The sequence below is a fragment of the Rhizobium sp. 22-785-1 genome (genome assembly GCF_053521965.1).
The window spans coordinates 201,159-253,744 of sequence record NZ_JBNWDI010000007.1; the positions used below are offsets into that span (position 1 = coordinate 201,159).

Below are 52,586 nucleotides of genomic sequence, written 5' to 3' on the forward strand. Positions count from 1 at the left end.
GCTATCGAGCGCGTCTGCGATGCGCTCTTCCACACCGGCGACAACATTGCCGAGCGCTGACGTACGGCTGTCCAGTGTCTCGGCCAGACGGCCTTCGACACCACTGACGATATTGGTGAGATTGGAGGTTCTAGTATCGAGCGTTTCTGCGATGCGTTCTTCGGCGCTGGAGAATGCCATGTCGATGGCCATTGTGCGGCTATCGAGCGCGTCTGCGATGCGCTCTTCGACACCCGCGACAACATTGCCGAGCGCCGATGTACGGCTATCGAGCGTGTCCACCAGACGCGTTTCTACGCCGCTTACGATGTCGCCAAGCGCCGAGGTCCGGTGATCGAGCGTTTCCGCGATGCGTTCTTCCGCGGTGGAGAACGCCATATCGATCGCCATGGTGCGGCTATCGAGAGCATCGGTGATCCGCTCTTCCGCACCGGAGACCACGTTTTTGAGCGCGGCGGTGCGGCTGTCCAGCGTGTCTGCGATGCGGTCTTCTACGCCTGAGACTGCGCCTGTGATGGCGGCAGCACGGGTTTCTAGGGTTTCAGCCAGGCGGCGCTCGACATCCGCGACCACGCTGTTGATAGCGGCAGCGCGCTCATCCAAGAGTGCGGCGAGTTGCTCGGCGGATCCAGCGACAGAGCTCGTGATCGCCTCTGAGCGGCTTGCGAGCGCGCTGTCGAAGCGGTTCTGGGTTTCGGTTAGCGCACCGAAAAGCTGTGCGCTGCGCTCGGCAAGAACCGTATCGATCTTTTCATGCGTGTTGACGATGGCGCTTGAGATTTCGTTTGTGCGGGCACTCAGTGCGTCAGTCAGTTCCCGGGTACGCGTCTCGAGCGAGCTTTCCAGCATTTCCTGGCCCGTGCCCAGAGATGTTGCCAGGGCGAGCGACTGGTCGGTGAGGGCGCTATTCAGCCGATCGATATTGGATGTGAGAATGCCGTTGAGCGAATCCGTACCGCCCGCGACCGTCTCGTTGATGCGAGCCAGGCTTTCCATGAGCTTGCTGTCAAGAGTGCCAGCACGCTGATCGAAGGCGCTAGCGAACTCCGCGACATGCTGATCGAAGGCAGTGTTGACGAGACCGACCGTGGTCTGGAGCTTCTCCTCAAACAGGCCCGAACGCAGGTCGAGATCCATGATTGCGTCGTCGGCCGTGCTCTGAAGGCTCTGACGGAAGGACATGCCTTTTTCTTCCAGCGTCGCTGAAAGCTTGTCCAGCACCTTATCCAGTGACCCGTCGATGACCTGCTGGCCGCGGCTTATGTTCTGCGACAGCTCCTGCGACCGTTTGGTGAGCGTCTCGTTCAAGAGCCGCGTCTGCTCGTCCATGGACTTGTTGAGCGTTTCCGTGCCGCTCGATAGCGCTGAGGCGTGCGTCGCAAATTTCTCGATCAGCGCGCGGCCACGTTCATCGAACGTGTTGCTGAGATCGTGCAGGCGATGGTCGAATTCATTGTTGAGCGCAGCGCCTGAGGTGTTCAGCGCGTTCAGAAGATTTTCGGTCTTCGCCGCAATCAGCGTTCCCATGGCTTCGGTAGAAACGCGTGATTTTTCCAGCAGAGCTGCCGAACGTGTGTCGATCATAGAGGCGAAAGCTTCGCCGCTTGTCGCCAGGCGCATCGAAAGCTCTTCTCCGACCAGTGACAACTCTTCCTTGAGCTGTTCCTGCGCTCCGAAAATCGAAGACCGGATGCGCTCTGCATGGCTGATGATCGCGTCGCGTTCGGCCGTCAGTTCGTGAACGAGGCCGCGCACGCGAAGCTCGTTGTCGGCATAGCTGCGTTCCAGCGCGTTCACTTCCGAATGAACGAGGGTTTCCAGCTCCGTTGCGCGCGCAATCGTGCGCTCGATGCCGTCATTCATGGCAGACACTTCACGGCGAACCGCCTGGCCGACTGACATGATGCGCTCGGATGCGATGGTTTCCGGCTCCGCAAGACGAAGTGCCACTTCGGCCATAGAGCGCGCCGCGTTTCGTAGATCCTTGGCGCGCGCCATCATAATGGCGAAAGCGAAGAACAGCATGATCGGAACGACGATGCCGACCATGATCGCCATCAGGCCGGGAATGGCGAAAAGCTGCGCGAGCGAGCCCACGCCCCAGATTTGTCCGCCATAAATGGCATGTGCCAGGCCGATACCGGCAATGGCCCAAAAGATCGAAACGATAGATGCATTGCGCACGGCGCCGGTCATCGAGCCTGCTTCCAGCGACCGCAGTATCATGGCCGGGCTACGCTTGGTGCCGTCATTGGCAGCTTCCAATCCACCAGCGCGGGACTGCTGCTCGCTTGCTGCGCGTGCCGCCGCCTGAGCGGAAGACTGTGCCTGCTGTTCGTTCTTACGCGGTCTGTTATTTTCTGGCACTCTTGCCTCCGCGGGCTTTGGAGTGGACCTTCTACGAGGCTCCGGCTGGTTTTCGTATGCGCCGAGCTGCAAGGCATCTTCAAGTGCCTGATATGCAGTCTCGTCGATCGAATCGCTAAACTTGTTGTTCGCCATGCGGTTACGCCTCGTTACATATACGCCCGGCTCATGTCGTTCATCCGCCCGCCGCCTGCAAACGAATATCCGCCACCATGCCTGCAAGACACCATACCCGAAGATATGCAGTGGCCCGCTCATACTAACCCTGAAAATTGGTCGCCCACTTCTCAGGACAAAAAATACATCAGCTCGCCGAATTCGCCAAACCTAGGACGAGCAAGCGATGTGGAATAACGGTAGTGGCACATTTGCGGCTTTTAAACAATTAACACGGCCAGCACCGCTGGTCCAAGTGCCTGCTTGTTAACAGTTTTTAAACCGGGAAAAGACGCGGAAACGCTGAATAATGAGAAGTTTAACATAAATTAACCATAGCTAAAGATTTTCCCGCTAATGGCGCCCCATTTTCAGCGGAAAGCGACAATAGCCTGCTTTTATGTGAGCCACATCGGAACACTCTCTAACACCACAATCGAAGGAAAACTGGAATGGCTGCGCTCAGCATCGCATTTGAAGCGCCGGACAATCACGGCGGTAACGCGGTCACGGCAAGAAAACCCATCGACTTTGCCCACCTCGCTGGCCAGACAAAGGGGGACAAGGATATCGAGATCGCTGTTCTCCAACTGTTTTCGCGTCAAGCGCGCTCCGTACTGCAGGAACTTGCTGTTGCCGATCAGGCATCGATGCGTGTCATTTCGGGGCGGCTCAAAGGTTCGGCAGATGCCGTAGGGGCCTATAATGTTTCTGCGGCAGCCGAAGCGCTTGAAAACGGGCAATGCGACAGCGCCGTTCTAGCAAGACTTTCGGCTGCGGTCGTAGAAGCCGAAAACTTCATCCTGAAGCTCTGCCGATAACGTCCCCTTTTAGGGGTGAGCGGCGAAGGTTACGCCAATTCGACGGCCGGTTCGGTTTGCAGCCACATTGACGGGTTGCCAATCGTAGCCGGCCTTTCTATGTGTTTAGAAGAATTCTCAAACACCTTCCTGGATCTTTTGAAATGACCAAACTGACAATCGTTGCTTTCGACGGCACGTCCCATGATCTCGACGTCAGCAACGGCTCCACCGTGATGGAGAACGCCGTGCGCAATTCCATTCCCGGCATCGATGCCGAATGCGGCGGTGCCTGTGCCTGCGCTACTTGTCACGTCTATGTAGACGACCAGTGGACGGAACGGGTAGGGCCGCCGGAGCCGATGGAAGAGGATATGCTCGATTTCGCTTTCGACGTCCGTCCCACCTCGCGTCTGTCCTGTCAGATCAAGATGACGGACCAGCTCGATGGTCTGGTTGTCCACGTTCCTGAACGCCAGGGCTAAACGACAGGCAATGAGCGGAAAAGATTGAGCGGCAGTGGGTTTCATCCTCCGCCTGCCGCTCAAGTTGGGCACGTCTTAAGCAGGCGGAGAAAGACACCTGCGGCCTCATACGCACCGGGAGAGCCCATGTGATAGTGATGTCGCGCAATGTATTCTGTGTTTCGTGCGACATCGGCATTTCAAACTGCAAGAGCTGAAGCGCGCGACGAAAGTAATGCAGATCGCTATACGCCCCAACGATTTCCAAGTCGTCGAATGAAAATGTTTGTCAGATGAGATGATCATAGAGTGAGTCTGCCTGGCGCGACCACGACAAAAAATCAACGGTCATTATCCGGCAAAATTTCCCTCGTTATCGAAGGGTCGGAGCAAGTTTGCTGTTCTATGTGGGCCACCCAGAAGTCGCTCGGTCTTGTTAAAAGCACGAGATGCAAGTCTCAAGGTCGAAAGGGCCGCGAGCGGGGCGAACCCCTCTGGCAAGCGGATACTCAGCGATTGGCGGGGCGCTGTTGGATACGGTGTTTGAGCAACCGCGTCATTCTTGCGTCGAAATTCTTTGATTCCACCATGTCGAAACGCAACTGATCCTTGTCGTGCGCGTCCATGACTTTTTGGCTCACCTCCGCGACCATCGCCTGTATTTTCTCGCAATCGGATTGAGGGCGCAGTTCACCTAGCTGTCGGTCAAGATCCCGGGCATAGCCGCGAGCGATTTCCGCGTGCCGTTCCTCATGCCGCTTGATATCGGCTGAGAGTGTATCCCAGATCAGGGCGAGATCGGCATTTGTGCGCCGGCGGTTGGACCAGCGGGGCAGCAGAATTTTCGTGTGCAGCGTGACCTTGACAGTGCCAACGCCGCATTTTCCGTCTTTCTCGACATAGGTCAGTTCGCCACCGAATTTGATTTCGGTTGCGCCGGGATGACGAAAGCCCGTCGATCTGGTGATCGGACCCCGTTGCGACAATTCACGGTCCAGATCTTCCGCAGTCTTTCCACCAATGGTGAAATAGGAATAGGTTTTGGTGCTGACGGCTTCTGCAAGGGCTTGGCCATGCAGAGAGGGCAGCAAAAGAACGCCTGCGAGAAGGGCGCGCCAGGCAGCCGAAAGCTGTTTCATTTTCCTGCCTTCATGTTGAACTTGCGGGAGGATTGCGGCATAGAGCGCAAGGTGGCCGAGGAAGCGCGTAAGTCACGCTTCAATCCCTCATGGACCGTTCCGCGCCCGGACAAAATCGAAACCGGCTCAACGGCCGGTGCGGAGAACGGAGCGGGATCGGTAGTAATGGCAAGGCACTCCATGAGTTCGGAAAGGCGTACGTTACTTGATAACAGCCAGCGGTAATCTATGGCAAGCGGCGCATGGTCGCTCTGTGAAACTTGATGGGCGTGGCCTTATCATGGCAATCGTCAATGCCACTCCGGATTCGTTCTCCGACGGCGGGCGTTTCGTAACGGTAGAGCAGGCGGTTCGTTACGCGCTGAACTGTGTCGAGGACGGCGCTCATATCGTCGATATCGGCGGTGAATCGACCCGACCGGGCGCAGCGAGCGTAAGCGATACCGAGGAGCAGGACCGCGTGCTTCCGGTAATCGAAAGACTCAGTCGGGAGACCGATGCGCTGATCTCAGTCGATACCTACCGCTCGTCCACAGCGCGCCTGGCGGTCGAGGCGGGGGCGCATATCGTGAACGACGTGTTCGGCCTTCAGAAGGACGCTGCGATGGCGGATGTCGTCGCGACCAGCGGCGCAGGTCTCTGTATCATGCATACGGGCAGGGAGCGCGAAAAACTGGAGGATGTGATTGCCGATCAGTTTGCGTTTCTAAACCACTCGCTGGTCATTGCGGATGCCGCAGGAATTATGCGCGATCATATTGTTCTGGATCCCGGCTTTGGATTTGCCAAGGATGTGGGCGAAAACGTCGCTCTCATGTCGCGTTTCGATGAGCTTTTAGCCTTCGGTCTGCCTATTCTGGCCGGAACGTCACGCAAGCGGTTTATCGGGGCGCTGACGGGCCGGGAGGCGGCGGCTGACCGCGATGTGGGAACAGCAGCGACAACCACGCTTCTGCGTCTTGCGGGGGCCGTGATTTTCCGCGTTCATAACGTGTCCATGACGAAGGATGCCTTGGCGGTCGCTGATGCTGTCCTGGAAGATAAAAAACGACAGGAGGCACGCGCTTGAGCCGATACACCATTCTTTTGAAAAACTGTTCGTTCTTCGCCCGCCATGGCCTGCTGGTGCAGGAAGAGGTTTTAGGGCAGCGCTTCTTTGTTGACGCTGAAATGGAAGTGGAAGCCGGAAACGCCCTCGAAACCGACGAGATTGGTAATACCGTCGATTATGGCGTGGCTTTCGCCGTCATCGAGAGCATCGTCGTTGGCCAGCGGCGCTACCTTATCGAAGCCCTGGCAAATGATATTGCGACCGCCCTTCGCCAGCGCTACCCTCAAATTGTTCGCGTCAAGATCACGGTCCGCAAACCGTCTGCACCTGTTCCTGGCATTCTCGATTATGCGCAAGTCTGTGTCGAGCAGCATGCCTGACAGATGGATCTCTGCGGCTCTCGGCCTTGGCGGTAACGTAGGTGATCCGAAAGCGGCGATGGCCACAGCATTAGCTGCGCTGAACGCTCACCACGACTGCCGCTTGGTTTCTGTATCCGAACTCTATCGTACGCCGCCTTGGGGAAAGACCGATCAGGCCGATTTCTTCAATTGCTGCGCTTTGATCGAAACGAGGCTGGCCGCAGAGACTTTGCTCGACCTCTGTCTCGATATCGAGCGGGGAATGAAGCGGGTGCGAGTTGAGCGTTGGGGACCTCGCACGATCGATATCGATGTACTGACCTACGGAGCCGCTCACATCGTAACAGAGCGTGTCGAAATTCCTCATCCCAGAATGATGGAGCGTGCTTTCGTCCTGATGCCGCTTGCCGATATTGCACCGGATATGGAGGTGAACGGCAGGCGAGTCAGCGAGTGGCTGTCGGACGCAGACAAATCCGGCATTGTTCGCGCAAACGAAAAGCGGGAATGGTGGACCATTTCCGCTTGCTAGAGCGCCGTGCGTCTCGCAAGATGCAGATGGACGCTCTTTCTTCTTTAAACTTACGCACCGTGCCTTTCCGAAGATCGATCCCGATTTTGGGGGGGGGCTGATGCTGTAGTAGAAATTTCCGAAGTCCCTTACGGTCTGATAGAACCCACAGCCATTGCGTCAACATTACGAGCCAGTGTCAGGCCGATGACTGGAATCATCTGATCCGCGACCTTGACGGAGATCGTGACATTCATAGACTTGTTGTCATCCATGACGCGCGCGACCATTGCTCCATTGAGCTTTGCGCGATTGATGCCCAGCACGACCTTGTCGCCGCTGACCTGGCCTGACGTTACGTCCAGCCCCTTGCCCTCGGAGCCATCCAGAAACTTGCCTTCGTATGTCGCGCCCTTCTTGGTAATCACGGCGGACATGGGCTGCTTGAAGACGCCGACGCGGCAGGTGCCGCCAAGCTTGATCCCGGTTTCCTTCTCGCCGAGCGGTTCGCCGGTCAAGTCGCAGTTGAACTTGGTGCCCTTATATTTGCCCGCGACGATTTCGCCAGGGCCGGACCATGTGCCAGCGACCGAGCCGAAGAAAACATCTTCACGGGAGGCAGCCTGAACCTCGGATACAGCAAATCCGCCGCTCACGGATATAACGGCGGCAAGCCCGCCCAGAAGCGAAAAGAAGCGCGAAAACATGATACTTTCCCTGGCGAGTAAGCCGCTTTGTGTGGGAGCAATCTATGTCGCGAATGGTTAATGCTTGGTATATTTCGGGCAAATAAGGATAACGAATTGTAACCTTTGGCCCCCGAACCGCCCCGAAATCAGGACTTTTCAGTTCTGTTTGCGCCTGTGAGATCGGGTGTCAGGTCGGACATGAAATCGCTCACGCCTGGTCGCTTAAGCGCCCGGAACGGCAGCGGGCGGCAGAGATCCATCGCGGCAATTCCGATCCGCGCCGTCATCAGGCCGTTGATGACGCCTTCACCGAGGCGCGCCGAGAGACGTGAAGCCAGGCCGTGACCGAGGATCTGCTGGGCAAGGCCATCACCGACAGCAATCGAACCGGTAACCGCCAGGTGAGCCACGACATCGCGCAGCAGCCGGATCATGCCGAGCGTACCGGGCCTTCCACCGTAAAGCTCCGCCATGGAGCGGACGAGCCTGGCTACTTCAAACAGGACATAAGCCAGATCGACGACGGCTCGCGGACTGACCGCAGTCACGACCGAAACACGCTTGGATGAGTTAAGGATCAAGGCTCGGGCCTGTCGGTCAAGCGGCGTGAGAAGCTCGCGTTCGGCAAGTTCGATCAGATGCGGCCCGTCAATCACATCGTTATCGGTCTCCTTCAGCGCGGCTCGGCCCTTCGCGGTTTCCGCCCGGTGCGAAAGAACCGCCGTCAGACGCGATATCACAGACCGCGCGGCAGATGCCTTCTTCTGCAAAGCGGCCTCCTGCGCATCTGCCTTCAGCGACTGTACCGCATTCAAACGCATGATCCCGAAGACCTCGCGTGCCACAAGAACCAGAACCGCGACGACCGCAACGCCAAGCGCAACACTTGCCGTATAACCGAGCCAATCCGAACGCGAAAACAGATCATGGATCAGTTGATCGGCCCATAGGCCGAAGGCAAGCGAAACCAGAACGCCGATGGCACCCAGCGCAAGCTTTCCAAAGGAGATACGGTGACGGCGCGGTTGTGCGACAGGCAGCGCGGCCTGGTCGATATCGTGTGGCGCGAGAAACACGTCGTCTTCGTCCGGCACGATGGAGACGCCTGCATCGAAACTTCGCGGTTGACGCCTGATAGAGGATGCAGAGCTTTCCGGTCGGGTCTCCCCTTCCAGGGTGAAGGCCGAGGGTCTGCGGGACGAGCCGTGATTGTTGTCTGTCATGCGAGTTTATCTCCAAACAGGAACTGCATGGCGCGGTCGAGCCGGATGTGCGGAACTGAAAGCTTGATACCGCCCGATGTCTCTTCCAGTTTCGGCGGGCGAAAGCGAATGACGTTGACGTCAGGCAAGTGCGCAGACGCGCCTTCAGCATCGATGCGACGAAACAGCGGCTCGGGATTTTCCGGCAAATCGCCTGGAAAGATCGCCGTACTGCGATTGCCATCGAAGACCTCGCCATTGATCGTCTCGCCAGCAATGGGTGTGCCGACGATGACCGGTAGCGCCGCGCCGTCCTGACGCACGCTCGCTTCCTTCGTGGCGCGCACCGAAGCAAGCGCCATCACCTCAATACCCGCGCCGCTCATGCCGATGGTCGTCACGGCCCGGTCGACCAGCCGCGCGGTTAAGCTTTCCAGCCGGTCATGGCTTTCGTGATGCAGATGATCCGCCTTGGTTGCGGCAACCAGCACCTTGTCGATCCGCCGACCGACGAGTGACGACAGCAGGCTATTCTTGCCGGGGCGGAAACAGGCAAGGACATCGCCCAACGCCCGTTCCAGATCCTGAACGGCCTCCGGCCCGCGATTGACGGCCTGAAGCGCATCAATGAGCACGATCTGGCGGTCGAGGCGGGCGAAATGCTCCCGAAAGAACGGCTTTACCACAATCGACTTATAGGCTTCGTAGCGGCGTTCCATCATTGCGCGCAACGATCCCTTGGGCGCTTTCTCTTCACCGATACTAGGGAGCGGCGAAAAGGTGAGAGCAGGGGAGCCTTCCAGATCGCCCGGCATAAGGAAACGCCCAGGCGGTAGTGTCGAAAGCGAGCGCTCATCGGATTTGCAGGCCTTGAGATACGCCGCAAAACTTTCCGCCAGGCGCCTTGCAGTCATCTCATCGGCGGGCGCATCGATATCAGTGGAGGAAGCGATCTCCATCCACTCATGCGCAAGTTCGGATCGCACACCAGTTTGCGCCAGCGACACGGTGTTATCGCTGAATGTCTTATAGTCCTGTGACAGGAGCGGCAAATCCAGCAGCCACTCTCCAGGGTAATCGACAATATCGATTGACAGTCGACCGGGGGAGAACCAGCGGCCCCAACCGCTTGCGCTTTGGTAGTCGAGCGTAATCCGCAACTCTGAAATGGCGCGCGTGGAATCTGGCCAGATACGATCGCGCACCAGCGCCTGGATATGATCTTCATATTGGAAGCGAGGAATGGCATCGTCCGGTTGCGGCTCGAGACGCACGTTCGACACCCGGCCAGAGCGAATAGCCTCGAAGAGCGGCAGACGTCCACCATTCAGGAGATTATGAACGAGCGACGAGATGAACACCGTCTTGCCGGCACGCGACAGGCCTGTGACGCCAAGACGCAATGTCGGATTGGTCAACGCGCTTGCCCGGTCAGCGAGATTGTCGAGAGCAATCAAAGCGCTGTCGGTGATGGATGTCAGGGATGGCGGCAATGACTTTTCCTAGAAGCTACGAGTTCTTCAAAAATATATAGGATAGCCCGATGCTCAAAAAAGAAGCGGCTCGGTAAAGTTTTTTCCGCAAGGCCCGGAAGGTTTTCACCTTACGGCATCAGAAAATCGATGAGCCGCCAGGCTTGAACTTCGCTCTTGGTGGGGAGACTGCATTGCAGTACGGCGAGCCCGGCCGTCGGGAATCCATGGGGAATAGACGCCTCCATCACATCCCGACCGAGCAAAGCCTCCGCGACAGCCTCGATCGTCGGATTGTGGCCCACGAGCATGACGGAAGAAGTGCCCTGCTGTTCGAAGGCGTGCCGGAGATATGTACCAGGCTGAGCATTGTACATGTCGTCCAAATAGAAAGCGGCAGGAGCGCCCTCAAATGCCTGCAGCAGAATTTTCGTCGTTTCGCGGCATCTTATCGCGGCGGAGCTGAAAACGACATCCGGCCTATAGCCATTATTCATGGCAGCACTGGCCACGAAAGCGGCCTCGGACTGCCCGGCTTCTGTCAGTCTTCTGTCGAAATCCCGACCGCCTGGATCGGCCCATCCAGCCTGAGCGTGGCGCAGGAGATAAAGCCGAAAAGTTTGCTGTTGCGATGCCGACATGCCGGATCATTCCCTGCAATCAAAAAGAGAGAACCAAACTTTACAGGAGCGGCATGAGAACCCGCAAGATCGGAAAAGTCGGGGCAAGTTTAGATAAAGTGATTGAAGACACAATTTGTGTTTTTACAATAATGTATAAAAAATAATCGTTTAGATCATTTTTGTGACAGATTTAAAAATGCCTAAAAACGATTCTCCAGACTTGAACGGCTACACGGCATTGGAGTATACCCCCGCCATATGAGATGTTCTTCGAGGAGAATCGCGTTGAGTGAGAAGATCGATCTTAGTAACTATGTGCTGTCGGAAAACGACGAGTTCATGAATGCCAATCAGCGGGCCTATTTCAGGGCGAAGCTCATCGGCTGGAAGAATGACATATTGAGAGAAGCGCGCGAGACACTCGGTCATCTCGCAGAGGAAAGCGCCAATCATCCCGATCTGGCAGACCGTGCTTCTTCCGAAACAGACAGAGCCATCGAACTTAGAGCGCGTGACCGACAGCGCAAGTTGATTTCGAAAATCGACGCAGCACTTCAGCGCATCGAAGACGGTACTTACGGTTATTGCGAGGAGACCGGCGAACCGATTGGTATCAAGCGGCTCGACGCCCGCCCTATCGCTACCTTGTCCATCGAAGCACAGGAGCGGCACGAACGCCGTGAAAAGGTCTATCGCGACGAGTAGAAACATCGTCAGACAGCAGTTAGGTAGAAGGCCGGATTGGAAACGATGCGGCCTTTTTTGTTGCGACGGCAATCGGTATCGGAAATGGAAATGCCCGCGGCTGGCGCGGGCACTAAGTGACAGAATTTATCGATCGTTACTCGACGATGACTTCACCGTCGCGGTAAGCGCGACGTGCGCCGGCGCTGCCGCCGAAGATGGCAGCAACTGCGCCGACCAAAAGTGCGCCGAAGGCCACATAAGAGGCCGTTGAAACGGCGGTCGCGGTGGCCTTAGCGGCTTCAGTCGCACGAGCCTTGGCCTGTTCTAATGCCTGACGATACTGGTTCTCATACTCAGTCACCTGCTGGCGAGCCTGGTCCACAGGTATGTTCTGCGCACGGGCAAGCGCCTCGGCCGCGCGATTGCGGGCATCTTCTGCCTGTGCCTGATCGCCGGTGAGAACGGCGCGAATGGCACTGACGGCAGCGTCGCGCAGTGCTTGCGGATCGTTCCCACCGCTCGCCTCGCGGATGCGTTGCTCGATACCAGAAAGCGGGTCAGTGGAGTTTGCGAGCGAAGGTGCGGCGGTCGTCGCGGCTGTTGCAATCGTCGAGCCTGCACCGGAGAAGACGCTCGTGACGCCAGTGAACGCGCCGCCGATCAGTGCGCCGATGGAGGTTGTGAGCAGGTAGAAGACGATCAGTGTCGTGACAGCCCATGTCGTCAGCCCGTGGAGTGCACCAGTGGAGCGTGCTGCGCGACCAGACAGGCGGCTTGCGACGTAAGCGCCGACGAATGAGGAGATGATACCGCTGGCGATAATCCAGATAACGGAGCCGGTGGAGAGCGATGCCGCAGTCGGGGTATCGTTCTGCGCCGGGTCGATGACGCCAGCGCCAATAGCGACACCCAGCAGGTTTAGAAGCAAATGCAATGTCAGTGCAACTGCAACGCCGGCAAAAATGCCACCCCAGGAAATTCGTGTTATGGCGTCTGGCCACACCGCGCCCCGTGCGGTGACTGCGGACGTTGCATAGCTTACCTGATCACTCATTAGTCTCTCCTAATTAATCACGCAAAGGTTGCGCATGCGGAGCAACGGGGACTTAACGGGTTTGTTCCCTGCGCAGGCCCAACCTTTTGCGGATCAGAGGAAGAGGTCTGAAGTTATGGAAATGCATCAGCGTCTTGCAGTTGTGTTCGGCAGTCTTTCCTATCGGTCCAGTGGTTTGCGGAGACGACCGGCCGCATCCTGGATATATTGCCATGCTACGCGTCCCGATCTGCCTCCCCGGGTTGTTGCCCACTCCAGCGCTTCATGATGCAGGACATCACGCGCCAGACCGAGATCGAAATGGTCCGCATATCCGTCGATCATCATGAGATAATCGTCCTGACTGCACTTGTGGAAGCCGAGCCAAAGTCCGAAGCGATCCGACAGCGACACCTTTTCTTCGACCGCCTCCGACGGGTTGATTGCCGTGGACCGCTCGTTCTCCATCATATGGCGTGGAAGAAGGTGGCGACGGTTCGAGGTCGCGTAGAAAAGCACGTTGTCCGGACGGCCTTCAATACCGCCGTCGAGTGCAGCCTTGAGGGACTTATACGCCGTATCGTCGTGATCGAAGGATAGATCGTCGCAAAACACGATGATCCTATGCCGTGCCACTTTCAGAATGTCGAGGAGGGCAGGCAACGTATGAATATCCTCGCGATGCACTTCGACAAGCTTGATCGATACGCCGCTTGCCGCGCGCACGTCTTCGTGAACCGCTTTGACCAGCGATGATTTGCCCATGCCGCGGGCGCCCCAGAGCAGCACGTTGTTTGCGGCAAAACCTTCTGCGAAACGCAATGTGTTTTCATGCAGAATATCGCGTACATGGTCTACGCCGCGGATCAATGTCAGCGCAACTCTATTGGGACGCTTGACAGGCTGAAGCCACGCATTGGCGGGCGCCCAGACGAAGCAATCGGCGCTGTTCCAGTCATTGATCGCCGGGGCAGGGCCTGCAAGCCTCTCTACCGCATCGGCAAGACGGCGAATTTCCAGAAGCAGAAGTGTGCTGCGTTCCTCTGATGTCATAATCGATGCTCCTTGATCGGCTCTCATGGCCATTCCGGGCCTGTCCAATACTCCGAAACCCACTGATTTTGCCCGCCCTAGCATGGCGTTTGGCGGCCCGAAAGCGTATGAGGCGTGGAAACGGTACTTGGGCTCAAGTCTTTCTGTTGCATTCTAGGGGATCGCAACTATATTCCGGCGGCTTGAAAGCTGGCCAGTGGCTTAAGACTGCGCCCGAAATCTGAGGAGTTTTTTATGTTCATTAGCCAAGCCTTTGCTCAGGATGCAGCGGGCGCACCGTCGGCGTTCGGGTCCGGCCTCGAAATGCTTTTCCTTTTCGCCCCCCTGATGGTGGTTTGGTACTTTTTCCTTATCCGTCCCCAGCGCGCACAGATGAAGAAGCGCCAGGAGACACTGACCAACATCCGCCGTGGCGATCAGGTCGTTCTCGGGGGCGGCATTGTCGGCAAGGTTACCAAGGTAATCGACGATAACGAACTCGAAGTCGAAATCGCAGATGGCGTCAAGGTTCGCGCGTCGCGCTCCTACATCGCAGAGGTTCGTGTCAAGGGTGAGCCGGTCAAGACCGAAGCTCCCGCAAACGCGAAGTAACATAAGCAGGCTGCGCATCGTCGCAGCCTGGGTTTTTTAACCCAACCCTGACCGAGACCGAAATGCTTCATTTTTCCCGCTGGAAAACAGTCTTCATCTGGCTGATCGTGCTGATAAGTGCCGTCATCGCTTCCCCCAACCTGTTCACGGACAAGCAGCTGGAGGGTATGCCGAATTGGTATAAGCACAACAAGGTGACGCTTGGTCTCGACCTTCAGGGCGGCTCCTACATCATGCTCAAGGTAGAGCGTTCCGACATCGTCAAGGAACGTCTCGAAACCATTGTCGGCGATGTTCGTGCTCAGTTGCGCGATGCCAATATCCGCTACTCCGGTCTCACCGGCAACGGTCAGCTCGTTCAGGTGCGCATCACCGATCCGGCGCAGTACGAAGCAGCAAAGAATGCGCTGAATGACCTGACACAGCCGGTTTCATCCGGCACACTTGTCGGCAGTTCTGTGCATGAAGTGACGATGAGCGACGGCGGGGACAATGTGCTTCGCCTCAACCTCACCGATGACGGCATCAATTACCGCCTGTCATCGGCTGTTTCACAATCGATCGAAGTCGTCCGTCGCCGTGTCGATGAACTTGGCACCACCGAACCTCTCATCGTACGGCAGGGCACCGACCGCATCATCGTTCAGGTTCCCGGTCTGCAAGACCCTCAGCGCCTGAAGTCTCTATTGAACCAGACTGCCAAACTGTCCTTCCGCATGGTGGACACGTCCATGCCGGTTCAGGAAGCACTGAACGGACGCCCGCCCGCGACCGATGAGATTCTCTATTCGCAGGACGACCCGCCGGTTCCTTACCTCGTCGAGCGCCGCGCGCTGGTGTCTGGTGACAATCTGGTCGACGCGCAGGCTAGCTTCAATCAGCAGACTAACGAACCTGTGGTCACATTCCGCTTCGACAGCCGCGGCGCCCAGCGTTTCGCCCAGGCTACTCAACAGAATGTCGGCAAGCCTTTCGCCATCGTTCTCGATAACAACGTTATCTCGGCACCTGTGATCCGTGAGCCGATCAACGGTGGTCAGGGCCAGATTTCCGGCAACTTCACGGTTCAGGGCGCAAACGACCTTGCCGTGCTGCTGCGTGCCGGCGCTCTGCCCGCAACGTTGACGGTGGTGGAAGAGCGCACCGTCGGACCGAGCCTTGGCAGCGACTCCATCAATGCCGGTCTGACTGCCAGCGCCATAGGTGCAGCGGGCGTTGTGATCTTCATGCTCGTCTTCTACGGCTTCTTCGGCCTGCTGGCGAACATCGCTCTGATCATCAATATCGTTATGCTGCTCGCACTTCTCAGCATCATCGGTTCGACACTGACCTTGCCGGGTATTGCCGGTATCGTCCTGACGATCGGTATGGCGGTCGATTCAAACGTTCTGATCTACGAGCGCATCCGAGAGGAAGTCAAAAGCGGCAAACCGCTGATATCATCGCTTGAGAATGGATTCACCCGCGCTTTCGCGACCATCATCGACGCCAACCTGACCACATTCATCGTTGCCTGCGTTCTGTTCTACATGGGCACAGGTCCTGTCAAAGGCTTCGCCGTGACGCTTGCCGTCGGTATCGTCACGACCGTGTTCACTGCCTACACTCTGACGGCCTGGCTCTTCGGCGCCTGGGTTCGCCGCAGTCGTCCGAAGCATCTACCGAAGGGCGTGCGTACGGGTATGTTCGACGGTAAGGACATCCCGTTCATGAAGTACCGTCGCATCGTTTTCGGTATTACCGGCGTGATCATGCTCGCATGCCTCGGCGGCTTCATGACTAAGGGTCTCAACCTCGGTATCGACTTCCAGGGCGGATCGATCATCGAAGTTCGTTCGAAAAGTGGTGAAGCCGATCTCGCAGACATTCGCGACCGCCTCAGCCAATTGAATCTTGGTGAAGTGCAGGCGCAGAGCTTTGGTTCTCCGCAAGACGTGCTGATCCGCATTCAGGCGCAGGAAGGCGGAGAGAATGCCGAGCAGTCTGCGATTACGCTGATCCGCGGTGAGTTGCAGGACAAATACGATTTCCGCCGAGTGGAAGTTGTAGGACCGGCCGTTTCGGGCGATCTGACTTTGACTTCGACCGTCGGTATCGCGCTCGCCATGATCGCGATCATGATCTACATCTGGTTCCGCTTCGAGTGGCAGTTCGCGCTCGGCGCGATCATCTCCATGGTCCACGACGTGGTCTTCACAATTGGCCTCTTCGTTTTTCTGGGCATCGAATTCAACCTCACAAGTATCGCGGCAATATTGACCATTATCGGTTACTCGCTGAATGATACGGTTGTCATCTATGACCGAATTCGAGAGAACCTGCGGCGATACAAGAAGATGCCGCTGTCTATGATCATCGATGCGTCCCTGAACCAGACGCTGTCGCGCACGATCCTCACGGGTCTGACCGTGATGCTCGCGCTGCTTTCGCTCTACCTTTTCGGTGGTGAGGTCATTCGCTCCTTCACATTCGCGATGCTCTTCGGTGTCGGTATCGGCGTATTTTCGTCGATCTACATCGCGGCCCCGGTTCTGATCGCCTTCAATTTGCGCCCGTCCAGCACGGACGCCGACGATAAGGACGACCAGAAGGCGAAAGCGATCAACGGCAAACCGGCAGTCTGATGGCTGGTGGAATCGAAATACGCCCGGCCCACTTTCCAGGCCGGGCACCCATCGATGCCTATGGAAACGGTGGATTTCGGTTTGCCGAGATGTCGCATCGCGGTTCGCTTCTATGCCTTCCATCTGGGATTCACGGATGGGAGGTCACAGATCACTCGCAGTTGTCTGTCGATAATTTCGCAAAGGTTCTGGAACAGTCGACCGAGATCGAGTTTCTGTTGATCGGCATGGGCGACTCCATGCGGGTCGTGCCGAGGGAGTTGAAGGCAGCGCTGAGGGAGGCCGGAATCTCGGTCGATCCGATGAGCACCGGCGCTGCGGTCAGAACATACAACATCATGCTTTCCGAATCGCGGGCAGTCGCTGCCGCCCTGATTGCGGTCGAAGGCTAAGAACGGTTATCGATGGCGGATCTTTCGGCGGATAAGAACGTATGTCTGACGATGCTGCGCGATATGGATCGCGACAGATATCTCGCATGCCTTCTCGCGCCGGAAAGTAAGCGCGGCGACCTTGCTGCACTTTACGCATTCAATGCCGAGATTGCCCGCATCCGCGATGCGGTTCGTGAGCCACTTCCCGGTGAAGTCCGCATGCAGTGGTGGCGCGATTTGCTGGAGGGTAATCCGCATGGCGACAGCGTGGGGCATCCTGTTGCCGCAGCTTTGCTGAACGCGCTCGCCACGCATAATCTGCCACGCCAGACATTGCTCAATATGATCGAGGCACGCATCTTCGATCTCTATGATGACGTTTTCGAAAACCGCAACGCACTGGAAGGCTATGCAGGGGAGACGGCATCCGCGCTGATCCAACTCTCCAGCATCGTCCTTTCACCGGAAGATGCCGCAAGAAGCGCCGAAGCTGCCGGTCACGCAGGCGTCGCTCAGGCAATGGCGGGCATGCTGCTATTGATGCCGCTGCACCGTCGTCGCGGGCAGGTCTATGTTCCGCAAGACATTCTATCTGCGGCAGGGCTGGACCGAGAGGCTTTTCTGGAGGGGGCGGATAAAGACAGGATAGGCGCGGCTATCGACATTTTCTGCGCTCATGCGCTTGATCATCTCGAAAAAGCGCGTCGCTCGGTGCTTCCTTCGGCCGTCGCTCCCGCGTTTCTTCCCGTGGCGCAGGTTGAGCCTGTCTTGAAAGCCGCCAAGCGCCTTGGCGCCGGCAATCTTCACCACGGCATTCAGCTGTCGCTCCTGCGTCGTCACTGGCTGCTGGCAAAAGCGGCTTATCTCAAGCGTTTCTGACAGGGCTCCACGCCCACGCAAGCCTGGTGCGGTATCAAGCCCGTCTAGTTTCGGCGCATCGAGTGCGCCCGACACATCTTCGACGCCTACGGAGTGCCATGGATGTCTCTGACCATCTGGACAATCGTTCTCGTGTTGCTATGCGCTTTTGCCATTTACGTGTGGCGCTTGAAGCGTTTTTCTGAAGATGACGGCAATCGAGATACTGGGCAGGCGATTCTCGATTTCGCCCGCGCCTTTCCCAATGAAGCGATCCGCAGCCTGCATATGACGGCAGATGGCAACGCCGTCTTCGTTCGCCTGCATGACAACAAGGCGGGCTTTATGCGTAATATGGGAAAGCACAATGTCTGCATGATGCTCAATCCGGAGCGTATCACGGTCGAGCATCTGGAAAGCGGTGATGGTTTCGTCGTGACATTCCTCGACGCCCCTAAATATAGCGGCGCCTATCGCTTCAAGTCAGCAGGGGAGGCTGCCGAAGTGTCTCTCTGGTTACTCGGCAGCTATCTTGAAGCAGCAGAATCAGAGTCTCATCAGGCGACTGAGGCCGCTTCCAACTCTTCGCCGTCTCCCGCGACCTGACCGAAAACCGGTGCTTCAACGCCAAGCCATGCGGCGCAATCCTTCAGCGCTCGGGCACTCATTAATTGCCGCTTCATGATCGTCTTGTCCTTGCCGCGAAAGCGTTTGACGCCTTCCGGCTTGACGATCGATCCTGGCTCGAGGTCTGGGAACAGCCCGAAATTGACGTTCATTGGCTGAAAAGAGCGCTTGCCTGGCTCTTCGTCGGTGGAAAGATGCCCGCCAGTAATATGGTTCAGCAGTGCCCCAAGCGCTGTTGTGGAAGGTGGCAGGCGGATCGGCTCGCCCTTGTGTTCGGCACTTGCAAATCGGCCGGTCAGGAGGCCGATGGATGCGCTCTCAACATAGCCTTCGCAGCCGGTGATCTGGCCTGCAAAGCGGATATCCGGTCGGGACTTCAGCTTCAGTGAGGGGTCGAGCAGTCTCGGCGAATCGATATAGGTGTTGCGGTGCAGGCCGCCAAGGCGCGCAAATTCTGCGTTCTCGAGGCCGGGTATCATCCGGAAAACTTCCGCCTGCGCGCCGTATTTCAGCTTCGTCTGAAAGCCGACCATATTATAAAGCGTACCAAGAGCGTTGTCTTGACGCAGCTGCACCACCGCATAGGGCTTGACGGTCGGATTATGGGCATTGGTCAGCCCCATCGGCTTCATCGGGCCGTGGCGAAGCGTCTCACGACCGCGCTCGGCCATGATTTCGATCGGTAGACAGCCATCGAAATAGGGCGTGCCCTCCCACTCCTTGAAGCCAACCGTATCGCCCGTAATCAGCGCATCGATAAAGGCGTGATACTGCGCCTCGTCCATCGGGCAGTTGATGTAGTCCTTGCCGTTACCGCCAGGTCCGACCTTGTCGTAACGTGACTGGTACCAGCAGATGTCCATGTTAATGCTGTCGCGATGAACGATCGGCGCTATCGCATCAAAGAAGGCGAGCGCGTCTTCGCCGGTTTCCGTCTGGATAGCGGCGGCGAGCTCGGGTGCGGTGAGGGGGCCGGTCGCAATGATCGTATTGCCCCATTCTTTCGGTGGAAGGCCAACAATCACTTCACGAACAATGGTCACCAGCGGATGCGCCTCAAGTTCAGCCGTCACCGCCTCGGAGAACCCATCACGATCAACAGCGAGAGCACCACCGGCTGGGACCTGATGTTTGTCGGCGCAGGCCATGATTAGCGAACCGGCGAGACGCATTTCCGCATGAATAACGCCAACTGCGTTGGCCGTTGCGTCGTCGGAGCGAAACGAGTTGGAACAAACGAGTTCGGCAAGACTGTCACCCTTATGCGCGTCCGTGCCGCGAACACCGCGCATCTCGTGCAGGATAACCGGGACGCCCGCCTGAGCGATCTGCCAGGCAGCTTCAGAGCCGGCAAGCCCGCCGCCAATGACGTGGATGGGAGAATTTGTGTTGTCTTGCATCGCGCACTCACATCGTCAACCAGGCACCCGAAGGTGTCAGAGGTCGAGCATCTTGTTGATTGGCTGTGCCTCGCATAAGGGAGGCAATCTGCGAATGCAGTACCACGAGCGATAAAGAGCGCCAAATGTTTTCGCCCTTGCCTGACGTTGAGTTAAGTGGCGCGCCGTGGGCTCTGTTGTGACGGTTGTCGTCATCCACGAATCAAAAACGGCGCTCGTGGCGCCGTTTTTTCTCCTGTCGCTCAGTCGCCCGATGTCCCTGGGAGGTCGGCTCTTTCGGGCGACCCTGTACGCTGATTAGCGGAACGAACGGGATGCAACGTTACGGATATCGTAACGGGTCAGGCCGATGTCGCTGAGAGCCTGGTTGGAAAGGCTGCCCAGTTCGTTGAGCGTGCGACGGTAGCTGATCCAGTTCTTTGCAATGCGAAGCGGGTTCATGGGTATTTCCTCAATCTTTTATGTTCGTTTGATCTTTGATGTCTGTCCGCCGGGCCGCTGGTTATCTGCGCTCTCGGCTGTTGATGTCGTATATACATATTCAAAGCCATGAATTGGAGTGCAGATTTTGAGCGACTGCCATGCATTTGTGCAATGTGTCGTCTATTTTTGCATCTTCGCGCGGAATGTGCGCATATTTTGAGCGCAGAGAAGGCCCATCTTTTCGATTGCTGGGGGGGGGGGTAATTTCGGGGGGGGCAGGAGAGAAGTAATCGCGAAAAAGAAAAGGCCCGGAGCAGGGTGCTCAGGGCCTTTTGAGGGTAACACGTCGGACAGGTCAAAGATGACCAGTCGGTGTTATCGTTCTATTACATGCCGACGGCGGTGCGAGCAACGCGACGGATGTCGGTGCGGCCGATGCCGAGATCGCTCAGTTCGCGGTCGCTCATGCGGTCGAGTTCAGTTACGGTCTGACGATACTTGCGCCAGTTGTTCAGCGAGCGTGCAATGTTCATGATCTTATCCTCTTTTCGGTTCGCCGGTTGCTTGGGATCAACTCGGCTTCGTTTTCTGAACTGGAATATATGCCGCTCGGCGCACTTCAAAAATAGACAAAGAAGGATGACACCTATGCACTAAACGCAGGGCGAAGGCAGAATCGGCATCCACTTCCTTAACAAATGCATAATTTGACGGCACTCAGGTTGTTTTCTGGGGTGCAACGGTCAAGAGCAGGGCGGGGGTTTGTTTTTTCCGGTCGTCTATTTTTTTGTCAGGCTCGACACGCAGTCATCGGTGTGCTCATCGGGTCATCAAGGCTTCGGTGGCCATCGCTCAAGGTCGAAGTCACGTCAGCACATCGATAGAGGAGAATCGAGCAGACGCGGTACACCTCGTGAATCTCGGCGATGCTCTGTTCGACATTGTCATATAAGCCTCGAAACCCATGGAAATAGGCCTTGTACAGCGTCATTTTTCCTTTGCGCTCCTGAAAACGGATGATATAGAGACGCCGCGCTCCGGAAGGCCTCATGTGCCAGATGTTGTTTATGCAGGATTTAAAGAGCGCGGGTATGGCGGAATTGGTAGACGCACCAGATTTAGGTTCTGGCGACGAGAGTTGTGGGGGTTCGAGTCCCTCTACCCGCACCACAAATCGCCGGGAAAACAAGGTGAAGCGTTTCGTTTTGCCCTTTCCCAGGCTCAGGCATAATTGCTCCGCAACGCGCCTGTGCATGCAAGTTTTATAGTCACGGCCGGTGAATTCAGGTTCCGGCGCTGTGCTCGAAATTAACCGACGGCTGTCTCTGAGCACTGCCGCCATGATGTGAAGGTATGAAAATGCAGGTTATCGAAACGCTCGCTGAAGGGCTGAAGCGCGAAATCAAGGTCGTTATCCCGGCCGCTGACATGAAGGCTCGCCTCGACGAGCGCCTCGCTGACGCCAAGGATAAGGTTCGGATCAACGGCTTCCGTCCTGGCAAGGTGCCGGTTGCTCATCTGAAGAAGATGTATGGCAAGTCCATCATGGCAGACCTCGTCAACGAGCTGGTTCGCGAAAAGCCTTCTGAAATCATTTCCAGCCGCGGCGAGAAGTCGGCGACGCAGCCTTCCGTATCTATGACGGAAGACCAGGATGAAGCTGAAAAGATCCTGTCCGCTGAAGCAGATTTCGAATTCAACGTTGCTTACGAAGTCATTCCGGCTATCGAACTGAAGTCGAATGACGGCATCAATGTTACTCGCGAAGTCGTCGAAGTAACCGAAGACGAAGTCACCGAGCAGATCCTTAAGATTGCCGAAAGCGCTCGCAGCTACGAGACCAAGAAGGGCAAGGCCGCTGAAGGCGACCGCGTCACCATGAACTACCTCGGCAAGGTAGATGGTGTAGCCTTTGATGGCGGCGCTGCTGAAGATGCCGAACTGGTTATCGGCTCCGGCCGCTTTATCCCAGGCTTCGAAGATCAGCTCGTTGGCGTAAAGGCTGGCGACGAAAAGACCATCACGGTTACGTTCCCGACCGAATACCCTGCCGCTGAGCTGGCTGGCAAGGAAGCCACCTTCGACATCACCGTCAAGGAAGTTGCTGCTGCTGCCGACGTTGAAATCAACGACGAACTGGCAACCAAGCTTGGTCTCGAATCGGCTGAAAAGCTGAAGGAAATCGTTCGCGGCCAGATTGAAAGCCAGTATGGCAACGTGACACGCCAGAAGGTCAAGCGTCAGATCCTCGATCAGTTGGACGAGCTCTACAAGTTCGATACGCCTGCTGGCCTCGTCGACGCCGAGTTCGACAACATCTGGCGCCAGATCAACACCGATCTTGCACAGTCCGGCAAGACCTTTGCCGACGAAGACACCACCGAAGAAGAAGCCCGCGAAGAATATCGCAAGCTGGCTGAACGTCGCGTTCGCCTCGGCCTCGTTCTCTCCGAAATCGGTGAGAAGGCTGGCGTTGAAGTCACCGAAGAAGAAATGCAGCGCGCTCTCTTCCAGCAGCTGCAGCAGTTCCCGGGCCAGCAGAAGGAAATCCTTGATTACTTCCGCAATACGCCTGGTGCATCCGCATCGCTGCGCGCTCCGATCTTCGAAGAAAAGGTCATCGACAAGCTGCTGACCGAAGTTTCCGTCACCGATAAGACGGTTTCCAAGGAAGAGCTTCTTGCTGACGACGCTGAAGAAGGCGCAGAAACCAAGAAGAAGGCTCCAGCTAAGAAGAAGGCTGCTGCCAAGGCTGACGCTGCTGAAGGCGAAGAAGCCGCTCCGAAGAAGAAGGCTCCTGCCAAGAAGAAGGCAGCTGAAGGCGACGCAGAGTAATCTACTGTTGTCATCATTCTATAGGAAAGGGCCGCGGCGAAAGCTGCGGCCTTTTCATTTACGGTGACGGCAAAGTCTGAGCGGTTGGGTATGACAGAGAACAGTCTTTAACCTACCGCAGCCTCGCGCATGAGCCAGTGCAGCCTTTACAACAGCTGAGTCGAGGCTGGTTCTGTGTTCTGACGATCACATTGCGATGCACAATAAATTTTTACTGCACCTGCTCTTGTTCATCTCCTGTTCATCTGGCACCCTTTGGGGGTGATTTGCTAAACGCCTGGTGGCGTTAAAGGCAATCCAGTCGCGATACGCGGCTCGGCTTTAAGCCTTAAGTTCCATCTCTCTTTCGGGCGCGGCTAAAATGCCGGGCCTGTCGATCCATGTTTGTCGAAGTCAAACGCGGATCAGGCTGGCGATTAGCGCCGCAAAATTCAGTCCGGGTGATCTCGTTCTCTGGGTCGCCCAAGCCGAAACGAGAACTGCTGTTGCCCTCCCAAGAGCAGCAGGTCTTTTTAAAGCTTGAGGAAATGACATGTTTGTCAAAATATTAGGCACGCTCGCTGCGGCCTCGCTTGTTCTTTTGTCGCCAGTACAGGTAAAGGCGCAGGAACGCGGATTGATCTGGGCGCCTGCCAAGAATTCCGACCGCTCCTACTCAGCGAGGTTAGGCGCGAGACTGCCCACCGAGACTCCGCTGCGCGCGGGGCTTGAGATGGGTATGAGTGCGTCGGAAGGCGGTGCAGTGGTGGATACGCCCGTGAAGTTCTGGGGCGATGTCACTCTTATGTCCACCAATCTGCCGGGTGTTAAGATCGCTAGAGACATCGGCGTTCTGATGAACGCCTTGACCGGATCCAGCGCCTTGACCATGACGATGACACAAAAGCGCGTGGCGACGGCCGATTTTGATGTGGAGTCGAACCGCAACGTGACGCTGCGCTATGACGGTCCCAGCCAGCAGTGGAACGGGCTTGACGTGTCGCAGTCCCTGCGACTGACGCGATCCGCCACCGGCACCGCTTTTATTTTGACCGGTGCGAGTCGTGAAAGCTTTCAGGAATTCAGTTCCAGTGTTTCGCTCGAACAGAGGCTCAGCGATCACTTCACCGTCACCGGCAGCTTTGATCGTCAATATGAAGATCGCTTTCGGCCAGCGGTTCGTGCGAACTACAAGGTCAGATGGTGAGGCGATACAGCATCAGCCCGAAAGTGGCACTCGATTTTCGGAAAAGCACGATGCGTAGATTTAAAAAGTAAAGCGCCGTGCGTTCAATAGGACGCACGGCGCTTTAGATATCACTGTGCATGCGTACAGCAGGCGACCAAGAAACCGATGCGGCAGAAGCGTTAGCTTGCCGTCTCGGTCAAGTTTTTGATGTCGCCCATGCGGTTCCATGCATCGAGTCCGGCGATTTTGTAAGCCTCTGCAAGCGTCGGGTAGTTGAAGGTGTTTTCCACGAAATATTCAACCGTGCCCTTGAGGTTGAGCACCGCCTGGCCGATGTGAACAAGCTCCGTTGCGCCTTCGCCAACGATATGCACGCCGAGAAGCCGACGGGTCTTCAAGGAGAAGATCAATTTCAAAAGGCCGGTGTCCAGGCCCATGATGTGACCGCGGGAGGTTTCCCGGAAGCGTGCAATTCCGCATTCGTAAGGAATGCCGCGCTCTTTCATCTCTTCTTCGGTCAGGCCGCAGGTGGAAATTTCCGGTACAGCGTAAATTCCATAGGGGAAGTATTTCTGCGGTTCCATTGCAATGGCGCCGACCGCGACGCGCGCAGCGATTCGTCCCTGTTCCATCGAGGTGGAAGCAAGACTTGGAAAGCCGACCACATCGCCTGCGGCAAAGATGCCTTTCACGGATGTTTCGAATGTTTCCGGATTGACGGCAAGCCGACCGCGGCTATCCGCCTCAAGTCCCGCTGCGGCAAGATTCAGCGTATCGGTGGCGCCCATTCTGCCAGCGGCGAAAAGCACCATTTCCGTTACGATCGTGCGCCCATTGTCGAGCGTGATCGAAACCTTGCCTTCGGGTGTATGCTTGACCTTTTCTGCCTTCTGGCCGAGGAGAAGCTTCATATTTCGGTCGCGGAGCTGGTAAGTGAAGTCTTCGACGATTTCCTTGTCGATGAAATCGAGCATCGTCGACTTAGGATCGATCAGTGTCACAGCCGTATCCAGCGCGCTGAAAATCGTTGCATACTCGATGCCGATGACGCCGGCCCCGATCACGACCATGGAGCGGGGTAGCTTCTCGATCTGTAGCAGTTCATCACTGTCGATCACGCTCTTTCCATCGAAGGGCATGTAGTCTGGTCGGAAAGGCCTTGTGCCGACAGCAAGCAGAATGCTCTTGCCCAACACATGCTGCACTTCCCCATCGTCCTTGACGATCTGAAGCGTATCGGGCGTGATGAAACTGGCCTTGCCGCGAATGTGTTGTACGCGGTTGCGAGCGAATTGGTGCTCCAGCACTTCCACCTCGTGATTAAGTGTAATCAACAAGCGCTGACGCAGATCCTCCGCGCTGATCTCCTGTTTGACGCGGTAGGACTGACCGTAAAAGCCGCGCTCGCGCCATCCGGACAGATTGAGCGCCGTTTCACGCATCGTTTTGGACGGAATGGTGCCGGTATGAACCGATACACCGCCGACACGGCTACCCTTTTCGATGACCAGAACCTTCTTGTCTAGCTTTGCTGCCTGGATGGCAGCGCGTCTTCCCGCAGGGCCGCTACCGACAACAATGAGATCGTACTGGTTCATGAAAAAGCCTCTGGACGTGAACCGGGTTCAATGCCCGAATGTGAATCTGACAGATGATATTTACGATCGAAAGCCTGATGCTCCCGACGTGCGGACATTGTTCCCGCGCTTGCACATCCGAATGGCGAAGAATGACGGAGTGCAATGCAACAAATGCCTGCGTCAATCTGTAGCGTAGAAATCTGACGGATTCGTAACCGGCGCCGCAAAAGCGGTAAACCCGAATGTCGGTCGATCAGGATGGGGTGCTGTCTTCAGCCGGTCCCAGCCGTTGATGCAGTTTTGCGATGTCTTCCCGCAAGGCCGCGAGTTCGGCCAAAACCTTGAGATCGATCTTTTCATGGAGGGAGAGAACCTCGAGTTCGGCCTTCAGGTTGACCTCGTAATCTTTGGCGGCTTCGAAACGATCACGCTCGGCTTGTCTGTTCTGCGACATCATGATGATCGGCGCCTGAATAGCCGCCAGCATGGAAAGAATAAGATTGAGGAAGACAAAGGGGTATGGGTCAAAAGCCTTTGTCGTTAAAACGACCGTGTTGACGACCGCCCAAAGAAAAAGGAACACCAGGAAGCTGATGATGAAGGCCCATGAGCCACCGATGCGCGCGATGCTGTCTGCCAACCGCGCTCCAAAACTGGACTCCTTGGAGAACTCCGCATTCGTGTCCGTGGAGATAAGTTGTTTCTGATGCGCCACCTCCAGAATCCGCTTTTCGACGTCGCCAATATGGCGAGACGATCGTTTGAAGTGGGACAGCACGTAATCTGGAATGGCAGACATGATCGTTCTCCAGCAGGGCGTTGTCCGGAAGTAAACGCAAGGAACCCACAAGTTCAAATTAAATCGCGAGTCGGACGGCATCAACTCGATGGCGCTGTCTCGTGAAGCCAGCTGAAGCCTGGGAAAAACCTGTCTTTGCCAAATTGTTCGCCGAACATCATATCGAACTGCAACTGACGATACGCGTTCAGAGCTGGCGGTATAATCGCAGGCGCAATCGACCAGTCAGGTACCGCTGAACCATTGCGCTCCATCAGCATGTGCCGGTCAATCACCGAGTGGGACGCATGCACCTTGCCGAGTACGCCGGTATAGAACGGATCGTCAAAGCCGGCAGTTTTCAGAACGTGATAAGGCAACAGCGCCGGGCTGACCGTACCGATGCGGTTCTGTAGACCCGTTCTGGATGACCAGACCACGAGAGGCGTTTCGTGCTCGGTCTTCATGGTGGCAAGCGGCGCGCGGCGTGTCGCGACCATGTCCGGCATATAGCCGCTTTCCACAAATGTCTGCCCGAGCGGCGGCAGATGATCGCCAAACAGGACAATCACCGTTTCGCGTTCCCGGCCTTTTGCCCAGGCAACCAGCTTTGCGAAACTCTCGTCGGCTTCCGAAACACCTTGGACATAAGTTGACAGTGCCGTGCCTGCGCTCTCGGACAGGTCGCTGCTGACCGAAATGGTGTTCTTAGCATATCTGTTTGGCTCATAGGGGCCATGACCCTGTAGCGTGACGGCGAAGAGGAACTGTGGCTTCTCGGCCGCATCGACTGTCTGGATAATCTCGTTTGTCAAAGCGTCGTCAGAGGCAAAAGCTCCACGCTTTTCCATGGGCGGCAGGGTTTCTTCCGAGCGGAATTCTTCGAAGCCGAAGTGATTGTAGACCTCACGCCGGTTCCAGAACCACTCCTGGAAGGGATGGACAGCAATGGCGGAGTAGCCCTCCGAGCGGAAGAAAGTGGCGAGCGATGGCATCGGACGTCGCACATATTGCTGATAGGGGATGCTGCCATAAGGCAGAAACGCATTGCTGAATCCTGTCAGCGCTTCGAACTCGACATTGGCCGTCATGCCGCCAAACTCCGGGGAAAAGACATGGCCGGATTGCATGGCGCGGATTTGCGGCATCGGATCTTGCGAAAAACGGACATTTTCCAGCCGCGTCGGATCCCATAGCGATTCGCTCATGATCATGATCACGTCTGGCCGCTTGCTGTGGTTGACGGCGAAGGCCGAGTTATCGGAGGCGATGTCTGCGATGGTCTCCGCGCCGTAGCCATAGGGCGCTGTCACTTTCGCCATGGGAATATTGAAGGCAAACGCCATGATGAAGCCGTTGTGCCGGTAATTTTCCTTCTGATCCCACATCATCGGAATGATGTTCAGTCTGTCCCTGATCCAGGAATAGCTTGAATATTCCATCATTGATCCGAAGCTGACAAACACCGGAACGGCAATTGCCAGCCTATACATCCTGGCTTTGAGCGGAATGACGGGCGCATGTGTGGAAGAAAGGCGCCACAGAAGGACAGCCGCGAATACGGCAGCGGCAACTCCAACCGCAAGAAACAAGGCTGTCAGAGGCTGCGCCTTCAGCATGGCTGGCAATAGCTGGATAATCTGACGTCCGAAAAGCAGGTCCGACGGGTAAAGCGGATCGGAGAGATAGAGCTGTTTCTGACTGGAGAAAAAAGCGGGCAAGACGAGCAGCGGAACTGCAACGATCAGCGATCGGTAGTGACGCCCGAAGACAGCGTCCAGCGCCATGAGACCGATGACCACTGCGCAGACCGTTGTCAGTCCGGGTCGCGAAGACGAAAGCAGAAAGGTAGCGACGTCGTGCAATGTGCCTCGCGCAATCCACTCCATGCATACCACAAGGAGAACGGCGGCAAGAACGAGATTGACCACGGACTGGATGTTACCGGCTTCACGGGCAGGGAACCGTGTCCATGGGTTTGAAAGGACGTGTTTCATCCTTTCGGCAACCGTTGTTTTGGGCACCGATTTCGTCACGATTATACTCCGGCAGTCGTGGGGACAGGCATGAATCACCCGTCATATAAGTGTCATCTAACTGTCACATACAGGCAATGAACGCGACATGAACTATGCGCAATTCACAGGTCTGGCGCGTAACCATTGCGTGAGCCGTGGATGTCCGGCATTCCCATGCCGAAACCTTCTTGGAGGGCCGTTGTTTTATAACAGTTTTATCCTGCGCGTTGCACAGTGAGAGCCGGCGCGATAATGAGGAAGGCATGAGCACAGAACAGACCATTCCCCACACGTTCCGGATCGCGATCGGACAGTTCAATCCGACCGTCGGCGATGTCGCTGGCAACCTAGCAAAAGCGCGAGAGGCGAGAGCGGATGCCGCAGCCCAGGGCGCCGATCTACTTCTGCTGACGGAGCTTTTCATCTCCGGCTATCCCCCGGAAGATCTGGTCCTGAAGCCGGCATTCTTGAAAGCCTGCCTCAAGGCGGTAGAGGATCTGGCCGCAGAAACGGCGGATGGCGGCCCGGGCGTTATCATCGGCTTCCCCCGTCAGGGCGAGAAGGGCAGGCATAACTCGGTCGCCTTGCTGGATGGTGGCGAGATTGTCGCTCTGCGTGACAAGGTTGACCTGCCAAACTACGGCGAGTTTGACGAGAAGCGTGTCTTCAGCGAAGGCTCCATCTCCGGCCCTTACAATTTCCGGGGCGTCCGCATTGGCATTCCGATTTGCGAGGAGATCTGGAACGATCTCGGTATCTGCGAGACCTTGGCCGAGGCTGGCGCTGAAATATTGTTGGTTCCGAATGGCTCGCCCTATTATCGCGGCAAGGTCGATGTGCGTCATCAGGTGGCGCTGCGTCAGGTTATCGAAAGCGGGCTGCCTCTCGTGTTCGCCAATCAGCTTGGCGGTCAGGATGAACTGGTTTTTGACGGGGCAAGCTTCGGCTTCAACGCTGATAAGACGCTGGCATTTCAGATGAGCCAGTTCGAAGCAACGCTTGCCGTTACCGACTGGAAGCGTACCGAGAATGGCTGGCATTGCAGCCAAGGACCGATGTCGCATATTCCCGAAGGCGAGGAGGCCGATTATCGCGCCTGCATGCTTGGCTTCCGCGACTACGTCAACAAGAACGGCTTCAAGAGCGTCGTACTCGGTCTCTCTGGCGGTATCGATTCTGCCATCTGTGCGGCAATTGCAGTCGATGCGTTGGGTGAGGAGAGGGTGCGCTGCATCATGCTGCCTTACCGCTATACCTCGGAAGAATCGCTGAAAGACGCTGCCGATTGCGCCAGGGCGCTTGGTTGTCGCTATGATATCGTGCCGATCGCCGAGCCCGTAGACGGCTTTATGTCAGCCCTTTCGGAACTGTTCGAAGGCACGGAAGAAGGCATAACAGAGGAAAACCTGCAAAGCCGAACACGTGGGACGATCCTCATGGGCGTGTCCAACAAATTCGGCTCGATGGTGGTCACGACGGGCAACAAGTCGGAAATGTCGGTCGGCTATGCCACGCTCTACGGTGATATGAATGGCGGGTTCAATCCTATCAAGGACCTCTATAAGATGCAGGTCTACGCCATCTCCAGTTGGCGCAATGCCCATGTCCCGCCGGGTGCCCTCGGGCCTTCCGGTGAAGTGATACCGGCCAACATCATCTCAAAGGCTCCGTCGGCTGAGTTGCGGCCCAACCAGACAGACCAGGACTCGCTGCCGCCATATCCGGTTCTTGACGATATTCTTGAGTGCCTGGTTGAACAGGAAATGTCCGTCGACGAGATCGTCGCACGCGGTCACGATGTGACAACTGTCCACCGGATCGAGCATCTGCTCTATCTTGCCGAGTACAAGCGTCGCCAGTCCGCACCGGGTGTGAAAATCACCAAGAAGAATTTCGGACGTGACCGGCGCTATCCTATCACCAATCGCTTCCGCGACCGGTAGGCTAGCCTGCCAGTCTGGACGTGGTGAGGGGAGTAACGATGCGCAGTTCAGTCGAGATATTCAATATTCGTACTCGGGCAAATCGGGTGGTCTGGCAGACGGACAAACTGTTCGAAGCACCCAACTGGTCCCCAGACGGTCGCTATCTCCTGTTGAACAGTGAGGGCCTGCTTTATCGCTTGTCTCTGGGTGGAGATGTCGCGGTAGAGAAGGTCGACACCGGCTTTGCCGTACAGTGCAACAACGATCATGGCATTTCGCCGGATGGGTCGCTTTACGCGATTTCGGACAAGGTCGAGTTCGGGAAGAGCGCGATCTATCTTCTTCCGTCATCAGGTGGCGCGCCGACATTGATGACGCCGAACCTGCCCTCCTACTGGCATGGCTGGGCGCCGGATGGCAAAAGCTTCGCTTACTGCGGGATCAGAGATCAGATTTTCGATATTTATTCCATGGACATAGAAACCCGCAACGAGACGCGCCTGACCCATGGAGAGGGGCGAAACGACGGGCCGGATTATTCGCCGGACGGTCATTGGATATACTTCAACTCCAGCCGCACGGGACAAATGCAGATCTGGCGCGTAAGAGCAGATGGATCAGCCGTCGAGCGGATCACGAACAGCCCATATGGCGACTGGTTCCCCCATCCGTCTCCAAAGGGAGACAAGGTCGTCTTCATTTCCTATGACGGCGACGTCTTCGACCATCCGCGTGATCTCGATGTTCGCGTGCGACTGATGGATCCCGATGGTGGCAATGTCGAAACGCTCTTTGATCTTTTTGGCGGGCAGGGGACGATGAACTCTCCCAACTGGTCACCAGCTGGTGATGAGTTTGCCTATGTGCGATATTTCCCAGCCGAATAAATCTGCGGCGCTTGCCTTGGCGCCAACAATTGGACATACGGTTTTCGTCAGGTGCCTGCTTGAGCGGGAGAATCGGGAATGCGGTGCAAGACCGCAACGTGCCCAACGCTGTGAGGCGGATGACCGTCGCCATATGCCACTGAGCAATCTCGGGAAGGCGGCAACGGTCAGAAGAAGCCAAGTCAGAAGACCGGCCTGACACGATGGACCAGTCCGCGCGGACGGCGGCAGGTTGTGAGGAAGGAGGTGTGTGACGCGGCGCAATCTGCGTCCTCACGCGGTACTTCCTGCATTGTTGGGGATTGACGATGCGACCTGATGACACCCGGCGCGGCCTGAGGCCAGCTTTTGAATTTGCCGAAGACGACAAGGCTGCGGTCTACCGCGCTATCGAGACTCGCCGCGATGTCCGCAATGAGTTTTTATCCGATCCGCTACCGTATGAACTGATCGGAAAGCTGCTTGCTGCAGCCCACGCCGCGCCTTCGGTCGGCTTTATGCAGCCGTGGAATTTTACCCTCGTCACGAATGGTGAGATCAAACAGGCCGTGTGGCAGGCCTTCAGCCGTGCCAATGAGGAAGCGGCACAGATGTTTGCAGATGAAAAACAGTCGCTTTATCGCAGTCTGAAGCTGGAAGGAATCAGGAAGGCGCCGCTCTCCATCTGCGTCACCTGCGATCCGACAAGAGGTGGCGATGTGGTGCTGGGGCGCACCCACAATCCTCATATGGATGTTTATTCCACGGTCTGCGCAGTCCAGAACCTCTGGCTGGCAGCACGTGCCGAGGGCGTCGGCGTTGGCTGGGTCAGCATCTTTCATGACGATGATATCCGAGAGATACTGGATATCCCGCATCACATTCAAATCGTGGCGTGGCTTTGCCTGGGATATGTTTCTGAACTCTACGCGGAGCCAGAGCTTGCAGTGAAGGGATGGCGCCAACGCCTGCCGTTAGACCAATTGGTATTCAAGAACCGGTGGGGCGAAAAATAGGTAGCAACTTTGCCGCGTGAGCTGCTTCTCAATAGTTGAAAAAAGGTACTTGCCTGTCCTGCTGGCCGATGGCTTACTTTCTCTTTGTTTCGAGAGGGGATTTACCGATGCCGATTGAAAACTGGCTGGCCTTCGTGGCCGCATCCGCCGTCATGCTCGCCATTCCAGGGCCCACGATCCTCCTAGTCATTTCCTATGCGCTCGGACACGGCCGAAAGGCAAGCAGCGCCACGGTTGCTGGCGTAGCCCTTGGCGACTTCACCGCCATGACGGCCTCAATGCTGGGCCTCGGTGCGCTGCTGGCAACGTCTGCCGCGCTCTTCACGATCTTGAAGTGGGTGGGTGCTGCCTATCTGATCTATCTCGGTATCAAACTCTGGCGAGCGCCCGTTGGAGCTTCGTCTGACGGGGAGGGAAATGTGACAGGGCGTGAGCGTCCGATAAAAATATTTCTCCATACCTATATCGTGACGGCGCTGAACCCGAAGAGCATCATCTTTTTCGTCGCCTTCCTGCCGCAGTTCCTCGTGCCGAACCTTCCGTTCTGGCCGCAGGTGCTTATTTTCGAAGTTACTTTTCTTGTGCTTGCGACTTGCAACGCGGCTCTTTATGGGTTGCTGGCGAGTGCAGCGCGCAACACCATTCGCAAGCCCTCCGTCCAGCGTGTCGTCAATCGCACCGGCGGCGGACTTTTGATCGGTGCCGGACTGCTCGCGGCAGGCTGGAAGAAAGCTGCTGCATAAAAGCGTCGCCAGTCTGCGCGGCGCGAGTTTGGATTGAACAATGTCAGCGCCGCACATCCTTCTTGCTCTCGTCACGGTCTTCCTCTGGGGTTTCAACTTCGTGGTCATCAAAATCGGCGTCATGGATATGCCGCCGCTTTTCCTGACAGCTCTGCGTTACCTTTTCGCAGCCGTCCCGTTGATGTTCTTCCTGCCGCGCCCGAAAGTGCCGTGGAAGCACATGGTCGTTTACGGCATGGTCATGGGTTGCGCGCAGTTCGGACTGCTTTATACGGCCATCAAGTGGGGGCTGCCTGCCGGGCTTGCTTCACTCGTTATGCAGTCGCAGGCGTTCTTCACCATGGCGCTCGCCGTCACGTTGCTGGGTGAAGTCCCGCTGAAGTCCCATATTGCCGGCGCAGCTGTCGCTTTTTCAGGCCTTGCGGTGATCGCTCTGGAACGTCTGGAGCTGACGGCCCTCGTTCCCCTGCTAATGTGTGTCGGCGCGGCCTTCAGCTGGGCGATCGGCAATATCGTCAATCGCAAGGTTGGTCGGGTGAACGCCATCTCCTTCGTGGCATGGACGAGCCTTGCGCCCGTGCTGCCATTGATTGCGCTTTCGTTGCTGCTCGAAGGCCCACAAGCGATCCGCGACGGTCTGGCCAACGCCAACATGATGACGGTAGGCGTCGTTGCCTACATGGCCTATGGTGCAACGATCATCGGCGCAGGGATCTGGAGCTTTTTGTTGCTGCGCTATCCGGCGGGAACCGTGGCTCCGTTTTCACTGCTGGTGCCGATCGTCGGATTTATGGGTGCATACTTCGCCTTCTCCGAACACATCACGGTTCTGGAAATCGTTGGTAGCGCTCTCGTTGTCGCAGGTCTGGCGCTGAACGTTTTTGGCCGCCGCCTCTCCTTCGGTCGCACGCGCTCTGGTACCGCGTGATGAACAGCAATGAGTTTTTCAATTCCCTGTGCATTGTTGCGATGCGTCCGGGCTTTTGAGTAAAACTTTGGTAAAGAGAGTGTTCGCCGTTCAATGAATCGGCACCTTCGTTCATAGCAGTGCAGGGAAGTGTACAAGTGCAGGTCGGTATCGACATGGGAACGCTTTCGGGCGGGCAGAGTGCCAAGCTCGATATCGAGGAATTGCTTGCCACGCGTTTACTGGTGCAGGGCAATTCCGGTTCCGGAAAGTCGCATCTTCTGCGTCGCCTGCTGGAGCAATCCGCACCCTGGGTGCAGCAGGTGATCATCGATCCCGAGGGCGATTTCGTCACTTTGTCCGACAAGTTCGGTCATGTCGTGGTGGATGGTGAGCGTACTGAAGCGGAGCTTGCAGGCATTGCTAATCGCATTCGTCAGCATCGCGTGTCATGTGTCCTGACGCTTGAGGGACTGGACATCGAACAACAGATGCGTGCTGCCGCCGCTTTCCTCAATGGCATGTTCGACGCCGATCGTGAATATTGGTATCCGGTGCTGGTGGTGGTCGACGAAGCACAGATGTTTGCGCCCTCCGTCGGCGGCGAGGTGACGGAAGACGCGCGCAAAGCCTCATTGGGTGCGATGACAAACCTGATGTGCCGCGGGCGCAAACGCGGCCTCGCCGGCGTGATCGCCACACAGAGATTGGCCAAGCTCGCCAAGAATGTCGCGGCTGAAGCCTCCAACTTCCTGATGGGCCGTACCTTCCTCGATATCGATATGGCGCGCGCCGCAGATCTCCTCGGTATGGACCGTCGCCAAGCGGAAATGTTTCGCGATCTTCAGCGCGGCAATTTCGTGGCCCTCGGCCCGGCCCTGTCGAGACGCCCGCTGCCGATCGTCATCGGTCCGGTGGAAACATCGGCACGTTCGTCATCGCCAAAGCTCATGCCGCTGCCGGATGCGCCCCAGGATGTGGAAGACTTGATCTTCACGCCGGACCCGGAAGAGTTCAACCGTCCTGTCGTCCGTCGTACACCGCCGGCTCCTCGCCCTACAACCGATATTCTCGCGGAGCTCTCACGCTCGACGCCTGCCGCCATCGCGCCTGCTTCCGAGCAACCTTCGCGTTCGAGCCAGCCGGAACTGACACCGGAAGAGCGCGAGGAAAAGATCACCGCCGTTTTGACAGAAATTCTCGACGATCCGCAATCGGCCTACCGCACCGATGCAGTCCTCTATCAGGACTTCCTCGTTCGCGCTCGGATGCGCCGCATACCTGGCACGCCGATGGCGCTTTCGGAGTTTCGCCGCCAGATCGCCATCACCCGCTCGGGCGTGGATGTGGAGATGGCTGCAAGTGAGAATTGGCAAAAGGCGTTGGAGCTTTCGAGAAGCGTGTCGGACGACCTGCAAGGCGTCTTTCTGCTTCTGGTCAAGGCCGCGCTTGCGCAAGAGCCGTGCCCCTCGGATGCAAGAATCGCACGCGCCTACGGCACACATTCGGCACGCCGCGCAAGACGGCTGCTCGGTTACTTCGAGGAGAAGGAACTGGTGGTGGTTCATGCCGACTTCACCGGCAAGCGCATAGTCGCCTTTCCGGACCTAGACGCCAAGACGGCGCCGGGCGATGCGGATGCACCGGATGGAGATATGAGTCTGGCAGCGGAGTGACGCCGCGAACTGGTTTGCGCACCGAGGAATCAGATTTTCGCAGAGACATGTCTGGATTGAAACAAGCGCCGTACGTCCGGGAGGACGCACGGCGCTCTGGCGTCAAAAGCGAAGCCCTTACCGTTCTTCGATAACCTTCTTGTCGTCCTTCGTCGCAAGCAGAGAACCGACAATACCCGTAAGAAGGATAGCCACGGTCACGCCCAGAGATACGGCAGGCGGGATCTTTGCAATACCCAGCATGTCTGCCACGAAGATCTTGGAACCGACGAAGACCAGCACCGCAGCCAAAGCGTACTTCAGATAAGCGAAGCGGTGGATCAGGGCAGCGAGCGCAAAGTAGAGTGCGCGCAGTCCAAGGATCGCGAAGATGTTCGACGTGTAGACAATGAAAGGGTCGGTGGTGATCGCGAAGATCGCCGGGATCGAGTCGACCGCGAAGATCAGGTCGGCAATTTCTACCATCACAAGCGCGAGGAACAGCGGCGTCACGAACGTCTTGAGCTTGCCGGTCTTTGCGTCAGGCTGCTTGACGAAGAAACGCTCCTCGTGAAGCCTGTCGGTAACCGGCAGTCGTGCGCGCAAGAAGTTCAGGATCGGATTTTTGCCGATATCCTGTTCGTCGTGGCCGCTGGAAAACAGCATCTTGATGCCGGTAAACACCAGGAAGGCCGCGAAGAGATAGAGAACCCAGTGGAAGTTTTCGACAATTGCAGCGCCAGCGGCAATCATGATGCCGCGAAGGACGATGACGCCGAGAATGCCCCAGAGCAGGACGCGGTGCTGGTATTGGCGCGGGATTGAGAAGTAGGAGAAAATCATGGCGATGATGAAGATGTTGTCCATCGCCAGGCTTTTTTCCACAACGAAGCCCGTCACATATTCCATGGCCGGCTGCTGGCCGGACTGGAACCAGATCCATCCACCGAAGGCCAGGCCGATTGCAATGTAGAAGCCCGACATCAAAAGGCTTTCCTTGATGCCGATTTCCTTGGAGTTCTTATGCAGAACACCAAGATCCAGCGCCAAAAGGCCTAGAACGAGGGTGATGAAAATGCCCCACATCCATGTGGGGGTACCGAGAAAATCCGTAAACAGAAAGTCCATCAGTCAACCTTTGTCCGGACGAGGTTGGCTCAACGGTCGGGAAACGAGATGGAAAAAAAGACGCGCCCCAACCTTGGAGACTCGACATCGCGTATTGTCCGGTAATACGCCAGAGGGGCCCGAGTCCTGATCACCCGAATGAAATGGGAGGATCGGCTACGGTTTCAAGGGGCGTCTTCATTTTTTGTCGTTGACATTTTTATGAAGCGACCCTAGAAGCCCCATCAACGCCGGGCAGAAATGTCCGGTGTGTTTCGTTGACTGCCTTGCAGTAAGTCACTGACGTTCGGCGGTCAATATCACCGACATGTCCCGTGGTTTCTCCATCTCGCATGTGAGAAGCCTGTCAGAGGTTCCTAACCGGATCTCAGAGGAGGGCGTGTTTCCTTCACCCGGTTTGGCAACAGACCGGTGCAAACTGTTGAAAAGGAAATGCGATGAGCAAGCGCGAATCGTCCAAGTATAAAATTGACCGCCGTATGGGCGAAAATATCTGGGGCCGTCCGAAGTCCCCGGTTAATCGTCGCGAATACGGCCCAGGCCAGCACGGCCAGCGCCGTAAGGGCAAGATGTCCGACTTCGGTACGCAGCTGCGCGCCAAGCAGAAGCTGAAGGGTTACTACGGCGAACTGCGCGAAAAGCAGTTCCGTGCGACCTACGACGAAGCCAACCGCCGCAAGGGCGACACCTCCGAGAACCTGATCGGCCTGCTCGAGTCGCGTCTGGACGCCATCGTCTACCGCGCCAAGTTCGTACCGACCGTTTTCGCGGCTCGCCAGTTCGTCAACCATGGCCACGTCACGGTTAACGGCGTTCGCGTCAACATCGGTTCGTACCGTTGCAAGGTCGGCGACGTTATCGAAGTTCGCCAGAAGTCCAAGCAGCTCGCAATCGTTCTCGAAGCTGTTCAGCTCGCAGAACGCGACGTTCCGGACTACATCGAAGTCGATCATAACAAGATGACCGCGACCTTCGCTCGCGTACCGGCTCTTGCTGACGTGCCTTACGCCGTCATCATGGAACCGCATCTGGTCGTCGAATTCTACTCGCGTTAATTCGCGTTCAAGTTTTGCAAAAAAAAGCCGGTCCCTGTGGCCGGCTTTTTTGCGTGTGATACAAAAAATCCCCGGCAGAAGGCCGGGGATGGTGGCATTTTACGTGTGCCTCGATCTTTCAGATTCGCTTAGAGACTGTTTCATCGCCTGTCTTGGATGCAAAACTGTTGCACTTTGCGCGACCTGCTCCAGGCGATTACGTCACGCCGCATTTGCCCGCGATTTCAGAAGCCTCTCCACAAGCGCTGCATCCAGCGCATCGAAGCTGTCTATCGTCACATCCGGCCCAAGCTCTGCCATGGGAACGTCGGTGTAGCCGAAGGTCACGCCGATAGCGGGAATCTTGGCGTTCTTGGCCGCCAGAATGTCGTTGACACTGTCACCCACCATTACGCTGCGAGCCGGATCGCAGCCAGCCTTCTCGATCGTACCAAGAATATGGCGGGCATCCGGTTTGCGCCATTCAAACGTATCGCCGCAGGTAATGGTGGAAAAGCGATCCTTCAGTCCCAGTTTTTCCAGCAGTGGGATGGCTAGAACGGATGTCTTGTTGGTGCAGACGGCGAGGCTGAAACCTTCCGCGGCGAGGCGATCCAGTGCTTCTGGAACGCCGGGATAAGGCTTGCTTTGTCCAGGCATCTCCTCTCTGTAATGGGCGATGAAACGCTCGTGCAGCGGCTCGACGTCCTCCTCCGGCAACTCTTTGTTCCTGAGCGCGAAGGCGCGTTGGACCATCACACGAACACCCTGGCCAACCAGATGTGTCAGATCGTTGAAGGTGACGGGTGCAAGGCCCGCAGCAGCAATGGTGTGGTTCAGGCTGTCGATCAGGTCCGGAGCCGTATCGACGAGCGTGCCGTCGAGATCGAATATAACAAGGGGTGAAGTCAAAGAGGAAACCTCGTCTGTGGGGCAAATATCGCGCGAACCTAGCGCATCGGGGCGGAAATCGAAATCCAATTCGACAGGATTGAGGACTTGTGCGCAAAAGCTTTAGGTTTCGCCCTCGATTGCCTGCCCGCTCACACCATCTCATTTCGAACGAAACCACTGAATGGTTCATTTTGAAGCAGCAGAAGGGGCTTTCGTTTGAGTTTCGAGCCGTGTAAACACACGCAGTCGCAGCGGTCCGGCACCTTGCTAACGGGCCCGCCGCTGCACAAAACCATACGGGCACAAGCGCGATCAACAGGCGCATGGCCCATGATATAAAGCGGAGTTGCAGGCGCATGGATGCCCGCCAAATGAAGATCAAGGCCGCAGAGGCAGCATTGACCTATGTCGAGGACGGAATGCGTCTGGGCATTGGTACGGGCTCTACCGCGGAAGAATTCGTTCGCCTGCTTGCCGAGAAGGTGGCGAACGGTCTTAAGGTTCAAGGTGTTCCCACCTCGGAGCGCACCGCGCGCCTGTGCGTCGAACTTGGCGTTCCACTGAAGTCCCTGGATGAACTGCCAGAGCTCGATCTCACGATCGATGGCGCCGACGAAGTCGATCATGCGCTTCGGTTGGTCAAGGGCGGCGGCGGAGCTCTGTTGCGAGAAAAGATTGTCGCGGCGGCGTCGGCACGCATGATCGTGATTGCGGATCAGACGAAGGTCGTGGAAACGCTCGGCGCATTTCCGCTGCCCATCGAGGTGAATGCTTTCGGTATGGCTGCAACCCGCATCGCTATCGAAAAACTGGCGGCCAGGGTGGGGCTTGCCGGTGAGCTGAAACTACGTTCTTCCGAAGACGGACCGTTCAAGACCGATGGCGGTCATCTTATTTTCGACGCATCATTTGGCCGTATTCCTGATGCAGAAGCGCTGGCACGTCAGCTGCATGCGATTCCAGGCGTCGTCGAGCACGGACTTTTCATTAATTTGGCATCGCTTGCCATTATCGCAGGACCGGACGGCGCCCGCGTGATGCATGCGACAGTATAACAGGAGCGAGAGAGTTGATGGGTAAACTAGCGGGACTGGGCAAAGCTGCCGCTGCTTCGATCCTTATTTCTGGGCTTGTGTTCGGCACTGCCGTGCGCGCGCAGGAAATTTCTGCAGAGCATATCGCCGCTGCAAAGCAGGCTATCACCGCACTCGGCGTGACGGATCGCTTTGATAACATTCTGCCGGGTCTAGCCGAGCGCCTGAAGTCCGAGCTCATCCAGGCGTCCCCGAATGTCCAGGATCAGATCACCGCAACCGTTGACGCGAAGGCGCTTGAACTGGCTCCTCGTCGTGCCGACCTGGAAAAAGAAGCAGCACTCACCTACGCACGCGCCTTCTCGATCGACGAGTTGAAGGCGATCTCTGCCTTCTATGGTAGCGAAGCCGGTAAGAAGCTTCTGAAGGACGGTCCGATCGCCACGCGTGAACTGATGAAGGCTGCCGACATCTGGGCGGCTGGCATCAACCGTGACCTGAACTCGGCCAGCATGTCCGAACTTCAAAAGGTCGCCGGTGCAGACCTTCAGCCGCTTCCTGCTAACGAAGCCAATGTCGGCGGCGCTCCAGGCGCCACAGCTCCGGCTCCCGCTGCGGCTCCTGCGCCGAAGCCATGATCGGTCGCTGATCATTCAGTATTTTTCAAAGCCCGGAAGCGATTCCGGGCTTTTCTTTTTCCGCGTCTAACACCTATATGATCATCCATATGATGCCTTGGCACTGCGTATCTCTGGATGCGTACTTTCGCTTAACGCACTGATTTTGCTCGACTGCGGCTGGTATGTTCTTCCTCCCGTCGTTGCGCGCTCCGGCTGACGACAGAGGTTTATGATGACATCCTACGACTATGATCTTTTTGTTATCGGCGGCGGATCGGGTGGCGTGCGTAGTGCCCGGGTCGCTGCATCGCTCGGGAAACGGGTCGGCATCGCTGAAGAATATCGGTATGGCGGCACCTGTGTCATCAGAGGCTGCGTTCCGAAAAAGCTTTTTGTGTACGCCTCCCAATATCCGGAGCATTTCGAGGATGCCGCGGGTTTTGGCTGGACTGTCGGAGAGAGCGCCTTCGACTGGAAAAAGCTTGTTGCCGCCAAGGACAAAGAGATAGAGCGGCTTGAGGGGCTTTATCGCAAGGGGCTGGAAAACGCCAAGGCTGATATTTTCGACACGCGTGCAGAGCTTGTCGATGCCCACACGGTTAAACTCGTCAATACCGGAAAGACGGTGACAGCCGAGCGCATCGTCATTGCTGTCGGGGGCACGCCGAATGCACATCCTGCCTTGCCCGGTCACGAATTAACGATTTCCTCTAATGAGGCCTTCCATTTGGAGGAACTGCCGAAATCGATATTGATTGCCGGCGGCGGTTACATCGCAGTCGAATTTGCCAATATCTTTCACGGTCTCGGTGTTGAAACGACATTGATCTACCGTGGCAAGGAAATTCTGAACGGCTTCGATGGCGATCTGCGCAAGGGTCTTCATGAAGCGATGGAGGCCAAGGGCATCCGGATCGTTCTCGAAGACCTTATCCAGGAGGTTAGCAAGGACGGGGCAGGTGGCTTCGTCGCCCGCACCAAGCAGGGCGCATCGCTTCATGTTGGCCTGGTGATGCTGGCGCTTGGACGCGAACCCAATACTAAGGGGCTTGGATTGGAGAAAGCCGGAGTCCATACGAATGAGAAGGGCGCGATCGTTGTCGATGACTATTCGCGCACCACTGTCCCGCATATCTATGCGCTTGGCGACGTCACCGATCGGGTACAGCTGACACCTGTCGCCATTCATGAGGCGATGTGCTTCATCGAGACGGAGTTCAAGAACAACCCGACAAAGCCCGATCATCATCTGATTGCGACTGCAGTCTTCTCCCAGCCCGAAATCGGCACGGTCGGGCTTTCGGAGGAGCAGGCGGCTTCGAAGTTCGAAGAGGTCGAGATCTACCGAGCGCAGTTCCGCCCGATGAAGGCAACGCTCTCGGGCCGGTCTGAAAAGACGATCATGAAGCTGCTCGTCAATGCGGCGGACAGAAAGGTCGTCGGCGCGCATATACTGGGTCACGAGGCCGGTGAGATGGCGCAGCTTCTCGGCATCACGCTGAAGGCCGGTTGCACCAAGGACGACTTCGACGCCACCATGGCCGTCCACCCGACTGCTGCCGAGGAGCTGGTGACGATGTATTCGCCAAGCTACCGCATCAAGAACGGGGAAAGAGTATAACGGGGCTCTGGCGGTCGACAGGCTCGGCTCGCATGCCTTCGAATAGTTGCTCGTTGCGCTTCAACAGCGCAGCGAGCCGATCGATGGCAACCCGCATTTCCGCTGTGTGTCGATCATCGTCGTTGACGGTGATCCACAGGTTGTGAGCGAGCTCCTCGATGATCTCACCGTCTCGCACCACGCCTGGCAGAGTGTCGCCGATATAGGCGGGCAAAACGCCCCTGCCGGCCCCGCTCTGGATCAGGCGCGGCAAGAGCGCTGGCGCATTTGTCCATGTGTGGATCATCTGCTCCCGATTGCAAAACACCCACTTCTCCGCATCCGACGCCGCGACTTCCGTGCCGATTGAAATCCAGGGGGCGGATGCGGTCGTTGTCAGTCCCTCAGACCGGTAGGCGCAGTAATTGACCGTAACGGATTTGCGCACTGCGAAATTGCCATTCTGTGGGGATGCGTCAAAGACCCCGATCATTCCGCGTCGGTAGGTCAGATCGTCTTCGGGACCGAAGTGCTTGCAGCAAAGTCGAAAGGCATCGTCCGGTCCGCGAATGGCGCTCGTGTTTTCGGCAACGAAACCCATCAGCCAGATGTTGGAGGAAATCGAAACGATGGGTAGTGAGAAGGCGTCGCCCTGCCACTGGCTGATATCTGCCGCCGTCCGCCTCATATGTTGAACGCGTTCAAACAGGATCACCCCGTCGGGCGCCAGCTTGTAGCCCTGCTGGCTGCGGATAAAGAGCGTGCGCCCCATCGTCCGTTCGAGAAAGAGCATCTTTCGACCGATCGTCGGCGCGCTGATGCCGGTCAGGCTTGCCGCGTCTGCAAGACCACCCTCGGACGCAACGATATGGAAGAGTTTCAGATCGTCCCAGTTTACATCTGTCATGGAAGGCTCTCCGGCTGATAGAGTCATTTATAGCCGGATCCATCTGGCTTTGCATCGTTTGCCGGTGAAACGCGCCTTTCATTCCTGCATCTACGCCCGTCGCAGCCTCTGCCTTACCTCCTGTCGGGAACACAGGAGAAAGATCATGTTGCCGGAAACGATGTTTGCAATGGAGAGGATGACGCGTAATCAATTCAAGGAGAGGAAGAGTGGCGATGATCACCGATGGGAGACATGGCCATCGACCGGTCTCGACCATTTCGGCTTGTTTCTTTGGCGCGTAGCGCAGCGGTTGCACAATCGCGATGGGCTGCGAAAACAACGACGTGAAGCACACAGGCTTCAATTCAAGGATTATCTAGAATCGCAGAGGGTTTGCGCAGGTCCAAAAGCGTCGGTAATTGACTAGGCAAGCTCCCTGCAAAGGTTTATAAGCCGCTCAATTTTTAAAGGTGCGCACGCCCGCGCAATTTTTCGGGCGGGGAGACAGGTGAGTAGAATGGCACAGAATTGGACGCCCGGTAGCTGGAGACAAAAGCCCATCCAGCAGGTTCCGCAATATCCTGACGCTGCTGCGCTTGCAGCGACGGAAGCCCAGCTTGCGAGCTATCCTCCGCTGGTTTTTGCCGGTGAGGCGCGCCGTCTGAAGAAGCAACTCGCCAGCGTCGCCGAAGGCGAGGCCTTTCTTCTGCAGGGAGGCGACTGCGCCGAAAGCTTCCTGGAGCATGGCGCCGACAATATTCGCGACTTCTTCCGCGCCTTCCTCCAGATGGCCGTGGTTCTGACCTATGGCGCGCAACTGCCCGTGGTCAAGGTTGGCCGTATCGCCGGTCAGTTCGCCAAGCCGCGTTCGTCCAATATCGAGGCGCAGAATGGCGTCGAGCTGCCGTCCTACCGTGGTGACATCATCAACGGTATCGAGTTCAACGAAGCCTCGCGCATTCCCAACCCGGAGCGCCAGCTGGATGCTTATCGTCAGTCGGCTGCAACGCTGAACCTGCTTCGCGCCTTCGCCATGGGTGGTTACGCCAACCTGGAAAACGTGCATCAGTGGATGCTCGGCTTCGTCAAGGATTCCCCGCAGGCGGATCGTTATCGCAAGCTTGCCGGTCGTATCTCCGAAACCATGGACTTCATGAAGGCGATCGGCATTAGCGCCGAGAACAACCCAAGCCTTCGCGAAACGGATTTCTTCACCAGCCACGAAGCGTTGCTTCTGGGTTATGAAGAGGCCCTGACTCGCGTCGATTCCACCTCCGGCGATTGGTATGCAACCTCCGGCCACATGCTGTGGATCGGCGACCGCACACGCCAGCTCGACCACGCGCATGTGGAATATTTCCGCGGCATCAAGAACCCGATCGGTTTGAAGTGCGGCCCGTCGCTCCAGCCGGACAATTTGATCCAGCTGATCGACGCGCTGAACCCCGCCAACGAAGCAGGACGCCTAACGCTGATTTGCCGCTTTGGTCATGACAAGGTCGCCGACCATCTGCCGAAGCTGATCCGCGCTGTCGAGAAGGAAGGTCGTAAGGTTATCTGGTCCTGCGATCCGATGCATGGCAACACAATCACGCTCAACCACTACAAGACGCGTCCATTCGAGCGCATTCTGTCGGAAGTGGAAAGCTTCTTCCAGATCCACCGTGCAGAGGGCACGCATCCAGGCGGCATCCATATCGAGATGACCGGTAAGGACGTTACCGAATGCACCGGCGGTGCGCGTGCCGTAACGGCAGACTCACTGTCCGACCGCTATCACACGCATTGCGACCCTCGTCTGAATGCCGACCAGGCGTTGGAACTGGCATTCCTTCTATCCGAGCGCATGAAGAGCGGTCGTGATGAAAAGCGTCTGGCTGTTGCCAACGCGTGAGAGTTCAGCCATTAGACAAGAAAGCCGCCGGAGCGATCCGGCGGCTTTCCTGTCTTTACACCGTCATTGAACCAGCACGGGCTGCATGCAGCGAAGATCGGTCACCCGCACATCCGCTTCACCGATCTTCACGCCCATCACGAGCAATGTGTTATATAACAACTCGTCGATCGGTTTGGTGGCGGCGCTCAACGTATCGGCCAGCGCTGATTGAATGATCGCGGGCGAGCCGATCGTAAGGAAAAGCACGTTGATATCGACATCGAGTTTCTTCAAAAGCGAAGCAACAAGGGAGGTCGTCACGTCTTTGGTGGAAACCTGCTTGATCCTGGCCTGCTGGATGTCGGCTTGATAGAAGGTCAATCTGGTCTTCGTCAGATTGCCACTATTAATCTGTGCCATGCCATTGATCCTGACGACTGCGGAATCGAGGATCGAAGTCTTGGTCACGCGTGGAGTTCGTCCGAAATTATTGAAGGCGCTGGTGTCGACATTTCCGAGTGCTATTTCCGCCAGCCCCGGAACGACGTCGACATCGACGGCACCGTTGCCCGGCGTCATGCATCTGATATCCGCAAGCTTTGCTTCGGCATTGGCCACCTCCACATAGAGAGGGAGGTTGATCTGCAGGCCAAGCAATGCCTTTAAACCGGTGACAGATGTCTCTATGGCCAGACGCGTCTGCGCCGTGCGAACGACGGTTCCCGTTGACCCGACAGCCAGAGGCGGCGCGCTGACGGGAGGTTCACCGATGGCGATGGTCAATTTCGTAGCGGCCAGTCCGGGTACCGACGCGCCCGCATTGATGGCAATCTGCTGATGGCCATTGGCGGCGATCGCCGCCGCTGAGACCAGATCGAACAGCTCTGCGGTCACCTTAAGATTTTCGCCGCTTCCGACCATATTGCCGAGGAACGGACCCAGGTTGACGATCTTTTCCAGTGGGAGGCTAATGCTGGTTTTGTTGGCAGCGCGCTCCAAAGTCTTGATGGTCGCCACGAGCGAGGGCTGCAACCCTCCCGTTCGCCCAAGCGCGTTGAGGAACTGACTGAGAGTGATATCTTTGGTAAGCAGATCACGATACGTGCCCGCCTGTAATCCAAGGTCAATCGCCAGGATGTCAATCGTCTTCAAGAGATTGATGTCGGCACTGACAAGGGCCTGATAATCCATGAGTTTAAGGTTGACTGAAGAACCCAGAAGTCCACTCAGAACTGCGTTCAACAGGCCCTCATTGAGCGAGAGCAGCCGGGAGCCGACGGAAAAAGCTGCGACCCGCGACGCCGCCGCCGTGCCCACTGCCGAAATCTTCGGCGCAGTGGTGAAGCTGGATGCGAAATAGATTTGGCCCTTTTCGACGATTTCGACTTTCACCGCGTTCGTAGGGCTGGCGTCCGCAACGAAGCGTTGCCCCACGTCGACAGTGGAATCTGGCACATAGCGGCCTTTGGTGACGGTCGCATAACCATCGACACCGGCCAATTCTCCCTCGATATCAGCTGAAACAAAGCCGGTATCGGTCAGCAGGCCGTTTTCCGTTTTGATACCGATCTTTTTGCCGTTGAGTTTGAAGTACTGCAAAACCGCTTGATCTGGGTTGACCGCCGCGGCCGCCGAGATGGCAGCGAGGTCTGCCGTTTGCTGCAACTCTCTTTTCTGAAGGGTAAGCGCTCCGTAATCGACCCCGAGCGCCAGGATGCCGACAAAGAGGGGCGCCGTCAGCCCTGCCGTGATTGCTATATTGCCGGACTTGTTCTTCCAGATCTGAAAATTTGAAGGCCGCTTGTCGTGCATATCAAACCCCTCCGATCCTGATTGTCGAGAAACGTTTGATGGTCTTCTCGGGAAGGGCGTAAGAATAAAGGTTCCAGATTGGTAACTCGGTCGCATCATATTCTACCGTGACGGTGAACTGATTGCTGTTGTTCAAATCCTGGCCTACGGTCACATTGAAGTAGCGCTTGTCCATGAAAACATAGCCAAGCGATGTTCTGGTGACGAAGTCCTTCGCCAGTGCCTGTCTTTCATTGTTATTAAGACCTGCGACGGCGGTTCTCGCCGCATCGGCAGCCACCTGTTGCACGGAGTGCGCCGTCATCAGGTAGATGCCGTAGGCGATCATGGTCAAAAGGACCAAAAGAAAAATGGGAGCTATGATTGCGAACTCGACAGCTGACGAGCCGCCACGATGACGAAGCATTCTTGCCAAAATGGCCATGGCATCCTCCGATACGCTTCATGCGTTAATTCTTAGATGCTAATGTTTGTAGGTTGATTTTATATTAATGTAAATCTTGAGGTTGTGTATCGTATCGGGCCGGAAGTTTAACACCGGTGCGTTACTGGATGCGGGAACAATCGTTGTTCGCAATGCGGGACAAAATTTGCCGCGTCAATCAGGAGCATTTTCAAGCGATCACGGGATCGCCTCCAATGCTCGATATCTTGTTTTGGCGCGTTGTCCGGCGGCGAAGCGCTGACGGTTCTGCTGCAAATTTCTAAATCAGACGCAGACCCTTGAAGCTGACATGACCATCCTTGCCGATGATGATATGATCATGGATCGCGATACCAAGCGGTTTCGCCGTGTCGATGATCGTCTTTGTCATATCGATGTCTGCTCGCGATGGAGTGGGGTCGCCGCTTGGGTGATTGTGGACGAGAATGATCGCAGTCGATGACAGCTCCAGGGCACGTCGCACGACCTCCCGCGGATAGACCGGTGTGTGGTCGACTGTACCTTGCCCCTGTATCTCGTCGGCGATCAGCACATTGCGCTTGTCAAGAAACAGGATGCGGAATTGCTCACGCGTTTCATGCGCCATCACTGCATGACAGTAATCGATGACAGAGGACCATGAGCTAAGCACCTGCTTGTTGCGGATTTCGCTTTTCAGCATGCGCTGCGAAACGGAAGCAATCAGCTTCAGGTCGAGAGCCACCGTATCTCCGATGCCTTTCACTTCCTGCAACAGCGGCAGCGGTGCTCCCAGTACGCCAGCTAGTGTGCCGAAACGCGCAATCAACGCTTTTGCGATCGGTTTCGTATCCCGGCGGGGAATGAGCCGGAACAGCAACAATTCGAGAAGTTCATAATCCGCCAGCGCCGCATCACCTTGGTCTCGATACTTGCCGCGCAGCCGCTCCCTGTGGCCATGATAATGCGCTGGCTCTTGCTCGGGCGACGCCTTTGGCTGCTTGGAGGCCGGGCGTTGGTCTGAAAATAGACCGCGCTCGTTGACGGGATCGAACAGGTCTTTGCCCTCGTTCTCTTCCTGACGTGACGATGCCTTTTGCGGCGGAGGAGAGGGGGCTTTTGCCATCTGACGGTCGCTTGCTGTTAGAGCGGAGGTAAGCCAGGCCTGTCGAAACCACCAGGAGAAAGGGTGAAGACCTCGCATCCCGTAGCGGTGACACCGACCGCATGCTCGTATTGTGCCGACAGGGATCGGTCTCGTGTAACCGCCGTCCAGCCGTCAGATAGAACTTTAACATGCGGCTTGCCGAGATTGATCATCGGCTCGATGGTGAAGATCATGCCTTCGCGGATTTCCGGGCCGTCGCTCTCCTTGCCGTAATGCAGAATGTTCGGCGTGTCATGGAAGAGGCGGCCAACACCATGGCCGCAAAAATCCGTCACGACAGAGCAGCGCTCTCCTTCTGCATAGGCCTGGATGGCTGCGCCGATAGCGCCGGTTCGCACACCCGGCTTTACCGCAGCGATGCCGCGCAGGAGGCACTCATAGGTCACTTCAAGCAGACGCTCTGCTGATCGTTTTATCTGGCCGACGGGATACATGCGGCTCGAATCACCATACCAGCCATCAAGGACGTAGGTCACATCGATATTGACGATATCGCCTTCGCGCAGCGGCTTATCGTCTGGAATGCCATGACAGACGACATGGTTGATGGATGTGCAGACGGATTTGGTATAGCCGCGGTAATTGAGCGTTGCAGGAAGAGCGCCGTGATCTGCGCCGAACTCGAAGACGAAGCGGTCGATGGCATTGGTCGTCACGCCCGGCTTTACAATGTCTGCAAGTGCATCCAGGCATCGCGCAGTCAACTGACTTGCCTTGCGCATGCCCTCGAAATCTTCCGAGTTATAAAGGCGGATAACGCCTGTATTCTTCAAAGGAGCCGATGCCGCGTCGATGTAGGTGACCATTCTATCGCTTTCTGTCTTGCGTTCACCTGCGTTCATAAAGCAGCAGTGGGCCAGTCGTCTATTGCAACCATGCGGCTTGCGACGATTTCTATCGGTGAGATATCACAATTGATGGCGTACGCCTCGACACCACGCCCTGTCGCGCGCTGGAACGCTGCCGCGTAAATGGGATCGAGGTCCGAGCAGATGCGCATCCGGTGACAGTCTGAGCGCTGGATCAGGTAGAGCATCACGGCGCGGTGGCCGGCTTGCGCAGCGTCACCCAGTTCATTCAGATGTTTTGCTCCGCGCTTGGTGGCGGTATCCGGGAACTCCGCCAGTCCCGGTTCGCGCATGAAATGCACGTTCTTCACCTCGACATAGGCGTCCGGTCGTCCCGCTGCTGACAGGAGAAAATCGATCCGGGAATTGATACCATATCGCTGCTCTCGCTTCAGCGTGTCATAGCCGCGAAGCGAAGGGATTCGATTGGCAAGAAGCGCCTCCTCCGTCAGCTTGTTTGGCATTCCCGTGTTGATGCCGACGATCGTGCCGTCCGCTTCGACCATTTCCAGCATATGGCGATATTTTCGGGTCGGGCTGTCATGCTCGGAGAGCCAGATGCGTGAGCCCGGCGTGGTCAAGCCGCGCATGGATCCTGTATTGGGACATGACCCGGTAATTGTTGTACCGTCGGCCAGAACGGCATCGAAGAGAAAACGCTTATAACGGGATATGAGCGTGGCGGGCACAAGCGGAGAATCAAAGCGCATGGCGGGAGTGTCGTTCTAACGTGTACATCATTCAAGAACATAGGTTCCAGGCGCGTCACCAAGCGGGGTCAGTTGCCCATCGCCTGGAACGCGAGCCGCAACCTTTTGCGCGCTCTGTGCCTCGATCCAGCGCTGCCAATGCGGCCACCAAGACCCCGTATGGACCTGGTTCCCTTGCTGCCATTCCTCAATGTCACCTGTTGGTGATGGCCCTGTCCAGTATTGATATTTTCCGGCATCCGGCGGATTGACAACACCTGCTATGTGACCTGAGCCGCCGAGCACGAACTCGACCGGCCCACCGAAGAGCTTTGCGCCTTCGAACACTGATTTTGCCGGAGCGATATGGTCGTCGTGGGTGGCTAGATGGTAGACGGGCACTGTCACATCCTTGAGGTTCAGCACTTTGCCACGGACGTGCATCCGGCCTTCCGCCAGATTGTTCTCCAAATAGCAGTTACGCAAATAGAACGAGTGATTGGCCGCTGTCACACGGGTGGAATCGGAGTTCCAGTAGAGCAGGTCGAACGGTGGCGGTTGCGTGCCCCGCAGATAGTTGTCGACCATGTAGGGCCAGATCAGATCGGAGGCGCGCAGCAGGTTGAACACGCCTGCCATGATTGCGCCGTCCAGATAGCCAACCGCTTTCATATGAGCGTCGAGTGCTGCAAGCTGAGGCTCGTCTACGAAGATTTTCAGCTCGCCCGCATGGGTGAAATCCGTCTGTGCTGCCAGCAATGTCGCCGTACGGATCCGATCGTTATTTTCCTGGGCGTGAAGTGCGAGCGTGGCCGAAAGAAGCGTGCCACCGATGCAGTATCCTGCCGCGTTGACCTCGCGCTCGCCCGTTGCCTGTTCGATCGCCGCAAGCGCGAAATCTATACCTTCACGGATGTAGTCTTCCCAACCTTTTTCAGCGTGTCTCGCATCTGGATTGACCCAGGAGATCATAAAGACGCTGTGACCCTGATCGACTGACCACTTAACAAAGGATTTCCGCGCATTGAGGTCGAGAATATAGAATTTGTTGATCCATGGGGGAATGATCAGGAGAGGGCGTTTGAACACCGTCTCGGTCGAAGGCGCGTAGTGGATGATTTCGCAAAGTTCGCTACGCGCAATGACCTTGCCCGATGAGACGGCAATGTTCTGACCGATGACAAACTTGCTGTAATCCGTTTGGCGAAGCTTCAGGTGACCTTTACCCGCGGCCATGTCCTCGGCCAGTTGCGCCATACCCTTGACGAGGTTTGCCCCGCTGGTGGCGACCGTCTCGCGAAAGACCTGTGGATTGGTGAAGGCGAAGTTAGCCGGTGAAATCGCCTCCGTCATCTGACGCATGTAGAAGCGCGCCTTTTCGCGGGTACGCTCGTCGAGACCTTCGGCCTCGGCCACCATTTTCTCTGCCCAGTCGGCAGTTGCGAAATAGACCTTCTGCAGGAAATCGAAGAACGGATTTACGTTCCAGTCCTCATCGCTGAAGCGCTTGTGGCTGCGTGGTTTTTCGGAAGCGGTTCTCTCTGTCGCGGAGTTGCGCTGATCCGCTGAAAGTCGGATCAAAGACGCTTGCCAGATTTCGAAATAGCTCGAAAGAAGATGAGTCTGTGCCTCCACGGAGCGCTTCGGCTCTGCCATCCAGTATTCAGCCACGTCGGACAATGTCTGAAATACATCGCTCATAGGGCTGGCATCGGTTTGTGGAATCTCGCCGCGTTCTCGCGGCGCGAGCCATTCGGACGCTGCTTTTCCGAGATTTTCCACAGCTCTGGCGATATTCATGGCGAAGGCTTGAGGATCACGCAGAATATAGGCATCGGCGGATTTGGGATCGTAACTAGATCCCCTGTCGTCAGGATCGTTCGGTCCGCCTCTCTTGCCCGCCATACGTTCTCCTTGGTGGCGATTTTTGTATTTGCACATTCTGTACGAAAACGAATACAAGTTCCACCGACACGGGCGCCGTTTCAGCGCGTCCGCAAAACCATGGATACCTTATAGGTGGGGCAGGATAATGGGCAAGCATTCGGGAAGCATAAAAACGGCGTCGATGCTGTCGGTTTGCGGCCTGATTCTGCCGTTAGCCGCCTGTACCACACCGGGTCCAATCGTCGATCCTGCCCATATGGAAAGACCCAAAGCGCAAATCGTTGGCGCTCAGCCTGTGAGCGGCGGGCCGTTGCAGAAGCGTGACACGGGGACTTTCCCGACCTTTGCCAAGCCCATGACGGCGGCCATGCCACAAATGGAAGAAAACGAAGCATCGACCATGGAGCAGAACCTGACCGCTCTTGGTGCGGCGCGCCGTCGCGGCCAGATCACAGAGGCCGAGTATAAGCGTCGCGTTGCAGAACTTCGTGCTCTGTCAGAGCAACAAAAGCCAGTGGCGACGCCTGCTGCCTCACAGTGACGCAAGACGAAATTATAGAACTCGTATCGTCAGTGCAAAAGCAAAGGGCCATTCAAGAGAATGGCCCCAGACCGCTGACAAACCCGTCGATTTTTCGGCGGGTTTTTCTGTTTTAGGATGATGCTGTTTGTTGATCTGCGTGTGCGACGCTGAATGGGAGACAAGT

47 protein-coding genes, 1 tRNA gene, 1 pseudogene and 1 riboswitch are annotated in these 52,586 nt (G+C 56.7%); of the genes and pseudogenes, 26 read left to right on the forward strand and 23 right to left on the reverse strand.

Features of this window, described 5'->3' with window-relative positions; genetic code table 11:
• Positions 1-2,502, reverse strand: a pseudogene (locus ACQZ5M_RS15770) (hypothetical protein); the annotation flags it as partial.
• 473 nt (positions 2,503-2,975) lie between these two features.
• Between ACQZ5M_RS15770 and ACQZ5M_RS15775 the strand changes: the two are divergent.
• Both ACQZ5M_RS15775 and ACQZ5M_RS15780 read left to right on the forward strand, forming a co-directional pair.
• The gene (locus ACQZ5M_RS15775; RefSeq protein WP_296038024.1) at positions 2,976-3,344 is read left to right on the forward strand and encodes an Hpt domain-containing protein; all 369 of its coding nucleotides are present in this window, start codon (positions 2,976-2,978) and stop codon (positions 3,342-3,344) included.
• A 143-nt stretch (positions 3,345-3,487) separates the two neighbouring features.
• Positions 3,488-3,808, forward strand: coding sequence for a 2Fe-2S iron-sulfur cluster-binding protein (locus ACQZ5M_RS15780; protein WP_296016213.1), 321 nt, complete (start codon positions 3,488-3,490; stop codon positions 3,806-3,808).
• Between the two features lie 488 nt (positions 3,809-4,296).
• Here the strand turns inward: ACQZ5M_RS15780 and ACQZ5M_RS15785 are convergent, their stop codons facing one another.
• Positions 4,297-4,926 (reverse strand): DUF922 domain-containing Zn-dependent protease, encoded by a 630-nt coding sequence (locus ACQZ5M_RS15785; protein WP_296016215.1) that lies wholly within the window; start codon positions 4,924-4,926, stop codon positions 4,297-4,299.
• 205 nt (positions 4,927-5,131) lie between these two features.
• Between ACQZ5M_RS15785 and folP the strand changes: the two genes are divergently transcribed.
• Genes folP through folK form a run of 3 tightly spaced genes read left to right on the forward strand, consistent with a single transcriptional unit; the run spans position 5,132 to position 6,871 of the window.
• Positions 5,132-5,995, forward strand: coding sequence for a dihydropteroate synthase (gene folP, locus ACQZ5M_RS15790; RefSeq protein WP_449080231.1), 864 nt, complete (start codon positions 5,132-5,134; stop codon positions 5,993-5,995).
• A complete protein-coding gene (folB, locus tag ACQZ5M_RS15795; RefSeq protein WP_296016219.1) occupies positions 5,992-6,357 on the forward strand; it encodes a dihydroneopterin aldolase in 366 nt (121 codons plus the stop codon). Before folP ends, folB begins: the two co-directional genes overlap by 4 nt.
• Positions 6,350-6,871 (forward strand): 2-amino-4-hydroxy-6-hydroxymethyldihydropteridine diphosphokinase, encoded by a 522-nt coding sequence (gene folK, locus ACQZ5M_RS15800; protein ID WP_296016221.1) that lies wholly within the window; start codon positions 6,350-6,352, stop codon positions 6,869-6,871. The genes folB and folK overlap by 8 nt, the downstream gene beginning before the upstream one ends.
• A 128-nt stretch (positions 6,872-6,999) precedes the next feature.
• Here the strand turns inward: folK and ACQZ5M_RS15805 are convergent, their stop codons facing one another.
• From ACQZ5M_RS15805 to ACQZ5M_RS15820, 4 genes are all read right to left on the reverse strand, one after another.
• Positions 7,000-7,557: a hypothetical protein gene (locus ACQZ5M_RS15805; protein ID WP_296076553.1), complete on the reverse strand. Its 558-nt coding sequence runs from the start codon at positions 7,555-7,557 to the stop codon at positions 7,000-7,002.
• Positions 7,558-7,685: 128 nt separating this feature from the next.
• Positions 7,686-8,762, reverse strand: a complete 1,077-nt coding sequence (locus tag ACQZ5M_RS15810) for a YcjF family protein (protein WP_296076556.1) — start codon at positions 8,760-8,762, stop codon at positions 7,686-7,688.
• Positions 8,759-10,234, reverse strand: a complete 1,476-nt coding sequence (locus ACQZ5M_RS15815) for a YcjX family GTP-binding protein (RefSeq protein WP_296076559.1) — start codon at positions 10,232-10,234, stop codon at positions 8,759-8,761. Before ACQZ5M_RS15815 ends, ACQZ5M_RS15810 begins: the two co-directional genes overlap by 4 nt.
• A gap of 110 nt (positions 10,235-10,344) precedes the next feature.
• Entirely contained in the window at positions 10,345-10,854 is a 510-nt protein-coding gene (locus ACQZ5M_RS15820) for a SixA phosphatase family protein (protein WP_296076561.1), read from the reverse strand.
• A 267-nt stretch (positions 10,855-11,121) separates the two neighbouring features.
• On the opposite strand from ACQZ5M_RS15820, the gene dksA reads away from it, so the two are divergent.
• Complete coding sequence (dksA, locus tag ACQZ5M_RS15825) at positions 11,122-11,541, forward strand: RNA polymerase-binding protein DksA (protein WP_062425454.1); 420 nt, start codon at positions 11,122-11,124, stop codon at positions 11,539-11,541.
• Between the two features lie 136 nt (positions 11,542-11,677).
• Here the strand turns inward: dksA and ACQZ5M_RS15830 are convergent, their stop codons facing one another.
• Together ACQZ5M_RS15830 and ACQZ5M_RS15835 are read right to left on the reverse strand one after the other, a co-directional pair.
• Entirely contained in the window at positions 11,678-12,577 is a 900-nt protein-coding gene (locus tag ACQZ5M_RS15830) for a PhnA-like protein (RefSeq protein WP_449080232.1), read from the reverse strand.
• 159 nt (positions 12,578-12,736) lie between these two features.
• Positions 12,737-13,609, reverse strand: coding sequence for an ATP-binding protein (locus ACQZ5M_RS15835; RefSeq protein ID WP_296076568.1), 873 nt, complete (start codon positions 13,607-13,609; stop codon positions 12,737-12,739).
• A 234-nt stretch (positions 13,610-13,843) separates the two neighbouring features.
• On the opposite strand from ACQZ5M_RS15835, the gene yajC reads away from it, so the two are divergent.
• The 5 genes from yajC to ACQZ5M_RS15860 all read left to right on the forward strand — a co-directional run bounded on the left by yajC (position 13,844) and on the right by ACQZ5M_RS15860 (position 18,662).
• Positions 13,844-14,200, forward strand: coding sequence for a preprotein translocase subunit YajC (gene yajC / locus ACQZ5M_RS15840; RefSeq protein ID WP_296016239.1), 357 nt, complete (start codon positions 13,844-13,846; stop codon positions 14,198-14,200).
• Positions 14,201-14,262: 62 nt separating this feature from the next.
• Positions 14,263-16,824: a protein translocase subunit SecDF gene (secDF, locus tag ACQZ5M_RS15845; protein ID WP_296016242.1), complete on the forward strand. Its 2,562-nt coding sequence runs from the start codon at positions 14,263-14,265 to the stop codon at positions 16,822-16,824.
• A complete protein-coding gene (locus ACQZ5M_RS15850; protein ID WP_296038042.1) occupies positions 16,824-17,216 on the forward strand; it encodes an Mth938-like domain-containing protein in 393 nt (130 codons plus the stop codon). Before secDF ends, ACQZ5M_RS15850 begins: the two co-directional genes overlap by 1 nt.
• A gap of 12 nt (positions 17,217-17,228) precedes the next feature.
• Complete coding sequence (locus ACQZ5M_RS15855; protein ID WP_296076570.1) at positions 17,229-18,077, forward strand: phytoene/squalene synthase family protein; 849 nt, start codon at positions 17,229-17,231, stop codon at positions 18,075-18,077.
• A 102-nt stretch (positions 18,078-18,179) separates the two neighbouring features.
• A complete protein-coding gene (locus ACQZ5M_RS15860) occupies positions 18,180-18,662 on the forward strand; it encodes a hypothetical protein (RefSeq protein WP_296076572.1) in 483 nt (160 codons plus the stop codon).
• Here the strand turns inward: ACQZ5M_RS15860 and trmFO are convergent.
• From trmFO to ACQZ5M_RS15875, 3 genes are all read right to left on the reverse strand, one after another.
• A complete protein-coding gene (gene trmFO / locus ACQZ5M_RS15865; protein ID WP_449080233.1) occupies positions 18,614-20,083 on the reverse strand; it encodes a methylenetetrahydrofolate--tRNA-(uracil(54)-C(5))-methyltransferase (FADH(2)-oxidizing) TrmFO in 1,470 nt (489 codons plus the stop codon). The genes ACQZ5M_RS15860 and trmFO overlap by 49 nt on opposite strands.
• Before the next feature lie 297 nt (positions 20,084-20,380).
• Positions 20,381-20,524 (reverse strand): DUF1127 domain-containing protein, encoded by a 144-nt coding sequence (locus tag ACQZ5M_RS15870; RefSeq protein ID WP_082447266.1) that lies wholly within the window; start codon positions 20,522-20,524, stop codon positions 20,381-20,383.
• 368 nt (positions 20,525-20,892) lie between these two features.
• The gene (locus ACQZ5M_RS15875; protein WP_082447210.1) at positions 20,893-21,039 is read right to left on the reverse strand and encodes a DUF1127 domain-containing protein; all 147 of its coding nucleotides are present in this window, start codon (positions 21,037-21,039) and stop codon (positions 20,893-20,895) included.
• Positions 21,040-21,591: 552 nt separating this feature from the next.
• Between ACQZ5M_RS15875 and ACQZ5M_RS15880 the strand changes: the two genes are divergently transcribed.
• The 3 genes from ACQZ5M_RS15880 (at position 21,592) to ACQZ5M_RS15890 (ending at position 24,527) form a co-directional block, all read left to right on the forward strand.
• A tRNA-Leu gene (locus ACQZ5M_RS15880) sits at positions 21,592-21,676 on the forward strand.
• Positions 21,677-21,865: 189 nt separating this feature from the next.
• Positions 21,866-23,341, forward strand: coding sequence for a trigger factor (gene tig, locus ACQZ5M_RS15885; RefSeq protein WP_449080234.1), 1,476 nt, complete (start codon positions 21,866-21,868; stop codon positions 23,339-23,341).
• 532 nt (positions 23,342-23,873) lie between these two features.
• Complete coding sequence (locus ACQZ5M_RS15890; protein WP_296014762.1) at positions 23,874-24,527, forward strand: hypothetical protein; 654 nt, start codon at positions 23,874-23,876, stop codon at positions 24,525-24,527.
• Positions 24,528-24,688: 161 nt separating this feature from the next.
• Here the strand turns inward: ACQZ5M_RS15890 and sthA are convergent, their stop codons facing one another.
• The 3 genes from sthA to ACQZ5M_RS15905 all read right to left on the reverse strand — a co-directional run bounded on the left by sthA (position 24,689) and on the right by ACQZ5M_RS15905 (position 28,909).
• Complete coding sequence (gene sthA / locus ACQZ5M_RS15895; protein ID WP_449080235.1) at positions 24,689-26,107, reverse strand: Si-specific NAD(P)(+) transhydrogenase; 1,419 nt, start codon at positions 26,105-26,107, stop codon at positions 24,689-24,691.
• Positions 26,108-26,342: 235 nt separating this feature from the next.
• Positions 26,343-26,888, reverse strand: a complete 546-nt coding sequence (locus ACQZ5M_RS15900) for a DUF1003 domain-containing protein (protein WP_449080236.1) — start codon at positions 26,886-26,888, stop codon at positions 26,343-26,345.
• An 80-nt stretch (positions 26,889-26,968) separates the two neighbouring features.
• Positions 26,969-28,909, reverse strand: coding sequence for an LTA synthase family protein (locus ACQZ5M_RS15905; protein WP_449080254.1), 1,941 nt, complete (start codon positions 28,907-28,909; stop codon positions 26,969-26,971).
• A gap of 239 nt (positions 28,910-29,148) precedes the next feature.
• Here ACQZ5M_RS15905 and ACQZ5M_RS15910 point away from each other — a divergent pair, with 239 nt between their 5' ends.
• From ACQZ5M_RS15910 to ACQZ5M_RS15935, 6 genes are all read left to right on the forward strand, one after another.
• Positions 29,149-30,828 (forward strand): NAD+ synthase, encoded by a 1,680-nt coding sequence (locus tag ACQZ5M_RS15910; RefSeq protein ID WP_449080237.1) that lies wholly within the window; start codon positions 29,149-29,151, stop codon positions 30,826-30,828.
• Between the two features lie 38 nt (positions 30,829-30,866).
• Complete coding sequence (locus tag ACQZ5M_RS15915; protein ID WP_449080238.1) at positions 30,867-31,697, forward strand: TolB family protein; 831 nt, start codon at positions 30,867-30,869, stop codon at positions 31,695-31,697.
• A gap of 32 nt (positions 31,698-31,729) precedes the next feature.
• Positions 31,730-31,910, forward strand: a riboswitch (cobalamin riboswitch).
• 95 nt (positions 31,911-32,005) lie between these two features.
• Complete coding sequence (gene bluB, locus ACQZ5M_RS15920; RefSeq protein ID WP_296019106.1) at positions 32,006-32,692, forward strand: 5,6-dimethylbenzimidazole synthase; 687 nt, start codon at positions 32,006-32,008, stop codon at positions 32,690-32,692.
• A gap of 107 nt (positions 32,693-32,799) precedes the next feature.
• Entirely contained in the window at positions 32,800-33,435 is a 636-nt protein-coding gene (locus ACQZ5M_RS15925; protein WP_296019104.1) for a LysE family translocator, read from the forward strand.
• Between the two features lie 40 nt (positions 33,436-33,475).
• Positions 33,476-34,363, forward strand: coding sequence for an EamA family transporter (locus tag ACQZ5M_RS15930; protein ID WP_296019100.1), 888 nt, complete (start codon positions 33,476-33,478; stop codon positions 34,361-34,363).
• Between the two features lie 137 nt (positions 34,364-34,500).
• Positions 34,501-36,018, forward strand: coding sequence for a helicase HerA domain-containing protein (locus ACQZ5M_RS15935; protein WP_449080239.1), 1,518 nt, complete (start codon positions 34,501-34,503; stop codon positions 36,016-36,018).
• Positions 36,019-36,135: 117 nt separating this feature from the next.
• Here the strand turns inward: ACQZ5M_RS15935 and ACQZ5M_RS15940 are convergent, their stop codons facing one another.
• Positions 36,136-37,125 (reverse strand): TerC family protein, encoded by a 990-nt coding sequence (locus ACQZ5M_RS15940; protein WP_296019097.1) that lies wholly within the window; start codon positions 37,123-37,125, stop codon positions 36,136-36,138.
• A gap of 437 nt (positions 37,126-37,562) precedes the next feature.
• Here ACQZ5M_RS15940 and rpsD point away from each other — a divergent pair, with 437 nt between their 5' ends.
• Positions 37,563-38,180 carry a 30S ribosomal protein S4 gene (rpsD, locus tag ACQZ5M_RS15945; RefSeq protein WP_296019094.1) on the forward strand — a complete coding sequence of 206 codons (618 nt, stop codon included), beginning with the start codon at positions 37,563-37,565 and terminating at the stop codon, positions 38,178-38,180.
• A gap of 201 nt (positions 38,181-38,381) precedes the next feature.
• Here rpsD and gph read toward each other — a convergent pair whose 3' ends face one another.
• Positions 38,382-39,071, reverse strand: coding sequence for a phosphoglycolate phosphatase (gene gph, locus ACQZ5M_RS15950; RefSeq protein ID WP_296076603.1), 690 nt, complete (start codon positions 39,069-39,071; stop codon positions 38,382-38,384).
• Positions 39,072-39,409: 338 nt separating this feature from the next.
• Here gph and rpiA point away from each other — a divergent pair, with 338 nt between their 5' ends.
• The 3 genes from rpiA (at position 39,410) to gor (ending at position 42,328) form a co-directional block, all read left to right on the forward strand.
• Positions 39,410-40,108: a ribose-5-phosphate isomerase RpiA gene (gene rpiA / locus ACQZ5M_RS15955; protein WP_296076606.1), complete on the forward strand. Its 699-nt coding sequence runs from the start codon at positions 39,410-39,412 to the stop codon at positions 40,106-40,108.
• A gap of 17 nt (positions 40,109-40,125) precedes the next feature.
• The gene (locus tag ACQZ5M_RS15960; protein ID WP_296019087.1) at positions 40,126-40,725 is read left to right on the forward strand and encodes a DUF2059 domain-containing protein; all 600 of its coding nucleotides are present in this window, start codon (positions 40,126-40,128) and stop codon (positions 40,723-40,725) included.
• A gap of 214 nt (positions 40,726-40,939) precedes the next feature.
• Complete coding sequence (gor, locus tag ACQZ5M_RS15965; protein WP_296076719.1) at positions 40,940-42,328, forward strand: glutathione-disulfide reductase; 1,389 nt, start codon at positions 40,940-40,942, stop codon at positions 42,326-42,328.
• Here gor and ACQZ5M_RS15970 read toward each other — a convergent pair.
• Complete coding sequence (locus ACQZ5M_RS15970) at positions 42,306-43,214, reverse strand: LysR family transcriptional regulator (protein WP_449080240.1); 909 nt, start codon at positions 43,212-43,214, stop codon at positions 42,306-42,308. The two genes, gor and ACQZ5M_RS15970, sit on opposite strands and share 23 nt — an antisense overlap.
• A gap of 499 nt (positions 43,215-43,713) precedes the next feature.
• On the opposite strand from ACQZ5M_RS15970, the gene ACQZ5M_RS15975 reads away from it, so the two are divergent.
• Positions 43,714-45,090 (forward strand): class II 3-deoxy-7-phosphoheptulonate synthase, encoded by a 1,377-nt coding sequence (locus ACQZ5M_RS15975; RefSeq protein ID WP_296018422.1) that lies wholly within the window; start codon positions 43,714-43,716, stop codon positions 45,088-45,090.
• Between the two features lie 63 nt (positions 45,091-45,153).
• On the opposite strand, the gene ACQZ5M_RS15980 is transcribed toward ACQZ5M_RS15975, so the two are convergent.
• The 6 genes from ACQZ5M_RS15980 to ACQZ5M_RS16005 all read right to left on the reverse strand — a co-directional run bounded on the left by ACQZ5M_RS15980 (position 45,154) and on the right by ACQZ5M_RS16005 (position 51,897).
• Positions 45,154-46,884: a TadG family pilus assembly protein gene (locus tag ACQZ5M_RS15980; protein WP_296076612.1), complete on the reverse strand. Its 1,731-nt coding sequence runs from the start codon at positions 46,882-46,884 to the stop codon at positions 45,154-45,156.
• A 1-nt stretch (position 46,885) separates the two neighbouring features.
• Positions 46,886-47,308: a TadE/TadG family type IV pilus assembly protein gene (locus tag ACQZ5M_RS15985; RefSeq protein WP_296018420.1), complete on the reverse strand. Its 423-nt coding sequence runs from the start codon at positions 47,306-47,308 to the stop codon at positions 46,886-46,888.
• A gap of 280 nt (positions 47,309-47,588) precedes the next feature.
• On the reverse strand, positions 47,589-48,413 hold the full coding sequence (gene radC / locus ACQZ5M_RS15990) for a RadC family protein (protein WP_449080241.1): 825 nt from the start codon (positions 48,411-48,413) through the stop codon (positions 47,589-47,591).
• 17 nt (positions 48,414-48,430) lie between these two features.
• A complete protein-coding gene (gene map / locus ACQZ5M_RS15995; RefSeq protein ID WP_296018415.1) occupies positions 48,431-49,261 on the reverse strand; it encodes a type I methionyl aminopeptidase in 831 nt (276 codons plus the stop codon).
• A 32-nt stretch (positions 49,262-49,293) separates the two neighbouring features.
• Positions 49,294-50,013, reverse strand: coding sequence for a DNA/RNA nuclease SfsA (sfsA, locus tag ACQZ5M_RS16000; RefSeq protein WP_449080242.1), 720 nt, complete (start codon positions 50,011-50,013; stop codon positions 49,294-49,296).
• Between the two features lie 27 nt (positions 50,014-50,040).
• A complete protein-coding gene (locus ACQZ5M_RS16005; protein ID WP_449080243.1) occupies positions 50,041-51,897 on the reverse strand; it encodes a PHA/PHB synthase family protein in 1,857 nt (618 codons plus the stop codon).
• Positions 51,898-52,024: 127 nt separating this feature from the next.
• On the opposite strand from ACQZ5M_RS16005, the gene ACQZ5M_RS16010 reads away from it, so the two are divergent.
• Entirely contained in the window at positions 52,025-52,420 is a 396-nt protein-coding gene (locus ACQZ5M_RS16010) for a hypothetical protein (protein WP_296076713.1), read from the forward strand.
• The last annotated feature ends 166 nt before the right edge of the window (positions 52,421-52,586 follow it).

Bases quoted from the DNA above. Each gene is read 5' to 3' on its own strand.
- ACQZ5M_RS15775 (WP_296038024.1), top strand. From the start codon at position 2,976: ATGGCTGCGCTCAGCATCGCATTTGAAGCGCCGGACAATCACGGCGGT.
- ACQZ5M_RS15780 (WP_296016213.1), top strand. From the start codon at position 3,488: ATGACCAAACTGACAATCGTTGCTTTCGACGGCACGTCCCATGATCTC.
- ACQZ5M_RS15785 (WP_296016215.1), bottom strand. From the start codon at position 4,926: ATGAAACAGCTTTCGGCTGCCTGGCGCGCCCTTCTCGCAGGCGTTCTT.
- folK (WP_296016221.1), top strand. From the start codon at position 6,350: ATGCCTGACAGATGGATCTCTGCGGCTCTCGGCCTTGGCGGTAACGTA.
- ACQZ5M_RS15805 (WP_296076553.1), bottom strand. From the start codon at position 7,557: ATGTTTTCGCGCTTCTTTTCGCTTCTGGGCGGGCTTGCCGCCGTTATA.
- ACQZ5M_RS15810 (WP_296076556.1), bottom strand. From the start codon at position 8,762: ATGACAGACAACAATCACGGCTCGTCCCGCAGACCCTCGGCCTTCACC.
- ACQZ5M_RS15820 (WP_296076561.1), bottom strand. From the start codon at position 10,854: ATGTCGGCATCGCAACAGCAAACTTTTCGGCTTTATCTCCTGCGCCAC.
- ACQZ5M_RS15830 (WP_449080232.1), bottom strand. From the start codon at position 12,577: ATGAGTGATCAGGTAAGCTATGCAACGTCCGCAGTCACCGCACGGGGC.
- ACQZ5M_RS15835 (WP_296076568.1), bottom strand. From the start codon at position 13,609: ATGACATCAGAGGAACGCAGCACACTTCTGCTTCTGGAAATTCGCCGT.
- yajC (WP_296016239.1), top strand. From the start codon at position 13,844: ATGTTCATTAGCCAAGCCTTTGCTCAGGATGCAGCGGGCGCACCGTCG.
- secDF (WP_296016242.1), top strand. From the start codon at position 14,263: ATGCTTCATTTTTCCCGCTGGAAAACAGTCTTCATCTGGCTGATCGTG.
- ACQZ5M_RS15850 (WP_296038042.1), top strand. From the start codon at position 16,824: ATGGCTGGTGGAATCGAAATACGCCCGGCCCACTTTCCAGGCCGGGCA.
- ACQZ5M_RS15855 (WP_296076570.1), top strand. From the start codon at position 17,229: ATGGCGGATCTTTCGGCGGATAAGAACGTATGTCTGACGATGCTGCGC.
- ACQZ5M_RS15860 (WP_296076572.1), top strand. From the start codon at position 18,180: ATGTCTCTGACCATCTGGACAATCGTTCTCGTGTTGCTATGCGCTTTT.
- trmFO (WP_449080233.1), bottom strand. From the start codon at position 20,083: ATGCAAGACAACACAAATTCTCCCATCCACGTCATTGGCGGCGGGCTT.
- ACQZ5M_RS15870 (WP_082447266.1), bottom strand. From the start codon at position 20,524: ATGAACCCGCTTCGCATTGCAAAGAACTGGATCAGCTACCGTCGCACG.
- ACQZ5M_RS15875 (WP_082447210.1), bottom strand. From the start codon at position 21,039: ATGAACATTGCACGCTCGCTGAACAACTGGCGCAAGTATCGTCAGACC.
- tig (WP_449080234.1), top strand. From the start codon at position 21,866: ATGCAGGTTATCGAAACGCTCGCTGAAGGGCTGAAGCGCGAAATCAAG.
- ACQZ5M_RS15890 (WP_296014762.1), top strand. From the start codon at position 23,874: ATGTTTGTCAAAATATTAGGCACGCTCGCTGCGGCCTCGCTTGTTCTT.
- sthA (WP_449080235.1), bottom strand. From the start codon at position 26,107: ATGAACCAGTACGATCTCATTGTTGTCGGTAGCGGCCCTGCGGGAAGA.
- ACQZ5M_RS15900 (WP_449080236.1), bottom strand. From the start codon at position 26,888: ATGTCTGCCATTCCAGATTACGTGCTGTCCCACTTCAAACGATCGTCT.
- ACQZ5M_RS15910 (WP_449080237.1), top strand. From the start codon at position 29,149: ATGAGCACAGAACAGACCATTCCCCACACGTTCCGGATCGCGATCGGA.
- ACQZ5M_RS15915 (WP_449080238.1), top strand. From the start codon at position 30,867: ATGCGCAGTTCAGTCGAGATATTCAATATTCGTACTCGGGCAAATCGG.
- bluB (WP_296019106.1), top strand. From the start codon at position 32,006: ATGCGACCTGATGACACCCGGCGCGGCCTGAGGCCAGCTTTTGAATTT.
- ACQZ5M_RS15925 (WP_296019104.1), top strand. From the start codon at position 32,800: ATGCCGATTGAAAACTGGCTGGCCTTCGTGGCCGCATCCGCCGTCATG.
- ACQZ5M_RS15930 (WP_296019100.1), top strand. From the start codon at position 33,476: ATGTCAGCGCCGCACATCCTTCTTGCTCTCGTCACGGTCTTCCTCTGG.
- ACQZ5M_RS15940 (WP_296019097.1), bottom strand. From the start codon at position 37,125: ATGGACTTTCTGTTTACGGATTTTCTCGGTACCCCCACATGGATGTGG.
- rpsD (WP_296019094.1), top strand. From the start codon at position 37,563: ATGAGCAAGCGCGAATCGTCCAAGTATAAAATTGACCGCCGTATGGGC.
- rpiA (WP_296076606.1), top strand. From the start codon at position 39,410: ATGGATGCCCGCCAAATGAAGATCAAGGCCGCAGAGGCAGCATTGACC.
- ACQZ5M_RS15960 (WP_296019087.1), top strand. From the start codon at position 40,126: ATGGGTAAACTAGCGGGACTGGGCAAAGCTGCCGCTGCTTCGATCCTT.
- gor (WP_296076719.1), top strand. From the start codon at position 40,940: ATGACATCCTACGACTATGATCTTTTTGTTATCGGCGGCGGATCGGGT.
- ACQZ5M_RS15970 (WP_449080240.1), bottom strand. From the start codon at position 43,214: ATGACAGATGTAAACTGGGACGATCTGAAACTCTTCCATATCGTTGCG.
- ACQZ5M_RS15975 (WP_296018422.1), top strand. From the start codon at position 43,714: ATGGCACAGAATTGGACGCCCGGTAGCTGGAGACAAAAGCCCATCCAG.
- ACQZ5M_RS15980 (WP_296076612.1), bottom strand. From the start codon at position 46,884: ATGCACGACAAGCGGCCTTCAAATTTTCAGATCTGGAAGAACAAGTCC.
- ACQZ5M_RS15985 (WP_296018420.1), bottom strand. From the start codon at position 47,308: ATGGCCATTTTGGCAAGAATGCTTCGTCATCGTGGCGGCTCGTCAGCT.
- radC (WP_449080241.1), bottom strand. From the start codon at position 48,413: ATGGCAAAAGCCCCCTCTCCTCCGCCGCAAAAGGCATCGTCACGTCAG.
- map (WP_296018415.1), bottom strand. From the start codon at position 49,261: ATGGTCACCTACATCGACGCGGCATCGGCTCCTTTGAAGAATACAGGC.
- sfsA (WP_449080242.1), bottom strand. From the start codon at position 50,013: ATGCGCTTTGATTCTCCGCTTGTGCCCGCCACGCTCATATCCCGTTAT.
- ACQZ5M_RS16005 (WP_449080243.1), bottom strand. From the start codon at position 51,897: ATGGCGGGCAAGAGAGGCGGACCGAACGATCCTGACGACAGGGGATCT.
- ACQZ5M_RS16010 (WP_296076713.1), top strand. From the start codon at position 52,025: ATGGGCAAGCATTCGGGAAGCATAAAAACGGCGTCGATGCTGTCGGTT.